The sequence below is a fragment of the Porphyrobacter sp. GA68 genome (genome assembly GCF_022605525.1).
Lineage (GTDB): Bacteria > Pseudomonadota > Alphaproteobacteria > Sphingomonadales > Sphingomonadaceae > Qipengyuania_B.
Genome location: NZ_JAKQYJ010000002.1, coordinates 223,407 through 280,332, shown reverse-complemented (window position 1 = coordinate 280,332; position 56,926 = coordinate 223,407). Strand labels below are relative to the sequence as shown.

At 65.5% G+C, this 56,926-nt stretch carries 53 protein-coding genes (2 of these 53 only partly in view); 25 read left to right on the top strand and 28 right to left on the bottom strand.

The features are described 5' to 3' along the window. On the bottom strand, positions 1 to 2,038 hold the 5' portion of the coding sequence (gene topA / locus LHJ54_RS09075) for a type I DNA topoisomerase (RefSeq protein WP_228243567.1). The gene continues 596 nt to the left of window position 1, outside the view; 2,038 of the gene's 2,634 nt are visible here — the first part of the coding sequence; it begins with the start codon at positions 2,036 to 2,038; its stop codon lies beyond the left edge, outside the window. A 151-nt stretch (positions 2,039 to 2,189) separates the two neighbouring features. Between topA and LHJ54_RS09070 the strand changes: the two genes are divergently transcribed. Beyond that, positions 2,190 to 2,489 carry a GIY-YIG nuclease family protein gene (locus tag LHJ54_RS09070; RefSeq protein WP_228243566.1) on the top strand — a complete coding sequence of 100 codons (300 nt, stop codon included), beginning with the start codon at positions 2,190 to 2,192 and terminating at the stop codon, positions 2,487 to 2,489. A 107-nt stretch (positions 2,490 to 2,596) separates the two neighbouring features. Here the strand turns inward: LHJ54_RS09070 and LHJ54_RS09065 are convergent, their stop codons facing one another. The 3 genes from LHJ54_RS09065 to plsY are packed head-to-tail and all read right to left on the bottom strand — an operon-like array spanning position 2,597 to position 4,610. Continuing rightward, the gene (locus LHJ54_RS09065; RefSeq protein WP_228243565.1) at positions 2,597 to 2,932 is read right to left on the bottom strand and encodes a hypothetical protein; all 336 of its coding nucleotides are present in this window, start codon (positions 2,930 to 2,932) and stop codon (positions 2,597 to 2,599) included. Next, the gene (gene dprA / locus LHJ54_RS09060; protein WP_228243564.1) at positions 2,929 to 4,020 is read right to left on the bottom strand and encodes a DNA-processing protein DprA; all 1,092 of its coding nucleotides are present in this window, start codon (positions 4,018 to 4,020) and stop codon (positions 2,929 to 2,931) included. Before dprA ends, LHJ54_RS09065 begins: the two co-directional genes overlap by 4 nt. After that, positions 4,017 to 4,610, bottom strand: coding sequence for a glycerol-3-phosphate 1-O-acyltransferase PlsY (gene plsY, locus LHJ54_RS09055; RefSeq protein WP_228244343.1), 594 nt, complete (start codon positions 4,608 to 4,610; stop codon positions 4,017 to 4,019). The genes dprA and plsY overlap by 4 nt, the downstream gene beginning before the upstream one ends. Before the next feature lie 112 nt (positions 4,611 to 4,722). Here plsY and murI point away from each other — a divergent pair, with 112 nt between their 5' ends. From murI to LHJ54_RS09035, 4 genes are all read left to right on the top strand, one after another. Further along, positions 4,723 to 5,514: a glutamate racemase gene (gene murI / locus LHJ54_RS09050; protein WP_228243563.1), complete on the top strand. Its 792-nt coding sequence runs from the start codon at positions 4,723 to 4,725 to the stop codon at positions 5,512 to 5,514. A 111-nt stretch (positions 5,515 to 5,625) separates the two neighbouring features. Next, complete coding sequence (gene hemA, locus LHJ54_RS09045) at positions 5,626 to 6,846, top strand: 5-aminolevulinate synthase (protein WP_228243562.1); 1,221 nt, start codon at positions 5,626 to 5,628, stop codon at positions 6,844 to 6,846. A gap of 137 nt (positions 6,847 to 6,983) precedes the next feature. Next, complete coding sequence (locus LHJ54_RS09040; protein ID WP_228243561.1) at positions 6,984 to 8,336, top strand: cell wall hydrolase; 1,353 nt, start codon at positions 6,984 to 6,986, stop codon at positions 8,334 to 8,336. 69 nt (positions 8,337 to 8,405) lie between these two features. Next, the gene (locus LHJ54_RS09035; protein WP_228243560.1) at positions 8,406 to 9,182 is read left to right on the top strand and encodes a hypothetical protein; all 777 of its coding nucleotides are present in this window, start codon (positions 8,406 to 8,408) and stop codon (positions 9,180 to 9,182) included. 5 nt (positions 9,183 to 9,187) lie between these two features. On the opposite strand, the gene LHJ54_RS09030 is transcribed toward LHJ54_RS09035, so the two are convergent. The 4 genes from LHJ54_RS09030 to LHJ54_RS09015 form a co-directional block, all read right to left on the bottom strand. Continuing rightward, complete coding sequence (locus LHJ54_RS09030) at positions 9,188 to 10,000, bottom strand: universal stress protein (protein ID WP_228243559.1); 813 nt, start codon at positions 9,998 to 10,000, stop codon at positions 9,188 to 9,190. Positions 10,001 to 10,153: 153 nt separating this feature from the next. Then, complete coding sequence (locus LHJ54_RS09025; RefSeq protein ID WP_228243558.1) at positions 10,154 to 11,356, bottom strand: type III PLP-dependent enzyme; 1,203 nt, start codon at positions 11,354 to 11,356, stop codon at positions 10,154 to 10,156. 211 nt (positions 11,357 to 11,567) lie between these two features. After that, complete coding sequence (locus tag LHJ54_RS09020) at positions 11,568 to 12,740, bottom strand: carboxynorspermidine decarboxylase (RefSeq protein WP_228243557.1); 1,173 nt, start codon at positions 12,738 to 12,740, stop codon at positions 11,568 to 11,570. Further along, positions 12,740 to 13,951 (bottom strand): saccharopine dehydrogenase family protein, encoded by a 1,212-nt coding sequence (locus LHJ54_RS09015; protein WP_228243556.1) that lies wholly within the window; start codon positions 13,949 to 13,951, stop codon positions 12,740 to 12,742. Before LHJ54_RS09015 ends, LHJ54_RS09020 begins: the two co-directional genes overlap by 1 nt. 318 nt (positions 13,952 to 14,269) lie before the next feature. Between LHJ54_RS09015 and LHJ54_RS09010 the strand changes: the two genes are divergently transcribed. The 3 genes from LHJ54_RS09010 to LHJ54_RS09000 are packed head-to-tail and all read left to right on the top strand — an operon-like array spanning position 14,270 to position 16,129. Then, entirely contained in the window at positions 14,270 to 15,223 is a 954-nt protein-coding gene (locus LHJ54_RS09010; protein ID WP_228243555.1) for a threonine/serine dehydratase, read from the top strand. A 31-nt stretch (positions 15,224 to 15,254) separates the two neighbouring features. Beyond that, on the top strand, positions 15,255 to 15,704 hold the full coding sequence (locus tag LHJ54_RS09005; RefSeq protein WP_228243554.1) for an MAPEG family protein: 450 nt from the start codon (positions 15,255 to 15,257) through the stop codon (positions 15,702 to 15,704). Next, positions 15,701 to 16,129 (top strand): MAPEG family protein, encoded by a 429-nt coding sequence (locus tag LHJ54_RS09000; RefSeq protein ID WP_228243553.1) that lies wholly within the window; start codon positions 15,701 to 15,703, stop codon positions 16,127 to 16,129. Before LHJ54_RS09005 ends, LHJ54_RS09000 begins: the two co-directional genes overlap by 4 nt. A gap of 55 nt (positions 16,130 to 16,184) precedes the next feature. Here the strand turns inward: LHJ54_RS09000 and trxB are convergent, their stop codons facing one another. The 9 genes from trxB to LHJ54_RS08955 form a co-directional block, all read right to left on the bottom strand. Then, positions 16,185 to 17,162, bottom strand: a complete 978-nt coding sequence (gene trxB / locus LHJ54_RS08995; protein WP_228243552.1) for a thioredoxin-disulfide reductase — start codon at positions 17,160 to 17,162, stop codon at positions 16,185 to 16,187. A 52-nt stretch (positions 17,163 to 17,214) separates the two neighbouring features. Further along, on the bottom strand, positions 17,215 to 17,988 hold the full coding sequence (locus LHJ54_RS08990; protein ID WP_228243551.1) for a tyrosine-protein phosphatase: 774 nt from the start codon (positions 17,986 to 17,988) through the stop codon (positions 17,215 to 17,217). Between the two features lie 19 nt (positions 17,989 to 18,007). Further along, positions 18,008 to 19,432 (bottom strand): trehalose-6-phosphate synthase, encoded by a 1,425-nt coding sequence (locus LHJ54_RS08985; RefSeq protein WP_228243550.1) that lies wholly within the window; start codon positions 19,430 to 19,432, stop codon positions 18,008 to 18,010. 116 nt (positions 19,433 to 19,548) lie between these two features. Next, positions 19,549 to 20,283, bottom strand: coding sequence for a trehalose-phosphatase (otsB, locus tag LHJ54_RS08980; protein ID WP_228243549.1), 735 nt, complete (start codon positions 20,281 to 20,283; stop codon positions 19,549 to 19,551). A gap of 49 nt (positions 20,284 to 20,332) precedes the next feature. Further along, positions 20,333 to 20,995 (bottom strand): TIGR02281 family clan AA aspartic protease, encoded by a 663-nt coding sequence (locus LHJ54_RS08975; RefSeq protein WP_228243548.1) that lies wholly within the window; start codon positions 20,993 to 20,995, stop codon positions 20,333 to 20,335. A 44-nt stretch (positions 20,996 to 21,039) separates the two neighbouring features. Next, positions 21,040 to 22,026 (bottom strand): L-histidine N(alpha)-methyltransferase, encoded by a 987-nt coding sequence (gene egtD / locus LHJ54_RS08970; RefSeq protein WP_228243547.1) that lies wholly within the window; start codon positions 22,024 to 22,026, stop codon positions 21,040 to 21,042. Next, positions 22,023 to 23,279, bottom strand: coding sequence for an ergothioneine biosynthesis protein EgtB (gene egtB, locus LHJ54_RS08965; RefSeq protein WP_228243546.1), 1,257 nt, complete (start codon positions 23,277 to 23,279; stop codon positions 22,023 to 22,025). Before egtB ends, egtD begins: the two co-directional genes overlap by 4 nt. A 68-nt stretch (positions 23,280 to 23,347) precedes the next feature. Beyond that, positions 23,348 to 24,733: a class II 3-deoxy-7-phosphoheptulonate synthase gene (locus LHJ54_RS08960; protein WP_228243545.1), complete on the bottom strand. Its 1,386-nt coding sequence runs from the start codon at positions 24,731 to 24,733 to the stop codon at positions 23,348 to 23,350. 67 nt (positions 24,734 to 24,800) lie between these two features. Next, a complete protein-coding gene (locus LHJ54_RS08955; RefSeq protein ID WP_228243544.1) occupies positions 24,801 to 27,797 on the bottom strand; it encodes a pitrilysin family protein in 2,997 nt (998 codons plus the stop codon). Between the two features lie 112 nt (positions 27,798 to 27,909). On the opposite strand from LHJ54_RS08955, the gene LHJ54_RS08950 reads away from it, so the two are divergent. The 7 genes from LHJ54_RS08950 (at position 27,910) to LHJ54_RS08920 (ending at position 32,082) form a co-directional block, all read left to right on the top strand. After that, the gene (locus LHJ54_RS08950; protein ID WP_228244342.1) at positions 27,910 to 28,488 is read left to right on the top strand and encodes a NifU family protein; all 579 of its coding nucleotides are present in this window, start codon (positions 27,910 to 27,912) and stop codon (positions 28,486 to 28,488) included. A 16-nt stretch (positions 28,489 to 28,504) separates the two neighbouring features. Next, entirely contained in the window at positions 28,505 to 29,110 is a 606-nt protein-coding gene (locus tag LHJ54_RS08945; protein ID WP_228243543.1) for a malonic semialdehyde reductase, read from the top strand. A gap of 48 nt (positions 29,111 to 29,158) precedes the next feature. Next, entirely contained in the window at positions 29,159 to 29,776 is a 618-nt protein-coding gene (gene tsaB / locus LHJ54_RS08940; RefSeq protein ID WP_228243542.1) for a tRNA (adenosine(37)-N6)-threonylcarbamoyltransferase complex dimerization subunit type 1 TsaB, read from the top strand. Beyond that, complete coding sequence (gene rimI, locus LHJ54_RS08935) at positions 29,769 to 30,209, top strand: ribosomal protein S18-alanine N-acetyltransferase (RefSeq protein WP_228243541.1); 441 nt, start codon at positions 29,769 to 29,771, stop codon at positions 30,207 to 30,209. The genes tsaB and rimI overlap by 8 nt, the downstream gene beginning before the upstream one ends. Before the next feature lie 145 nt (positions 30,210 to 30,354). Then, positions 30,355 to 30,795: a MucR family transcriptional regulator gene (locus LHJ54_RS08930; RefSeq protein ID WP_228243540.1), complete on the top strand. Its 441-nt coding sequence runs from the start codon at positions 30,355 to 30,357 to the stop codon at positions 30,793 to 30,795. 77 nt (positions 30,796 to 30,872) lie between these two features. Beyond that, positions 30,873 to 31,295 (top strand): Fur family transcriptional regulator, encoded by a 423-nt coding sequence (locus LHJ54_RS08925; protein ID WP_228243539.1) that lies wholly within the window; start codon positions 30,873 to 30,875, stop codon positions 31,293 to 31,295. 4 nt (positions 31,296 to 31,299) lie between these two features. After that, positions 31,300 to 32,082 (top strand): 1-acyl-sn-glycerol-3-phosphate acyltransferase, encoded by a 783-nt coding sequence (locus LHJ54_RS08920; RefSeq protein ID WP_228243538.1) that lies wholly within the window; start codon positions 31,300 to 31,302, stop codon positions 32,080 to 32,082. A gap of 3 nt (positions 32,083 to 32,085) precedes the next feature. On the opposite strand, the gene LHJ54_RS08915 is transcribed toward LHJ54_RS08920, so the two are convergent. From LHJ54_RS08915 to ybeY, 3 genes are read right to left on the bottom strand one after another with little or no spacing between them, the layout of a single operon-like run. After that, positions 32,086 to 32,970, bottom strand: a complete 885-nt coding sequence (locus LHJ54_RS08915) for a LysR substrate-binding domain-containing protein (protein ID WP_228243537.1) — start codon at positions 32,968 to 32,970, stop codon at positions 32,086 to 32,088. A gap of 60 nt (positions 32,971 to 33,030) precedes the next feature. Then, the gene (locus LHJ54_RS08910; protein WP_228243536.1) at positions 33,031 to 33,945 is read right to left on the bottom strand and encodes a hemolysin family protein; all 915 of its coding nucleotides are present in this window, start codon (positions 33,943 to 33,945) and stop codon (positions 33,031 to 33,033) included. Between the two features lie 19 nt (positions 33,946 to 33,964). Continuing rightward, positions 33,965 to 34,453 carry an rRNA maturation RNase YbeY gene (gene ybeY / locus LHJ54_RS08905; RefSeq protein ID WP_228243535.1) on the bottom strand — a complete coding sequence of 163 codons (489 nt, stop codon included), beginning with the start codon at positions 34,451 to 34,453 and terminating at the stop codon, positions 33,965 to 33,967. A gap of 330 nt (positions 34,454 to 34,783) precedes the next feature. Here ybeY and LHJ54_RS08900 point away from each other — a divergent pair, with 330 nt between their 5' ends. After that, positions 34,784 to 38,089, top strand: coding sequence for a TonB-dependent receptor domain-containing protein (locus tag LHJ54_RS08900; protein WP_228243534.1), 3,306 nt, complete (start codon positions 34,784 to 34,786; stop codon positions 38,087 to 38,089). 101 nt (positions 38,090 to 38,190) lie between these two features. Here LHJ54_RS08900 and clpB read toward each other — a convergent pair whose 3' ends face one another. After that, positions 38,191 to 40,770, bottom strand: coding sequence for an ATP-dependent chaperone ClpB (gene clpB / locus LHJ54_RS08895; RefSeq protein WP_228243533.1), 2,580 nt, complete (start codon positions 40,768 to 40,770; stop codon positions 38,191 to 38,193). A gap of 175 nt (positions 40,771 to 40,945) precedes the next feature. On the opposite strand from clpB, the gene LHJ54_RS08890 reads away from it, so the two are divergent. The 3 genes from LHJ54_RS08890 to LHJ54_RS08880 all read left to right on the top strand — a co-directional run bounded on the left by LHJ54_RS08890 (position 40,946) and on the right by LHJ54_RS08880 (position 46,505). Beyond that, entirely contained in the window at positions 40,946 to 43,177 is a 2,232-nt protein-coding gene (locus LHJ54_RS08890; RefSeq protein WP_228243532.1) for an acylase, read from the top strand. A 96-nt stretch (positions 43,178 to 43,273) separates the two neighbouring features. Continuing rightward, complete coding sequence (locus tag LHJ54_RS08885; protein ID WP_228243531.1) at positions 43,274 to 46,144, top strand: pitrilysin family protein; 2,871 nt, start codon at positions 43,274 to 43,276, stop codon at positions 46,142 to 46,144. A 55-nt stretch (positions 46,145 to 46,199) separates the two neighbouring features. Then, positions 46,200 to 46,505, top strand: a complete 306-nt coding sequence (locus tag LHJ54_RS08880) for a hypothetical protein (protein WP_228244341.1) — start codon at positions 46,200 to 46,202, stop codon at positions 46,503 to 46,505. Between the two features lie 85 nt (positions 46,506 to 46,590). On the opposite strand, the gene LHJ54_RS08875 is transcribed toward LHJ54_RS08880, so the two are convergent. Both LHJ54_RS08875 and gatB read right to left on the bottom strand, forming a co-directional pair. Continuing rightward, entirely contained in the window at positions 46,591 to 47,460 is an 870-nt protein-coding gene (locus tag LHJ54_RS08875; protein WP_228243530.1) for a hypothetical protein, read from the bottom strand. Between the two features lie 70 nt (positions 47,461 to 47,530). Continuing rightward, a complete protein-coding gene (gene gatB, locus LHJ54_RS08870) occupies positions 47,531 to 49,036 on the bottom strand; it encodes an Asp-tRNA(Asn)/Glu-tRNA(Gln) amidotransferase subunit GatB (protein ID WP_228243529.1) in 1,506 nt (501 codons plus the stop codon). Between the two features lie 324 nt (positions 49,037 to 49,360). Here gatB and LHJ54_RS08865 point away from each other — a divergent pair, with 324 nt between their 5' ends. Beyond that, positions 49,361 to 50,083 carry a glycosyltransferase family 32 protein gene (locus LHJ54_RS08865; protein WP_228243528.1) on the top strand — a complete coding sequence of 241 codons (723 nt, stop codon included), beginning with the start codon at positions 49,361 to 49,363 and terminating at the stop codon, positions 50,081 to 50,083. Between the two features lie 48 nt (positions 50,084 to 50,131). On the opposite strand, the gene gatA is transcribed toward LHJ54_RS08865, so the two are convergent. From gatA to rpsU, 5 genes are all read right to left on the bottom strand, one after another. Continuing rightward, positions 50,132 to 51,616 carry an Asp-tRNA(Asn)/Glu-tRNA(Gln) amidotransferase subunit GatA gene (gatA, locus tag LHJ54_RS08860; protein ID WP_228244340.1) on the bottom strand — a complete coding sequence of 495 codons (1,485 nt, stop codon included), beginning with the start codon at positions 51,614 to 51,616 and terminating at the stop codon, positions 50,132 to 50,134. Further along, positions 51,616 to 51,918 (bottom strand): Asp-tRNA(Asn)/Glu-tRNA(Gln) amidotransferase subunit GatC, encoded by a 303-nt coding sequence (gene gatC / locus LHJ54_RS08855; RefSeq protein ID WP_228243527.1) that lies wholly within the window; start codon positions 51,916 to 51,918, stop codon positions 51,616 to 51,618. The genes gatA and gatC overlap by 1 nt, the downstream gene beginning before the upstream one ends. Before the next feature lie 62 nt (positions 51,919 to 51,980). Continuing rightward, positions 51,981 to 52,709, bottom strand: a complete 729-nt coding sequence (locus tag LHJ54_RS08850; protein WP_228243526.1) for a PEPxxWA-CTERM sorting domain-containing protein — start codon at positions 52,707 to 52,709, stop codon at positions 51,981 to 51,983. A 181-nt stretch (positions 52,710 to 52,890) separates the two neighbouring features. Beyond that, a complete protein-coding gene (locus LHJ54_RS08845) occupies positions 52,891 to 53,454 on the bottom strand; it encodes an FKBP-type peptidyl-prolyl cis-trans isomerase (RefSeq protein WP_228243525.1) in 564 nt (187 codons plus the stop codon). Between the two features lie 127 nt (positions 53,455 to 53,581). Next, on the bottom strand, positions 53,582 to 53,791 hold the full coding sequence (gene rpsU, locus LHJ54_RS08840; protein WP_228243524.1) for a 30S ribosomal protein S21: 210 nt from the start codon (positions 53,789 to 53,791) through the stop codon (positions 53,582 to 53,584). Positions 53,792 to 53,997: 206 nt separating this feature from the next. Between rpsU and crcB the strand changes: the two genes are divergently transcribed. The 5 genes in view from crcB to LHJ54_RS08815 are tightly spaced (each overlapping or abutting the next) and all read left to right on the top strand, a layout consistent with a single transcriptional unit that may run on beyond the window. Beyond that, complete coding sequence (crcB, locus tag LHJ54_RS08835; RefSeq protein WP_228243523.1) at positions 53,998 to 54,402, top strand: fluoride efflux transporter CrcB; 405 nt, start codon at positions 53,998 to 54,000, stop codon at positions 54,400 to 54,402. After that, the gene (locus tag LHJ54_RS08830; RefSeq protein WP_228243522.1) at positions 54,399 to 55,508 is read left to right on the top strand and encodes an RluA family pseudouridine synthase; all 1,110 of its coding nucleotides are present in this window, start codon (positions 54,399 to 54,401) and stop codon (positions 55,506 to 55,508) included. Before crcB ends, LHJ54_RS08830 begins: the two co-directional genes overlap by 4 nt. After that, entirely contained in the window at positions 55,508 to 56,110 is a 603-nt protein-coding gene (locus tag LHJ54_RS08825) for an FMN-binding negative transcriptional regulator (RefSeq protein ID WP_228243521.1), read from the top strand. Before LHJ54_RS08830 ends, LHJ54_RS08825 begins: the two co-directional genes overlap by 1 nt. After that, positions 56,107 to 56,760 carry an HAD-IA family hydrolase gene (locus LHJ54_RS08820; protein ID WP_228243520.1) on the top strand — a complete coding sequence of 218 codons (654 nt, stop codon included), beginning with the start codon at positions 56,107 to 56,109 and terminating at the stop codon, positions 56,758 to 56,760. Before LHJ54_RS08825 ends, LHJ54_RS08820 begins: the two co-directional genes overlap by 4 nt. After that, positions 56,753 to 56,926 carry the 5' portion of a hypothetical protein gene (locus LHJ54_RS08815; protein ID WP_228243519.1) on the top strand. The gene runs 33 nt beyond the window's last position, so the window shows 174 of its 207 coding nt (coding positions 1-174); the start codon lies at positions 56,753 to 56,755; the stop codon falls past the right edge of the window. The genes LHJ54_RS08820 and LHJ54_RS08815 overlap by 8 nt, the downstream gene beginning before the upstream one ends.

The window sequence follows — 56,926 nt, the reverse complement described above, 5'->3', positions numbered from 1 at the left end:
CGCGCGGGATGCTTGCGCGCTTTGCGTCCTTGCCCTCGCCCAGCTGGACATAGGGTCCGAATCGGCCGGTCTTGCGCTCCACTGGAAGGCCCGTGTCCGGATCATTGCCAAGCGTCACGTCCTCACCCGCGGTGGCAGCGTCGCCTCCACCCTGCGCGAAGCGGCGGGAATAGGAACAGTCGGGATAGTTGGCGCAGGCGATGAACGCGCCAAACTTTCCGCCGCGCAGCGACAGCCGCCCGCCCTCGCGCCCTTCGGCAAGGCACTTGGGACACGCGCGCGGATCGCCGCCATCCTCGCGCGGGGGGAACAGGTAGTCGCCGAGGTATTCGTCCAGTGCAGCCGTCACCTCCGACGGCTGCTGTCTCATGACCTCGTCGGTCTTAGGCTTGAAGTCGCGCCAGAACTTGGCGAGCAGCGCCTTCCACTCCTCGCGCCCGCCGGACACCTCGTCCAGCTCGTCCTCCATTCCCGCGGTGAAGTCATACGCGACGTAGCGGGGGAAGAACCGTTCCAGAAACGCTGTGAGGAGACGGCCCGACTCTTCGGCAAAGAAACGGTTTTTTTCCACCCGGACATACTCCCGGTCGCGCAGCGTCTGGATGGTGGAGGCGTAGGTTGACGGGCGGCCGATGCCCAGCTCCTCCAGCCGCTTGACCAGCGACGCTTCGGAAAAGCGCGGCGGCGGCTGAGTGAAGTGCTGGGTTGCCGCAACGCCGTTCTTGTGCGGGCAATCGCCCTGCCGCAGCACGGGGAGCAGTCCGTCATCCTCTCCCTCCGCATCGTCCAGTCCTTCCTGGTACACGGCGAGGAATCCGGGGAACTTCACCACCTGTCCCGTGGCGCGCAGGGCGTGCAGGCCGGTGGGGTCGCGCAGGGTCACGGTGGTGCGTTCGAGCTGCGCGGCTTCCATCTGGCTCGCCATGGCCCGCTTGAAGATGAGGTCGTAGAGCTTGCCCTCGTCCCCCGCACCGGCGCGGTCGCGGGCGAAGTCGGTCGGGCGGATCGCCTCGTGCGCTTCCTGCGCGTTCTTGGCCTTGCTGGTGTAGTGACGCGGCTTGTCGGGGATGTAGGCCGCGGAATACCGGTCGGCGATGGCCTTGCGGCATGCGCTGATCGCGCCCGCGTCCATCTGCACCCCGTCAGTCCGCATGTAGGTGATCGCGCCCCCTTCATACAGCGACTGAGCCAGCCGCATGGTGTGCGCGGCGGAAAAGCCGAGCTTGCGCGCGGCTTCCTGCTGCAAGGTCGAGGTGGTGAAGGGCGGCGCGGGATTGCGGCGGAACGGCTTGGTCTCGACCTCCTCCACGGTGAAGCGGCTGTCCTCCACCGCCTGTCTGGCCGCCTTGGCCGCGCCTTCGTGGCTCAACGAAAGCTTCTCGAGCTTGTTGCCGTCCAGTTGCACCAGCCGGGCGGAGAACTCCGTCCCGTCCTGCACCAGCGTGGCGACCACCGACCAGTATTCCTGCGGACGGAACGCCTCGATCTCGCGCTCCCGCTCGACGATGAGGCGCAGGGCCACCGATTGCACCCGTCCGGCCGACTTGGCGCCGGGAAGTTTCCTCCACAGCACCGGCGACAGGGTGAAGCCGAACAGGTAATCGAGCGCGCGGCGCGCCAGATAAGCGTCGATCAGGTCATGGTCGAGATCGCGCGGCCGCGCCATCGCCTCGGTCACGGCCTGTTTGGTGATGGCATTGAAGGTGACGCGCTGCACCTCCTTGGGCACGGCCTTGCGCTTCTTCAGGATGTCGAGCACGTGCCAGGAAATCGCCTCCCCTTCACGGTCAGGGTCGGTGGCGAGGATCAGCCGGTCGGCCCCCTTGGCCGCATCGGCGATCGCCTTTACCTGCGCCTTCTTGCGCGGATCGGCGTAGATCTCCCAATCCATCGCGAACTCCTCGTCCGGGCGAACGCTGCCATCCTTGGGCGGCAGGTCGCGCACATGGCCGTAGGAGGCGAGGACGCGGGTGTCCTTGCCGAGGTACTTCTCGATTGTCTTGGCCTTGGCGGGGGATTCTACGATGACGAGTTGCATGGTGATGTGAGGTGCGCCCTTACGTGTGTGTACGCGCGAGGGTGGGGAGCGGGGAGAGGGGCCGTCAAGGGGTTGGTTACTGTTCCAGCTTATCGAACCAGTCGTCACCCCGGGCTTGACCCGGGGTCCCGCTTCTTGGGTTTACACGCCAATGGATCGAGCAAGACAAGGCGGCTGGGTCTACATCATGGCCGACCGCTACCGTGGCACGATGTACGTCGGAGTAACTGCCGATCTGGCAGCGCGTATAACTCAGCATCGACAAGGTAACGGTTCCCAGTTCTGCAAACACTACAACTTGCACCGCCTCGTCTGGGCGGATCGCTGCGACACTATCGAGGATGCTAGCGCCCACGAGAAGCGCCTGAAACGCTGGCAGAGGGGATGGAAGTTCGACCTGATCGAGCAAGCCAATCCAAAGTGGCGCGACTTGTACGATCAGCTTGCGTGATCAGAAAGCGGGACCCCGGATCAAGTCCGGGGTGACGGCTGCATTTGAAGCTCTGCTGATGCAGCTTTCAGCTGTCGCTGGGATGACGCTCGAGCTTGCGTAAGTAGCTAACGCTCCGTCGCCCATGCGATGATCAGAAACGCTGCGGCCAGCGCTGCAAGCGTGAGCAGCGGCAGCAGCCTGTCCAACACATCACGTCCTTTTCCTTGACCAGTTCGCCCGCCCCAGAACAGCATAGCTAGCGCTGCTGGCACGAAGCAAACCAGGAAGATCGCAATCGCTATGGTCGCAACCACGATGCTGACAAACTCGGCACCTTCGTCGATAGTACCGTCACCTGCCAATGCCAGCCAGACGATGAATGGCACAGCTAAAGCAGCCATGACCATCGACAAGCGCTCGCTGATCGTGCGGTCTCGCCAAAGATAGTGGCTAAGCTTCACGACAAACTCACCCGCCCACCAGCATGCCGCTCCAACCGCCCGGCAATTTCCAGTTCCAGCAAGGCCAGTTGCACCGCCGCCGTGCCCGCACCCGATTGCCGCACCAGTTCGTCCACCGCGACCGGCGTGGTGGACAGCAACCGCTCCACATCCGCGGGCTCCGCCTCCGCCAGCTCCTCCGGCGCGGCTTCGAACCCTGCCCCCGCCATCTCCCGCACCGACGACCGCGGCACGCCGTCGAAGCCGCTGAGCAGTTCCACCACGTCGGCCACCGACTGCACCAGCACCGCGCCGTCGCGGATCAGCTGGTTGCAGCCCGCCGAGCGGCCGTCGAGCGGCGAGCCGGGCACCGCCATCACCTCGCGCCCGAACTCGCCGGCGAGGCGCGCGGTGATCAGCGAACCGGACTGCGGCGCGGCCTCCACCACCAGCGTACCGGCCGACAGGCCCGCGATGATGCGGTTGCGGCTGGGGAACTGGCTGCCGCGCGGCTCGGTCCCCGGTGGCTGTTCGGCGATCAGCAGCCCCTCCGCCGCGATCTGCTCCTGCAACTGGCCATGCTGCGGCGGGTAGGCGATGTCGATGCCGCTGGCGATGACACCGACGGTGCGCGGCAGGCTGCTTTCATGCGCCGCGCCGTCGATCCCGCGTGCGAGGCCGGAGACGACCGTAAACCCCTCCCCCGCCAGTCCGGCCGCAAAATCGCGCGCCAGCTTCACCGCCGCCGCGCTGCAATTCCTCGCGCCGACGACGGCGACGCAAGGGCCGTCGGCCAGCGACAGGTCGCCGCGATAGGTGATGATCGGCGGGGCGCTGTCGACCTCGGCCAGCAGGCGGGGATAGTCCGGCTGATCGTGGAACAGGTATTTCGCGCCCGCGCGGCGCGTGGCGGCGACCTCCGCCTCGACAGTCGCGCGCGGCGCGGCGCGATAGGGTTGCCCGCCGCGCCCGCCGATTTCCGGCAGCGCCTCCAGCGCCGCTTCCGCCGTGCCGAAGCGGGCGAGGAGCTGGCGGAAGGAGATAGGGCCGATGCGAGGAGAGCGCAGCAGCGTGAGACGGGCGAACGCCTCCGCCTGGGTCAGGGTCACTTGCCCGCGCCCACCCTGGGTTCCTCGCCGCGCATCAGGCGGGCGATGTTGGCGCGGTGGAGCACGATCACAATCACCGCGATGGCGGCCAGCACCGGCACCAGTTCCCACCGCCCCAGCACCCCCGCCGCCACCGGCGCGGCGATCACCGCCAACATGCCGGCCACGCTGGAGATGCGGAACACAGCCAGCGCACCCAGCCATGCCAGCGCGTAGGCCACCCCCACCGGCAGGGCGAGGCCGAAGCATACGCCCGCCGCCGTCGCCACACCCTTGCCGCCCTTGAACCGGAGCCACAGCGGGAAACAGTGGCCCAGCACCGCGCCCAGCGCGGCGAACCCGGCCGCGTCGGGGAACAGCCGCCAAGCCAGCCACACGGCCGCAAATCCCTTCACCCCGTCGAGCAGCAGGGTCGCGGCGGCCAGCCCCTTGTTCCCCGTGCGCAGGACGTTGGTGGCGCCGATGTTCCCGCTGCCAATGGCGCGCACATCGCCCAGCCCCGCCAGCCGCGTCAGGATCAGGCCGAAGGGGATCGAGCCGAGCGCATAGCCAAGCAGCGCCGCGAGCAGCCAGTCGAGAGAGTTCATCATGCCCCCTCCTACGGCAAGAACGCGCCCGCCCGCCAGCGCCATTTGCTCCACCGTGGCGGCAATGGCTGCACCTGATTGACCGGAGCGGCGGGGTCGGCCAAGCGTCGCGGCCATGGACCCCGCCGCGCCCATACTGATCCTCGACTCCGGCGTGGGCGGTCTGACCATCTTCGACGCGGTGCGCAGCGCGCTGCCGGATGCGCCGGTCATCTACGCCGCCGACTTCGCCGGGCTGCCCTATGGCGACAAGACCGAGGCGGAGGTGGCGGCGCGGGTCTGCGGGCTGCTCGGCCGGATGGCTGAACGCTGGCAGCCGCGGCTTGTCTGCATCGCGTGCAACACCGCATCCACCATCGCGCTGGGCATGGTGCGCGACGTGCTTGAAGTGCCGGTCGTCGGCACCGTTCCCGCGATAAAGCCGGCCGCGGCCCTGACCCGGTCGGGGGTCATCGGCCTGCTGGGCACTGCCGCCACAGTGCGGCAACCGTATGTGGACCGGCTGGAGGCCGAATTTGCCAACGGCAAGACCCTGCTGCGGGCGGCTGCGCCCGAACTGGTGCTGGCGGCCGAGGCGAAGCTGCGCGGCGAGGCGGTGTCGCCGGACGTGATCGCCAAGGCGGCGGCGCGCCTGCGCGACCAGCACGGTGGCGGACGGATGGACACGGTTGTGCTGGCCTGCACCCATTTCCCGCTGCTGCGCGGCGAGCTGGCAGAGGCGATGGGCCCGGACGTGCTGTTGGTCGACGGCGCGGACGGGATCGCGCGGCGGATCGCCGGACTGCTGCGCGGGCAGCCCTTCACGCCCGCCCCACTCCGGTTCGTGGCGACCGGAGCAGGAGACACCCTGCCACGCTATACCCGTGCCCTCGCCCAGCGTGGCTTTAGCGCCGCCGATGTGTTCTGACCCTTTTCGCTGCGAGTCGTTCGCAAAGATCGCCGTTCCAATTCGAGCACAAAAAGCCTATCTGCGGGCTGATCGACAGCCGGCGGAACGCGGCGCGACAGGACGGCGGAATTGAACTACGACCAGATTTTCGACCAGGCCATCGACCGGCTGCACGAGGAAGGGCGTTACCGCGTCTTTATCGACATCCTGCGCAACAAGGGAGCCTATCCCAACGCGCGGTGCTTTGCCGGGCATAACGGGCCCAAGCCGATCACCGTGTGGTGTTCCAACGACTACCTCGCCATGGGGCAGCATCCCAAGGTCATCGCCGCCATGGAAGAAGCGTTGCACGACGTGGGCGCCGGGTCCGGCGGCACGCGGAACATCGGCGGCAACACCCATTATCATGTCGAACTGGAACGCGAACTCGCGACCCTGCACGGCAAGGAAGGGGCGCTGCTGTTCACGTCGGGCTATGTGTCCAACGAAGCGACCCTGTCCACCCTGGCCAAGCTGCTGCCGGGCTGCATCGTCTTTTCGGACGAACTGAACCACGCCAGCATGATCGCGGGGATTCGCAATGCCGGGTGCGAAAAGCGTGTGTTCCGGCACAACGATCTGGGCCACCTCGAACAGCTGCTGGACGAAGCCGATCCTGCCGCTGCCAAGCTGATCGCGTTTGAAAGCGTTTACTCGATGGACGGCGATGTCGCCCCCGTGCACGCGATCTGCGACCTGGCGGAGCGGTACAATGCGCTGACCTACATCGACGAGGTGCACGCGGTCGGCATGTATGGCGAGCATGGCGGCGGGATTACCGAACGCGACGAGGCGGCGCACCGGGTCGACATCATCGAGGGAACGCTGGGCAAGGCATTCGGGGTGATGGGCGGATATATCGCGGCCGAAACCCGGATCGTGGACTGCATCCGCTCCTACGCGCCCGGCTTCATCTTCACCACGTCGCTGTCGCCGGTGCTGGCCGCCGGCGTGCTGGCGAGTGTCCGGCACCTCAAGCAGTCAAGCGCGGAACGCGATGCGCAGCAGGCGAACGCCGCCACGCTCAAGCGGCTGATGCGGGCCGCCGGGCTGCCCGTGATGCCGTCCACCACCCATATCGTGCCGCTGATGGTGGGCGATCCGGTGCGGGCCAAGCGGATCAGCGACATCCTGCTGGCCGAATACGGCGTGTATGTTCAGCCGATCAACTTTCCCACGGTGCCGCGCGGTACCGAACGCCTGCGCTTCACGCCCGGCCCCGCGCATGACGAGGCGATGATGCGCGATCTGGTCGGCGCGCTGGTGGAAATCTGGGACCGGCTCGAACTCAGCCTCCGCCAGGCAGCCTGACGAGCGCCGGTCGCGTTCGGGCGGCAGCCTGTCCCGAAACGGGCAGGTTATGACCCGGTCATGGAACATCTGCCGCCGAACTGCTATATAGCTTCGTCGGCTGCATTGAGCCGGACGATCAGACACCTCCGCCATTGATGACCGCTCACCTTCGCCAGAACCTGCCGCTCTACGGCCTCCTGTCTGTCCTGCTGCTGATGGCGGGGGCGCTTGCCGTGTGGAGCACCACGCGCAGCGGTGCGGCGGCGACGGCCGGCGTGGTCGCCATGGTCGGCGGCGATCCGGCGGTGCCGGCCACTCCGCCCAGTCTCGCCACCTTGCCTGCCACCGCGCAGGACGATCTGGTGATCACGTCCGAACTGCCGCCGGCGGATGCGCGCGGACAGAACGCGCGCGTGCCGTTTGCCGCAACCTATCTGACACCGGCGCCGCCCTTCCGGTTCAGCGGCAGCGTCACGGACCGCGCGCGGGCACGCGAATGTCTGGCGCTGGCGGGTCTGGCGGAGGCCGGCGGGGGCGACGCCGATCAGCGTGCGGTGATGCAGGTTATCCTCAACCGCGCGCGGCACCCGGCTTTCAGCAACACCGTCTGCGGCGTGGTTTTCCAGGGTTCGGAACGAACCACAGGGTGCCAGTTCACCTTCACATGCGACGGATCGCTGCGCCGCACCTATTCCGATGCGCTGTGGCGCGCGGCGACGCGGCGGGCGGAAGAGATGCTGGGCGGCGCGGTTTATGCGCCCGTCGGCAATGCCACCCATTACCACACCGACTGGGTATTCCCCTGGTGGAGCCCCAAGCTGGACAAGATCGCCCAGGTCGGCACGCACCTTTTCCTGCGCTGGCGCGGGTTCTGGGGGTCGCACGCGGCGCTGTCCGCGCGCTATGCGGGCGGAGAACCCGATCCGGTCGCCTTACGCGCCCGGGCGAACGGAATGTCGCGCGCCGGGCTGGTCCTGCCCGAAGTGCCCGATGATGTTCTTGCCGCTGAATTGCTGGCCGATGACGGCGCGCTGCTCGCGACGCGCGACGGGCTGGTCGACGGCGTCCGCTCGCCAGGGCGCGGGGTGCAGTTCCTTCTGGTGTCGGCGACCGACGAACCCGCGGCGCTGGCCGCGCGCAGCAAGAGCCTGTGTGCCGGCCTGAACTCGTGCCAGGTGTTCGGCTGGAGCAGCGCGGCCGACATGCCCGCTGCACTGCCGGTGGCCGGCGACGCACGCCGGACCCTGCGCTTCAGCTATGTGCCGGCGGGCCGCGCCGGACCGGAAACCATGTTCTTCGACTGCCGCCTGTTTCCCGCTTCCCCGCCGGGCACCTGCCTACCGGGCAGTGCCGCCGCGCGGGCGGAGACGCCGCGCACCGCGACCGCGCGGGGCACGGCTCCGCGCACCGCCGCACCGGCTGCCGCGCCTACAGCGACAGTCAGATCCTCTCTGCCCGAGCCCGGCGCCTTGAAAGCCGACACGCAGGCCGGCACGCTGCGCGAGTGAGCTGAAGGCGCAGCGGGCGCAACAACACCGGCAACCCTGCGCGTCTTCACCGCAGGCAGGAGCAGCGCGATGACCGAGCATATCACCGACTTTGGCCATGGCTTTCATCACATCCGGGGCCAGCACCGGATCGGCGGGCTGGTCGATGTGGGCACCCATTGTTCACTGGTCAGGCTGGCGGACGGCGGTGCCGTGTTCCTGGACAGCTACACCCTGCCCGGCGACATTCTGGCACAGGTTCGGCGCATGACGGCAAACGGGGCCGATGTGCGCGCCATTCTGAACCTCCACCCGTTCCACACCGTTCATTGCGAATGGATGCACCGCACCTTTCCCGATGCGCGGCTGTACGGCACCAGGCGGCACCGCGACAGGCTGCCCCACCTGCCCTGGGACGATGTGCTGTGCGAGGAAGATGGCCTGGCGGAACGGTTCGGTGCTGACCTCAATTTCTCCGTTCCTGGCGGGGTCGATCTGGTCTGCGAGAAGGAGAACGTCCATTTCGCTTCCGTTCTGGCCTTTCATCCCGGCAGCGGCACGATCCATGTCGATGATACGCTGTCCTGCGTGCAATTACCCGGACCGCTGCGCGGATTACCGCTGCCGATGACCGGAAGCCTGCGCTTCCACCCCACCCTTGCCAGTGCGCTGAAGCCGGAACCGGGGGCAGCGGATGCCTTTACCGCCTGGGCCTATGATCTGGGCGCGGACTGGCACGACGCCCGCAGGGTCGCCACCGCCCACAACAGCGTGGTCGAACTTCATGGCGATTTCCCCGAACGCATTGGCGAGGCGCTGGGGCAGGTGCAGCCGGTGCTGGCGCGGCACCGGCGACGCCACGGCTGACCGGATCAGGATGTCGGCGGCACGACCAGCGTGTCGATCGGGGTCAATCGCAGAAGGTCGCTGGCCGTGCTGCCCAGGATGGCACGGCGCAGGGCGCTGTCGCCATGCGTGCCGATCACCACCAGATCGGCCCCGCTCTCCTCCAGTTCGCGCAGCATCGCGGTATGGACGTTGCCATAGATGAGGTTCTGCGAAATGCGCGCGCGTGTTTCAGGGCGCAGTTCGGCCACGAACTCGTCAAACACCTTCTGTTCCGCCTCGCGCATCCGGTCGCGGACCTGATCGGCTTGCTGCCATCCTTCGAACGGCACGCTGAAGGCGTGCACCACGTCCAGCTGCCGGTCGGCGAACAGGTCGGCGGCCTTTTCCAGAGCGATGCGCGATGGTTTGTGGAAGTCAGTGGCCGACACGATGCGGCGGTACGCCGCGCGAGGACGGCTCTTGACGACCAGCACGGGCAGGCTCGCCTCCCGGATGACCTGATCAACGACGGAGCCGAGCACGTAGTCGCGGAAATTGCGGTAGCGGGCCACGCCCAGCACGATGATCGCGGCGCCTGTTTCGCGCGCGACATCGGTGATGACAGCGGTCGGCTTGCCCGCCTGGCAGCGCAGCGTCACGCGGGCTTCGGTGCGCGGCAGCACACTGGCCAGCCGCCGCTCCAGCTCCGCCTGCGGCGGCTGATCGCTTTCGTCCGGGTCGAGGGCGTGGACGACGATCACCTCGCTGCCCCACTCTTCGCCCAGAAGGATCGCACGGTCGAGCGCGCGGTCCGCCTCGGCGCGGAAATCCGTTCCGATTACGATTGGTCCAGTCACCGGCATCCTCCTGTCGTTCGATCTCCCCCCCCAGCCTAGAGACGGGCATCCGCCCACGCAACCAAGCGCGGGCGCCAGCGCACCCGGACGGCTGTGCCTGTGCCTGTGCTGTCCCGGCGATAGAGGAGCGGGATCGGCCCGCTCCTCGCCCGTTTACCTGAGGCTGACCACGTTGTCCGCGACCGGCCGCACCCGGCTGCCATCGTACAGGCTGGCCATCGGCTCGTCGGTGACGACGATGTGTTCTGCCGCGCCGAAGCCGTTGAACGCCGTCTTCATTGCCGCGCCGTAAGCGCCCAGCATCCCGATCTCGATATAGTCGCCGGCCTGGATGTCGCCGGGCAGCGGGAACGGACCCTTCATGAAATCGGCATCGTCACAGGTCGGCCCGTAGAAGGAGAAGTCCTCTTCCGCGTCGATCAGGTCGTCCTCCAGCGCTTCCACCGGGAACTTCCAGGCGATATGCGCCGCGTCGAACAGTGCCCCGTACGCACCGTCGTTGATGTACAGCTCGTTGCCGCGCCGCTTTTCCACCCGCACGATCAGCGAGTTGTATTCGGCCGCCAGCGCCCGCCCCGGCTCGCACCAGAGTTCGGCGTTGTAGGCGATCGGCAGCGCTTCGAACTGGCGATGGATGATGGCAAAGTAATCTTCCAGCGGCGGCGGCTCCATGCCCGGATAGACCGAAGGGAATCCACCGCCCACATCAACCATGTCGATGACCACCGAAGCCTCTGCAATGGCGACACGCGTGCGTTCCAGCGCCTGCACATAGGCAAAGGGCGTCATCGCCTGGCTGCCCACGTGAAAACACACACCCAGCCAGTCACAATGCTGGCGCGTGGCCTGCAACAGTCCGCCGGCATCGGCGAGGTCGCAGCCGAACTTGGCGGCCAGCGACAGCTCCGAATATTCCGAGGACACGCGCAGGCGCACCAGCAGGCGCAGGTCCGTCGCCGCATTGCCGTCGGCATCGCGGCAGGCATCTACGATCTTGTCCAGTTCTTCGGGCGTGTCGAGGCTGAATGTGCGGCAGCCGTGCTGGTGATACGCTTCCCGAATGGCCGACGGCGCCTTGACCGGGTGCATGAAGCACAGCACCGCGTCCGGCAGCGTGGCCGCGACCAGGCGCACTTCGGTAATGGATGCGACGTCGTAATGCGTCACGCCGTTGTCCCACAGAACCCGCAGCAGGTCGGGCGACGGGTTCGCCTTGACCGCATACAGCACCTTGCCCGGAAACTTCTCGACGAAGAAGCGGGCGGCGCGCGCGGCAGCGTGCGGTCGGTTGAGGATCACGGGCTCGTCCGGCTGGAGGGCGCGGACTACGGACCGGGCGTTATGATACTCGTGCAACTCAAGGGACCCCCTACGGTTAAGTTCAAGACATGCTGCCTTGCGGTAAGGAAGTCCCCTGGGGCAGCGGAAGGGCGCATATAGGCACTGCCGCGTTAATCGCAACTGAAAATGTGCGCTTTTGCGTCATTGTGACTGCGCCGCCGGAAGGCGCCCTGCCAAACCGGCCGCTGAAGCGCGCGAATCCGGGATGGCGCAGGCGTCCCGCCGCTCAGGAAAGGCGGTTGCGGAACTCCTCCCACCCGAACGAGCGCACCTGTTCCAGCGCGTCGGTGCCCGAATCCCACAGCCAGATGGAGGGCAGCGGCACCCCGTTGAAGGTGTTGGTCTTGACCATGGAGTAGTGCGCCTGATCCAGGAATGCGATGCGCCGGCCCGGCTCCGCTCCGTCAGGCACGCGGTAATCGCCGATCACATCGCCCGCGAGGCAGGAAGGCCCGCCCAGCCGGGTCTGCGGTCCTTCGTCCACCTCGCCCAGCATGGCGGGGCGATACGGTGCCTCGATCACGTCGGGCATGTGGCAGGTGGCGGATATGTCGGTGATCGCCGTCGGCACCCCGTTGAACCCGGTATCGAGGATGGTGCCCACCAGAATGCCCGCGTCCAGCGCCACCGCCTCGCCCGGCTCAAGGTAGATGTCGGCGCCCGTGTCCTCCTTCGCGTCGCGCAGGAACTCCACCAGTTCGTCACGCTGGTAATCGGCGCGCGTGATATGGTGGCCGCCGCCCATGTTGATCCATTTGAGCTGCCCGAAATAGGGTTCGATGGCGTCGAACACCTTGTCCCAGGTTGCTGCCAACGGTTCGAAATCCTGTTCGCACAGGTTGTGGAAATGGATGCCGTCCACCCCCTCCATGTGTTCCGCCGTCAGCTGATCGATGGGGAAGCCCAGCCGGCTGCCGGGGCTTGACGGATCGTAGCGCGGCACTTCCCCGGTTGCGACCAAGGGGTTGATCCGCAGGCCTGTGTCGAACGCGCGCCCTTCGCTGCGGGCCTGTTCGACGATCAGGGTGGCCCGGCGCAGTTGCTCGGGCGAATTGAAGATCACGTGGTCCGACAGCCGGCACACTTCCGCCAGATCTTCGGGCTTGTAGGCCGGCGAATAGGTGCTGATCTCGCCGTCATAGAATTCCGAAGCGAGCCGCGCTTCCCACAGGCCGCTGGTGCAGACCCCGTCGAGATACTCGCCGATGATCGGGGCCGCGCTCCACATGGAAAACGCCTTCAGCGCCAGCAGCACCCGGCATTCCGCGGCGTCGCGGATATCAGCCAGAACCTGAAGGTTGGCCCGCAGCCGCACCGCATCCACCACGAAGGCGGGCGAATCGACGCGGGTAAGGTCGAAGCGGGCAAAGGCGCCCGGATCGCCGGCTCTGGTTTCCATCAGAAATCGACCGGCCCGCCCAGTTCCTTCACCTGCCACGGCAGGCCGTGGGCGTTCAGCATCTCCATGAACGGGTCGGGATCGAGCTGCTCGATGTTGAACACCCCCTCGCCCTGCCAGATGCCCTGCACCATCAGCGCGCTGCCGATCATGGCGGGAACGCCGGTGGTATAGCTGACCGCCTGGTTGCCGGTTTCCCGAAACGCTTCTTCATGGTCGCAGATGTTATTGATGTAGAACGTCTTTTCGCCCGACCCGTCCAGCGCCTCGCCGGTGGCGATGACGCCGATGTTGGTCTTGCCCTTCGTCGTCTCCCCCAGCGTTTCCGGCTTGGGCAGCACTGCGGCGAGAAATTGCAGGGGGATGATCTCGCGTCCCTGGAACGCCACCGGCTCGATGGAGGTCATGCCGACGTTCTGCAACACGGTGAGGTGGGTGATGTACTGGTCGCCGAACGTCATCCAGAACCGCGCCCGTTCCAGTTCCGGCACAAATTTCGCCAGGCTTTCCAGCTCCTCGTGATACATGAGGTACGCGTTGCGCCTGCCCACGCCCTCGAAATCAAACTCGGTCTTGACCTGCATGGCGGGCGTCTCCACCCACTCCCCGTTCTCCCAGTGCCGCGCGGGGGCGGTCACTTCGCGAATGTTGATCTCCGGGTTGAAGTTGGTGGCGAAATGCTGGCCGTGGTCACCGCCATTGCAGTCGAGAATGTCGAGCTGTCGAATTGTCTTGAGCTTGTGCTTCTTGAGCCACATCGTGAAAACCGAGGTTACACCGGGGTCGAACCCGCTGCCCAGCAGGGCCATGATGCCCGCCTCGCGGAAGCGGTCGTGATAGGCCCACTGCCACTTGTATTCGAACTTGGCCTCGTCCTTCGGCTCGTAATTGGCCGTGTCGAGGTAGCTGACTCCGGTTTCCAGACAGGCATCCATGATCGGCAGGTCCTGGTAAGGAAGGGCGAGATTCACGACCAGGGTCGGCTGCACCCGGCGGATGAGATTGACCATTGCCGGCACTTCCTCCGCGTCGACTTCGTAGGTGTGGATGTCGACGCCGGCCCGTTCCTTCACCGACGCGGCGATGGCATCGCATTTGGCCTTGGTCCGGCTGGCAAGGTGAATTTCAGGAAAGATGTCGGTGTTGAACGCCATTTTATGGACGCACACGCTGCTCACTCCGCCTGCGCCGATTACCAGAACCTTGGTCATTCGCTACTCCATCAAACCAGTGAAACCTGCCCGGCGGCAGGTGCGGCGCAGCATAGTGCGGCGCTGAACTGCGCCGGACGCCCGCCTTTAAGGCAACCCACATAGGGGAATGCACCGGCGTCGCAATATGTCCCTGTGCTGCCACCGCGATCTTGCCGCCCCGCTTTCCTACGGCGGGAGTTTGCGGCAGGATCGGCGCATGAAAACACCGCCCTTCGCAAACCGGCACCTGTTCGACCGAACCGTTCCGGTCTTCCGCCCTGTTGGCTCTGGACCGTGTAACATGCGGTCCAAGTGTCCCGCAGGAGCGACGGGTCGATGACCTTCGAACGCCTGCCGACCCGGGACGGCGTAGTGGCAGCGGCGGGGTCGATTGCGCGTATCCTTCCCGCCACGCCGCTCTTGCCGGCGGAGATCGCGGGAACCGCCTGCCACGTGAAGGCGGAAAGCCTGCAGCCGATCGGATCGTTCAAGATCCGCGGCGCGTGGTGGCGGCTGGTAAACCTGTCGCCAGAGGAGCGGGCGCGCGGCGTGGTCGCGGTTTCCAGCGGCAATCATGCGCAGGGCGTGGCCTGGGCGGCGCGGCGGCTGGGCATCCGCGCCGCCATCGTCATGCCGCGCGACGCCCCGCGGGTTAAGCTGGCGGCGACGGCGGAACTGGGCGCGGAACTGGTCCTGTACGACCGGCCGGGAGAAGACCGCGACGAGGTAGCCGCGCGCGAAGTCGAACGCCGCGGCGCGATACTTGTCCACGCCTTCGCCAACCCCTGGGTCATCGAAGGGCAAGGCAGCGCCGGGGTGGAGGCAGCGACGCAGCTTGGCCGTGCGCCGTCCCGGCTGATCGTGTGCTGCGGGGGCGGCGGACTGGCCGCGGGCCTTGCGCTCGCCTGCCCCGACAGCGCGATCCATGTCGTCGAGCCGGACGGCTGGAACATGGTTGGCAAGGCAATCGCAGCAGGCGAGATCGTCCGCGCCGCTCCCGATGCGCCACCGACGATTTGCGACGCGCTGCGCCCGGACACGACCAAGCCCCTGAATCTGGCGCTGCTGCGCGGGCGGATCGAGCCTGGCGTCACGGTCACCGACATTGAAGTGCGGGAAGCGCAGCGGTTCGCCTTTGCACGCCTGCGGCTGGTGCTGGAACCGGGGGGCGCGGCGGCGCTGGCCGCGGCACTGGCGGGCAAGGTGCCGGTGGACGAGGATACGGTGGTGATGCTCACGGGGGGCAATGTGGACGCGCGCGCGTTTGCGCAGACCCTGCTGGACCGCTAGACCACGGCAAGGTTTTGGGGGAGACGATTATATGCAGGCGCAGATACTCGCACCGGCGGCGGTGCTGATCGCGTGGTCGCTGGTCATGCTGTTTTGGATGGCGGGAACGCGGCTGCCCGCGATGAAGAAGATGGGCGGCGGCGTCGGACGGGCCAAACCGGGCGGACGCGGACAGGATCTGGAAGGTCGGATCGACGACCGGGTGAACTGGAAGGCGCACAACTACACGCACCTGATGGAGCAGCCCACGATCTTCTATCCTGCGGTCATCATCCTCGCGATCATGGGCGCGGCGGCGGGCGACGTGCTGGCGGCGTGGATCTATGTCGCCCTCAGGGTGGTCCATTCCGTCTGGCAGGCGACGGTCAACACGCTGCCGGTGCGCTTCACCCTGTTCCTGCTGTCCACGCTCGCCCTGATCTACCTCGCCGCGCGGGCGATTATCGCGACCGTGTTCCATGATCCGGCGGTGCTGGTGTGACCGGCGCGGGCATACTCCAGCCGGTCGTCGCCCTGCTGGTCTGGACGATGATCATGTGGGTGTGGATGTACGCCACCCGCCTGCCTGCGATGGGGCGCGCCGGCATCGATGCCAAAAGCATGGTCGGCAGCACGGGTGCTTCCCTGCGCGAAAAGCTGCCCGACCGGGTCAGCTGGAAGGCCGACAACTACAACCACCTGCACGAGGCGCCCACGCTGTTCTACGCGGCGGCGCTGGTGCTGGCTTTCACGGAGGCGGGCGACGGGGCGGGCGAACTGCTCGGCTGGGCTTACGTCCTGCTGCGGATTGCCCACTCGCTTGTGCAGGCGCTGGTGAACCGGGTGGTAGTGCGTTTCGCGCTCTTCGCGCTCTCGACCCTGGTGCTGATGGCGCTGATCGCAAGGGCTGCGGTGGCTGTGTTCTGAGCGCCCGGCCCTCCTGTGCCCAGCCCTCCCGCGCGCGGGAGGGGTCGGCGGCGGGTCACTCTGCCGCTTCTGCGTGCCCCGTCTCGCGGTCGAACTCAAGACCTTGCAGGAAGCGCTCGGCATCCAGCGCCGCCATGCAGCCGGTCCCTGCCGCCGTCACGGCCTGGCGATAGATGTGATCCATCACGTCGCCGCAGGCAAACACGCCGGGGATGGCGGTGCGGGGTGTGCCCGGCTCGACCACGATGTAGCCGTCCTGCAATTCGAGCTGGCCGGCGAACAGTTCGGTTGATGGAGCATGGCCGATGGCGACAAACGCGCCATCGACGCGCAGTTCGCTCGCTTCGCCAGTCACCGTGTCGCGCAGGTTCAGGTGGGTCAGCCCGCCTCCCGCAGGGTCGCCGCCGAAACTGTCCACCGCCTTGTTCCACAGCACGCTGATCCTGGGATTCGCCTGCAGCCGGTCCTGCAGGATGCGTTCCGCCCTCAGCGAATCGCGGCGATGGATCAGCGTCACGTCGTCGGAATGGTTGGTGAGGTACAGCGCCTCCTCCACCGCCGTGTTGCCGCCGCCGATGACGGCGACCTTCTTGCCGCGATAGAAGAACCCGTCGCAGGTGGCGCAGGCGGACACGCCCTTGCCGTTCAGTTCCATCTCCCCCGGTACGCCCAGCCACTTGGCCTGAGCGCCGGTCGAGATGACCACCGTGTCGGCGATGTACTCGTCTCCGCTGTCGCCGACGGCCCGGAACGGGCTGCCATTGGTCAGATCAACCTTGACGATGGTGTCCCACATCATCCGTGTGCCCACATGCTCGGCCTGGACCTGCATCTGCTGCATCAGCCAAGGTCCCTGGATCACATCGGCGAAACCGGGATAGTTTTCCACGTCGGTGGTGATCGTCAGCTGCCCGCCCGGTTGCAGTCCCTGCACAACGATCGGCTCGAGCATGGCGCGCGCGCCGTAGATCGCGGCGGTAAGCCCGGCCGGCCCGGAACCGATGATAAGCATTTTCGTGCGGTGGGTCGCCATGCGGAAGTCCTGTTTCAACTGGAAGCGTTTATGGGGACGGCGCGCAGCAATGTCACGTGATGAACCGTTCTTGCAATACCTCCCGCAGGCGCTCGTCCACCGCCAGCCTTGCCGCGAGAAAATCGTCCACCGATCCGTAAGCGGTGGCGACCTCGTCCTGGAACGCCGCGAAATAGGCGGGCCGCACCTGCATCAGCGCATCGCGCGCCGCCGGATCGATCGGACCGAACCGCCGTTCGAGACCCGGCAGCGACTGTGCGTGGAGCACGTGATAGGTCGTGGCTGCGTTGGTCAGCAGGAACTCGGCGAGCTGATCCTCCGGCCTGACGCCAAGAACGTGGAGCAGCAGCGTCACCGCGATGCCGGTCCGGTCCTTGCCCGCAAAGCAATGCACCAGGCTGGCGCCGTCCCGCTGGGCCAGCACGCGCAGGTAATCGCCGATGATGGCGTGCATCGCGGGGTTGTGGGGAATGCGGCGATACAGGGCGATCATCCGCCGGACAGCCGCAGCCTCCGTCACCCGGCTGTCCTCCACATCCATGTGCGGCGGCGAGTTGGATGTCTCCCCGTTGAAGAACACCACTTCACCCGCCCATTGCGGCGCACGGCGGCATGGGTGGCGTTCGCGCTCCGAATTGCTGCGCAGGTCGATCACCGTGCGGATGTCCAACCGGGCCAAGTTGTCGAGGTCCGCGTCGCTCGCCCCGACATGCTGGCCCGAGCGGTAGAGCAAGCCCCGCCTCACCTCACCCTGCGCGGTTCGATAGCCGCCATAATCCCGGAAGTTGTGAATACCCTCGAACGGGGCGGAACCAGCGCGCGTCATCGCGCGGGCAGGTGCCACTTCAGCGGTGCCGAAGCAAGCCGCCCCGACCCTCAGTTCGCATGGGCGTTGTAGCGGCAAGGTCGCGGCAGAAGTCGGCCGCCCATTGCTGCACCGTCTGCGTCCGGACACTGTCGTGCATCCGTTCCCAACGCCGGCGCCGCTCGTCCAGACTCATCTTCAGCGCGGTATGGATGGCATGGGAGATGGCGTCGGGGCTGTGCGGATTGACCAGCACGGCATCCGTCAACTGCTGCGCCGCGCCGGCGAACCGCGACAGGATCAGCACGCCCGGATCGTCTCGATCCTGCGCCGCCACATACTCCTTGGCCACCAGATTCATGCCGTCGCGCAGCGGCGTTACCAGCCCGATCTTGGCCGCCCGATAGAACCCGAACAGTTCGGCCGCGGAATGCCCCTTGTTGACATAGCGGACAGGCACGAGGTCGATTTCGGAAAACTCCCCGTTGATCCGCCCGGCCCTGCCTTCCAGTGTTTCCCTGATCTGCTGATAGGTTTTCACGTCTTCCCGGCTGGGCGGGGCGATCTGGACCAGCACGACTTCACGGCTGCTGCCGGGATAGGTTTCGAAAAACCGGGCGACGCCATCCAGCCGTTCTGGCAAACCCTTGGAATAGTCCAGCCGGTCCACCCCGATGATGGCGGTCCGGCGCCGCGTGCTCGACAGCATCCGCTGCTGCGCCTGGCGCGCCTCGCCCGTTTGGCCCTGCGCGGCAAAGTCGTCGTAATCTATGCCGATCGGATAGCACCTTGCGATAGTACTGTGCCCGTCGAGCGTGATCTGCCCGGTGCCCCCGTTGATCGCCGCCGACAATTCGCGGCGGCAATAATCCAGGAAATTGTCGCGCCATTCTTCGCTCTGAAAGCCGATGAGGTCGTACTGCAGGACAGTGCGAACCAGCCGCTCGTGATACGGCAAGGACAGCAGCAGATCGGTCGGTGGCCATGGAATGTGCAGGAAAAAGCCGATCCGGTTGCTCAACCCGCGCGCCCGCAGCCGAGCGCCGAGCGGCAGGAAATGGTAATCATGTACCCACAAGGTGTCATCCGGCCCGATCAGCGGCGCGACGCAGGCGGCGAAGGTTTCGTTCACTCGCTCGTAGCCCTTGGCGGTTTCGCGCCGATAGTCGGTCAGATCCACCCGATAATGAAACAGCGGCCACAGGGTCGCGTTGGCATACCCGTTGTAGTATTCTTCCACGTCCTGCGGCGCGAGGTCGATTGTTGCCGTGGTCACGCCGCCAGCCGTCTGGAAGCGCGGTTCGGTCGCGGGGTTCTCCACCGTCTCGCCGGACCAGCCGAACCAGAAGCCATCCTGTTCCCGCACCAGCGAATGCAGCGCCCCGGCAAGGCCGCCCTGCGCGCCCTTGCCGCCTGCGGCGGTCGGCACGGCGACCCGGTTGGATATGACTATCAATCGGCTCATCAAGCTCTGCTCCCACCTGCGTCAGGCCTGTCCCGCTGAGTCAACAACGCGGGAGTGCGGAATAGTTCGCGCCGCGTCACCTTCAAGAATGACTGCCGGGTGCTCGCCTCCTGCAGCTACAGCATCAGCCAGCGGTGTACTGCGGCCACGTCCGGCAAGTGATAGGATGCCGCGGCGCTATCGCGTTCGCCCACCGCGATTCCGAACCCACCGGCGCGGGCCACGGCCACAAAACCCTCTTCATCAGTGATGTCGTCGCCCACGAATACCGGCATTGCCCCGGTGAATGGATGCCGCGCCATCAATGCGCTGGCCGCCGTTCCCTTGGAACCGCCGGGCGCGCGCAACTCCACCATCATCTTGCCCGGCTGAAGTTCCAGACCGGTGAGCCGGGCCAGCTTGCCCGCAAGCGTCAGTGCGGCATCGCCCTGTGCAGGCACCTTGCGGAAGTGGAGGCCTGCCGCGAGCGCCTTGCGCTCCACGATGACGCCGGGCCGTTCCGCCGCAAAAGTGTGGAACGCCGCGTCCACCTCGTCCAACCCCGCCGGCCGTGCAGCGCGGTCGAGGCCGATGCCCGGCCACCACAGCTCCGTTCCATGGGTGCCCGCCAGCACGTGCGCCCCAAACCCGGCTGCGTGCAGCCAGTCCACCGACCGCCCGCTGACAATTGCCAGCCGCCCTTCCAGTGTCCGGGAAAGGGCCGCCAGACCAGCCGGCAGGTAACCCGGCAAATGAACTTCATCCGGGCCTGGAGCCAGTTCGATCAGCGTTCCGTCACAGTCCAGAAACAGCGCGATCCTGTGGGTCGACGTCAATTCTTGCAGGCGCGGTGGGGGTGGCAGGCTCGGCATCGACCTCTTCTGTGCCGATGCCGCTGCGACAGGTCAAATCTGGCGCTCGTCACTCGGCCCTGTCGTCCGAGGCGGGGTTCAGGATCAAGGTGTCGCCGCGCACCTGCCATCCTTCCAGCCGCGACAGGAAATTCATGCCCAGCACGTTGGTCTCTCCCAGTGTCGGGGCGATGACTGCGTCGAGGTCTGAGGCAGAGATATTGCCGAAGGACAACTCGTCGATGCGCGTAACCTGCGCCGGGACGGCGCCGTTTGCCGTCACGATGCGCACCGGCACCGCATTGTTGCGCGGCTGCAGACCGGCGCGCTCGGCGAGGTCGGCAGACACTGCCGTCAGGGTAGCGCCGGTGTCGACCAGGAACGCGGCCTCGGCGCCGTTCACCTGCGCGTTGATCCAGAAATGGCCATCGCGCGCCAGCCTGATCTGCGTCTCGCCCCCCTCGACCACCTGCGGGTCTGCGCCGATCCCGGACCGCACGAACCCCATGCGCGGGTCCAGGGAGGAAACCTGCAGCACGACGGTCAGCAGGATGGCCGCAAGGGTCAGGGTGCTCGCAACGCTCAGCAGGCGGCCCAGCGGCACCCGGTGGCGCACCAGCCGCGTGCCGATCCAGCCCGCCACGATAGCGAGCACGGTCGCGGTAAGAAGTTCGCCTTGGCTGATCGCGCTCAATCGGTCGAGCCACTGGGGCAGGTTTTCGGTAATGGGCATGATGTCACGATGATATAGGTGCGGTTACCTCAAGTTGAATGACGTCACGGCGCATTCCTGAACTCGCTGCCACGGGCCAGGATGACGGAGAAGCGTTCCTCGCTGTCCAGCCATCGCGCCTGCGGGGTCCACCCGCCCGCCAGCAGCAGCAGGTTCGCGCTGCGGCGGGTGAACTTGTGGCTGTTCTCGGTATGGATCGTTTCTCCCGCCCGCATGGTGAAGCGGTTACCCGCAACCGTGAAGTCAATGTCGCGGGTAGCTTGCAGGTGCATTTCGATCCGCGCAAAGGCGTCGTTCCAGATCGCCCGGTGGGTCAGGTCATCCAGCGGAATGTCGCCGCCCAGTTCACGGTTGATCCGCGTGGCCAGATTGAGGTTGAACCGCGCCGTCACTCCTGCTGCGTCATCATACGCGGCCTCCAAGACCACCGGATCCTTGACCAGATCCATGCCGATGAGGAGCAGCGGCGCATCCTCCGCGTTGCCGCCCCACCCTTCCTGCAGTGTTTCCTTCATCTCCCGCAACAGGTCGGCAGCGGTTCGGGGCACCATGTTGCCGATGGTGGAGCCGGGGAAAAAGCCCAGCTTGCGCATAGGGTGGATGGCGCCGGGCAAGTCTACCTGCCGCATGAAGTCCGCCTCCACCGGATAAACGGGGAGAGCAGGAAACTTGGCCTGCAGCTCTGCCGCCGCTTCGCGCAGGAAATCGCCGGCGATGTCCAGCGGCACGTATGCGGCCGGGTCGATCGCGCGCAGCAGCAGGGGGGTCTTGACCGAGCTGCCCGAACCGAATTCGACCACCGCACGTCCGGCCCCGATCAGGCGGGCAAATTCGCCTCCGCGATTTTCCAGCACCTCCGTCTCGGCCCGCGTCGCGTAATATTCCGGCAGCCGGGTGATTTCCTCGAACAGGGCGGACCCGGCGTCGTCATAGAGCCAGCGCGCAGGGACCGCCTTTTTTACCTGGCCAAGCCCTTCCAGCACGTCGGCGCGGAATGCTTCGGCCAACCCGGCCTCATCGCCGCGGCTCACAGGTCCATGGCCAGGCGAAGGCCGGTGAACTGCCAGCGTTGGTGGGGGTAGAAGAAATTGCGGTACGAGGTCCGCGAATGTCCCCGCGGCGTGGCGCAGCTGGCGCCCCTCAGCACGAATTGGCCTGACATGAACTTGCCATTGTATTCTCCGATGGCCCCCGCGACCGGGTGAAAGCGCGGGTATGGCAGATAGGCCGACCGGGTCCACTGCCAGCAGTCGCCGAACAGATCGGTGCCGCCGACCGGGAGGGGCGATGCCGCGATGTCGAGCTGGTGTCCGGCGAACGCGGCGTCCGCGCCCTGCCTTTGCGCGACCGCTTCCCATTCGAACTCGGTCGGCAGGCGCTTTCCCGCCCAGGACGCGAAAGCGTCGGCTTCGTAATAGGAGATGTGCGTCACCGGGCGGGCGGCTTCCATCTCCTGCCAGCCGCTGTGGGTGAACTGCGTCCAGCCAGCTTCGCCGGCCTGCCAATATAGCGGCGCAGTCACCTCATGCGCCTGCACCCACGACCAGCCGTCCGACAGCCACAGGGACGAAGTGGAGTAACCGCCGTCGGCCATGAATGCCAGCCATTCGCCGTTCGTCACGAGCCGCCGCGCGAGCGCGAAGGGTTGCAGCAGGACGCGGTGCCGCGGCCCTTCGTTGTCGAAAGCGAAGGTGCTGCCATCATGTCCCGCCTGCGCGACCCCGCCGGGATGCTCCCACCAGTCGGCGTTATCAGCGTCCGCGCCCGATGGCGGAGGAGGCGCGCCCGCGAACATTTCGGAACCCAGCGGGTTCTGGAACAACCCGTGTTTCATGTCCGTCAGCAGCAGTTCCTGATGCTGCTGTTCGTGCGCGATGCCAAGCGCGATGAGATCGGCACAGTCGCTGCGCGCCAGCAGCGGCTCCATCGCCAGCGTCACATGCGTCCGATAGTCTCGCGCCTCGTCCAGCGAAGGGCGCGACAGCATGCCGCGCCGGCCTCTGGCTACCCGCTCCCCTTCCGCCTCGTAATATGAGTTGAACAGGAACGGCCATCGCTCGTCAAACAGACAATAGCCCGGCAAATGGTCGCGCAGCAGAAAGGTTTCCCAGAACCAGGTGGTATGGGCCAGATGCCATTTCGCGGGCGAGGTGTCGTCCATCGACTGGAGCGAGGCATCGGCGTCGGACAGCGAGCTGACCAGAGCTTCGGTAAGCAGGCGGGTTTCGCGGAACTGCTGCGCGAGATCATCCGTGTTGTCGGCAAGCCGTGGCTGCTCGGCCATCTCTGTTCTCCTTAGCGCCCGCCGTCATTCAGCACATCAAGGTCGCATCCGTTCCCCGATCTGCCATCTCAGGCGGCGTCCCGCGCCCGTCCGCCTGCTTCGGCGTTCAGCATTTCGGCCAGCAGGAAAGCCAGTTCCAGCGACTGCGCCGCGTTGAGGCGCGGGTCGCAATGGGTGTGATAACGATCGGCCAACCCCTCGTCGGTAATGGCGACCGCGCCGCCGACGCATTCGGTGACGTCCTGACCGGTCATTTCGATATGGATGCCGCCCGCGTGCGTGCCTTCAGCGCGGTGCACGGCGAAGAAGCCGCGCACTTCGCGCAGGATGCGATCGAACGGCCGCGTCTTGTACCCGCTGGCCGCCTTGACGACATTGCCGTGCATGGGGTCGCAACTCCAGACGACCGGGTGTCCATCACGGCTGACGGCACGGATAAGCCGGGACAATCCGTCTTCGACCTTGTCATGCCCGAACCGCGCGATCAGCGTGATTCTCCCCGGCTCACGCTGCGGGTTGAGGGTGTCCAGCAGGCGAGACAGCACATCGGGTTCCAGCGACGGTCCGCACTTGATCCCCAGAGGATTGGCGATGCCGCGCGCGAATTCGACATGGGCGGACCCGTCGAAGCGCGTCCGGTCTCCGATCCAGACCATGTGCGCGCTCGTGTCCACCCAGTCTCCCGTCAGCGTATCCTGCCGGGTCAGGGCCTCTTCGTAAGGCAGCAGCAAGGCTTCGTGACTGGTGTAGAACTGGGTACCGTGCAACTGCGGCACGCTGGCCGGATTGACGCCGCAGGCTTCCATGAAATCCAGCGCCTCGCCAATCCGGTCGGCCAGGCTGTTGAACTTGTCGGCCCAGGGGCTGCGTGCCATGAAGTCGAGGGTCCACTGGTGTATCTGCCTGAGGTTGGCGTAACCTCCGCCAGCCAACGCGCGCAACAGGTTCAGTGTCGCGGCCGCCTGGTGATAGGCGCGCACCATGCGCTGCGGATCGTTGGACCGCGCCTCGCGGGTGAAGTCGATGCCGTTGACGATGTCGCCGAAATAACTCGGCAAAGTGACGCCATCGACGGTTTCGGTGGGCGCGCTGCGCGGCTTGGCGAATTGTCCGGCCAGCCGGCCGACCTTCACGACCGGCCGCTTGGACGCGAAGGTGAGGACCACCGCCATCTGCAGGATCACCCGCAGGGTGTCGCGCACGGTATTGGGGTGAAATTCGGCGAAACTTTCGGCGCAGTCGCCTCCCTGAAGGAGGAATGCACGCCCTTGAGCAACCTGCGCCAGATGCGCTTTCAGGTCGCGTACCTCGCCCGCAAACACGAGCGGCGGATAGTTTTCGAGGGTGGCAACCGCATCGCCCAGCGCGTGCGGGTCGGCATAGCTCGGCAGATGCCGTGCTTCGAAACTACGCCAGCCGTCCCGCGTCCAACCTGCCACGACCTGTTTTCCCACCTTTGTCTTCAGTCCCGATCTGCCCGGCCTCTAGCAGCAGGACGGCCGAAACTGCAAAGCCTGCGTCCTACTGCGCGGCGGCCCCCGCCGAGGCAGGCTGGGGACGCCGGGTGGCCAGCTGCTGCCCTTCGGGGATGACCGCGACCTTGAAGGCGTTCTGCGGCGCGAGGTAGCGCCGTGCCAGCACCTCCATGGCCTCGGGCGTGGTGCGCGAATAATCGTTGATCACCGACCGCATCAGGCCAAACAGGCGGGGATCGCGCGTCGCGCCTTCGAGCTGCATCAGCCAGAACAGGTTCCCGGTGGACGCCCGCTGCACCAGCTGGCGCAGCGGTTCGGTCACACGCTCCAGCTCGTCCGCCTGCGGCGGATTGGCGGCCAGTTCGGCGGCAATCTGCTCCGCCTCCTCGAAGAACACCGGCACATCCTGGGGCCGCAGCTGGGCGATGGCCATGATACGGCCGCCGACCGGCGCGTCCGTCGGCCAGGCGTTGATCGCCTGCGGGGCGTAGCTGGAGCCGAGCCGTTCGCGCAACGAATCCAGCAAGCGGTTGCTGAACAGCTGGGTAAGGATCTCCAGCTGCCGCGAAGTGCGCAGGTCATCCACTCCGCCGCCAGTCGGCCAGGCGATGACCGCCGCTGCCTGCGACGCGTCGCCGCGATGGTGGAGCACGGTTGGCGCTGCCTCTCCTGCCGGGAAGCGCACGACGTTCGTTGCCGCCTCGGCCGTGATGTCTCCGCGCGGAGGCAACGCGCCGAAGGTTCGGGTCAGCGCCTCCACGGCGGCATCTTCATCGAAGTCGCCGAACACCAGCACTTCCACCGGGCCGGAGGCGAGCACCGGCTCCCACGTGGCCCGGAACCCCTCGGGCGTCACCTGCGCCAGCACGTCCGGTCCGGGCGTTGCAAACCGCCGGTCGGACGCGCGCAGCAGATACTCGAGATCCCGCTGAAGGACGCCCGCTGGCGATGTGGCAAGGCTGGAGTTGGCCAGCTGGGCCGCTGCTTTCGCGCGCAGTATGGGTGCCGGATCCCAGCGCGGCATGGCAAGCTTTGCCGCGAACAGGTACAACTGATCCGCCAGATCCTCGCGCCGGGTTTGCGCGGAAAAGCTGAACGAGCCGTCGCTGATGCCGAAATCAAAGCCGAGCTTGCGGCCCGTGCTGATGCGGTCGAGTTCTTCCTGCCCCAGTTCGCCAAGGCCGGCGCCGATCAAGGCGGATTCGCCCAATCCGATGTATGGCGCATCCGCTTCGTCGAACGCGCGGAAACCGGCCCCGAACCGTGTCTTGACCGAGACCCGTCCCGGCTCGTCCGGATTGGCCCACAACAACGCCTTCACGCCATTGCCAAATTCAAGCTGGGTGATGCCGAGCAATCCTGTCGGGCTGCGCCGTACGACCTCTCCAGGGGTGCCGATCGGCGGCAGGTCGGCGAAGTTGATCGCCGTGGCGGCCAGCCGAACTTCGGTTGCCGGCGCAACCGGAGCCGCAAGTGCGGTCCGCAGCGCTGCCGCATCGGCCTCGCCTGCCGCAGGCGTAACAAAGGTCGCGCGGAGCACGGCCCCCGCGAACAGCGCGCGGGTGTGTTCCAGCACCTGTTCGGGGGTGACGCTGTCTTTCATGCCCTGAAACACCTGCAACACTGTTTCAGGGTTCGCCGTGGTTTCGCGAATGTCGACCGCCTGCACGATGTTGTCGGCCAGAACCGACCCCGACTGCACCGCGCTCTGCTCTACGGCGCTGCGGAAGCCGATCTCGAACTCGGCGATCTCGCGATCCAGTTCTTCCCGGCTGGGCGGCGTGGCGAGCGCGTCCGCGATCACTCCGCGCACGTCTGTCAGGGCGGTGCGCCAGTCTTCGCCAAGGGGAGCAAAGGAAACATAGGTGGCGTCGGCTGAGCGGCTGGTGTCGTCCTGCTGCACCTGGGCATACAGATAGCTGCCCCCTGCCCGCGCGCGGGCCTCCAGCCGCCGGTTGATCAACGCCTGTGCCAGGGCATCGGTCAACAGTGCCTGGTTGTAGGCGATCGTATCGTTCACCGGCCGCCACGGCCGCATGATGCCGAAGGTGAAGGCGCGCGGCAGGTCGGGTTCGACCACGACGGCAACCTCACCCACCGGCGGGTTGCCACTGGCGCCCCGCGGCGGCCGGGGATCGCCGAAATCGGGCGCCGCAGCGGCCCGGCCCTGGCCTTGCCAGTCGCCGAACCACCGCTCCACGAGCGCAGCCAGCAGCTGCGGGTCGATGTCACCGGCGATGGAGATCACGGTGTTTTCCGGCCGATACCAGCGGCGATGGAACGCCTGCACGGCGTCCGGTGTCGCGGCGGTCAGCGTCGCTTCGGTTCCGATCGGCAGGCGCGAGGCCAGCCGTTGCCCGGCAAACAGTGTCTGGCGGGTGACATCGCCCGCGCGCTGCCCCGGCCCCTGCGTGTCGCGCATTTCGGCCAGCACGATCGGCAGTTCGGCGGCAATGTTCCGCTGGCTCAGCACGGGCTCGCGGATCATGCCCGACACCAGCCGCAGGCTTTCGGCCACCTTTTCCGGGGAGGCATTAGGGAGGTCGAGCTTGTAGACGGTGTGCGTCGGGCTGGTTTCGGCGTTGGTGTCGCTGCCGAAGGTCGCCCCCAGCCTCTGCCATGTGGGGATCGCCTGCGCCGGGCCAAGGTACTTGCTTTCACGGAACAGCAGGTGCTCGAGCAGGTGCGCGAAACCCTGTTCGCGGTCCTCTTCGTGCAGGGAGCCGGCATCGATCCGGACGCGGATCGACACCTGGCCAGGAGGCACGCCGTTGTGGCGCACGGCATACCGCAGCCCGTTGTCCATCGCCCCGAACAGCCACTGCGGATCGCGCGGAATGTCGCTGCCTTCGTACAGCCAGGGCACGGTGTCCCCGGTCTGCAGCGCCCTCGCCGGCGGCAGGTCGGCCAAGGCTGGCGCGGGTGCGGGTGCCGCAGGTGCCTGCGTTGTTTCCATTGCCTGCTGCGCCACGACGGACGCGGGCAAGGCGACAATGACGGAGATGAGCGCAAGACGCCGGAGGGCGCGCGTGAGAGTGGTCATGATGCCGTTATAGGGCGGCGGCGGGTGAAGGACCAGTGAACATCAACCTATTGCTGCGCCTTGCCCCCAAGCCGCGCTTGTGCCCGTCGACACGCGATCCTACATCGCGCCCATGTACATCGAGACGGAAATTACGCCCAACCCCGCCAGCCGCAAGTTCCTGCCGGGGCAGCAAGTCATGGGCGCAGGCACGCGCGAGTTCGCCAGTCCCGAAGCCGCCGCAGCCAGTCCCCTGGCGCAAGCCCTGTTCGACACGGGCGAGGTGACGAATGTATTCTTCGGAGCGGATTTCATTACGGTAACGGCCGCGCCGGGGGTGGACTGGTCGCAGCTGAGGCCGACGGTCCTGTCCGTTCTTCTCGATCATTTCGTCAGCCAGGCTCCGTTGTTCGCGCCCGGCACGGCCGGCGGCATCGCCGTCCCGGCCGAAAACAGCCTGGTCGTCGCGGACGACCCGGACGATGCGGACATCGTTGCACAAATTCAAGAATTGCTGGACAGCCGGGTACGGCCTGCCGTGGCGGGCGACGGCGGCGACATTCAGTATCGCGGCTTCAGCGACGGGGTCGTCTATCTCACGCTGCAGGGCGCCTGTTCGGGCTGCCCTTCATCGACGGCGACGCTGAAGCACGGCATCGAAGGGCTTCTGAAGCATTACATTCCCGAAGTCGTCGAAGTACGCGCTGCCTGAAAGGTCCGTTTGTCACATGAAGCAGTTTCACGACCGTCCGCTGGACGCCAGCGCGCTTGACCAGTTGTTCCTGCAGGCGCGCAGCTACAACGGCTGGCTCGACCGGGAAGTGACCGAGGAACAGATCCGCGCCATCTACGACATCGCGAAGATGGGTCCCACTTCGGCCAATATGCAGCCCGCCAGGCTCGTGTGGTGCCGGTCTGCACAAGCCAAGGAACGCCTGGCCGCGCACGCTCTCGACAGCAACAAGGACAAGGTGCGCACCGCCCCCGTCTGCGTCATCATCGGTTTCGATGCCGATTTTCATGAGCAGTTGCCCTGGCTGTTTCCGCATACCGACGCGAAAAGCTGGTTTGAAGGCGATCCCGACGGCCGCGTTGAAGGAGCGCGTCGCAACTCTGCGCTGCAGGGCGCATATCTGATGCTTGCGGCACGGGCGCTGGGCCTCGACTGCGGCCCGATGTCCGGGGTGGACCTGGACGGCGTAACCAAAGAGTTCTTTGCGGATGAGCCGGCGGTACGCGCGGACTGGATCTGCTCCATCGGCTACGGCGATCCTGCGTCGGTCTTCGATCGCAGCCCGCGGCCCGGTTTCGGTCGTTTCAACCGGGTTGCCTGAGCCGGCTGGGACTTGCGGCAGGGACGCGGTTGCGCCAATCAGTCGCCGATGCGCACCCTCGCAATAGATACCGCTACCGAGGCATGTTCAGTCGCGCTGTTCGATGGCGTAACCCTGATCGCCGGGCGGCACGAGGTGCTGGGCCGCGGTCATGCCGAACGGCTGGTGCCGCTCGTCGCCGAACTGCCCGATCGGGGACGCGCGGACCGGATTTTCGTATCGCTTGGCCCTGGCAGCTTCACCGGCACCCGCATCGGGATCGCGGCGGTGCGGGCGCTGGCTCTGGTCTGGGGTGCCGAGGTGCTGGGCTATCCGACCCTCAGCCTGGTGGCGGCATGCGCGCAGCGGCAGCTTGGGCCTGCACCGGTGACGGTGGTGATGAACGGTGGTCATGGCGAGTGGCTGATGCAAACTTTTGACGCGGACAGGTCGCCGCTGGGGGTTCACCATTCGCTGCCCCCGGCGGATGCAGTGGAGCGGATCGTGACCGACAATGTCGCCGGTTCGAAGGCGGAAGAACTGGCAGCGCTGCGCGGGTTTGGGCGAGCCTTCCCCACGTTGCCGGACGCATCCCTGGCGCTCACCCTGCCGGCAGCAAGCCTGACGTCGCGCATTGCGCCCATCTATGCCCGCGCACCCGATGCAAAGCCATCCGTCGATGGTTGAGCAACTCGACGCGATCATGGACGTCATGGAACGGGCGTTCGATCCGGCTTTTGGCGAGGCATGGAACCGCAACCAGGTCCGCGATGCGCTGATCACGCCCAACACCCATGTCATTGTCACTCAAGACGAGTCTGGTGAAAGGGCTAGCGGGTTCCTGCTGTCCCGCGCTGCGCCTGGAGAGGAAGAACTCCTGCTGCTCGCCGTTACACCTGCCCAGCGGCGCAAAGGAGTGGCAAGCAATCTGGTCGCCGCTTTTAAAGATCAGGCGCGATCGCGCGGCGCCGAAAGACTGTTCCTCGAAGTGCGGGTCAACAACCCGGCTATACGGTTTTATGAATTGTGCGGCTTCCGACAGATTGGTCGGCGGCCAAATTATTACCGGCGGCAGGATGGGGGCACACTTGACGCGATCACATTCGCCTTCGATTTATAGAAAAGCGGTCAAAGAGTGCGATATTATGCTAAACACATTTTACACCGCCCTTAGAATCCGAACAACCGCGTTTCACAGGTCCGGAACAATCTAGTCTGCATCACCGGTCTGTGTCGTTTAGAATGCCTTAGGAGTAATTTGAAAAATGACGGAAATCAGTAACGGTGCCGACGATATGCTTGTTTCGCTGACATCAGAGATCGTTGCCGCGCACGTCAGCAACAACGATGTAGCGATCGGCGATGTCCCCACCCTGATCCGTACTGTTCATGAAGCGTTGAAGGGGCTTGGCGAACCGGCCCAGGTCGAGGAAGAGCCGCTCGAACCAGCCGTGTCGATCCGCAATTCGGTGAAGCCCGACTACATCGTCTGCCTGGAAGACGGCAAGAAGCTGAAGATGCTCAAGCGTTACCTGAAGACCAGGTATGACATGACGCCGGAACAGTATCGGGAGCGCTGGAACCTGCCGGCTGATTACCCGATGGTGGCACCCAATTATGCGGAACGGCGGCGGACGCTGGCCAAGGAAATCGGCCTGGGCCGCAAGCCGGGTCAGAGCCGCGGACGACGCAAGAACGATGCCTGACTAAAGGCTGTGTGACGTCTTGAGTGAAAAACGCCGGAGCGGTAAGGTTATTCCCGCCACCGGCGCAGGAGCATGCATTGCCTCATCACATCGATCTTGAACAACTTTGCGCCGACAAGGGACTGCGCATCACGGAGCAGCGGCGGGTGATCGCCCGGGTGTTGTCCGACAGCGACGATCATCCGGATGTGGAGCTTCTCCACAGCCGCGCGGCGCAAATCGATCCGGGCATTTCCATCGCCACCGTGTACCGGACTGTCCGCCTGTTCGAGGAGGCGGGCATTCTCGACCGGCATGACTTCGGCGATGGCCGCGCCCGGTACGAGCCGGCTCCCGAAGCGCACCACGATCATCTCATCGACGTGGAGACGGGCAAGGTGGTGGAATTCGTCGACCCCGAAATGGAAGCGTTGCAGAAGCAGATCGCGGAACGACTGGGGTATCGGTTGGTCGATCATCGCATGGAATTGTACGCCGTGAGACTGGATCGGGACCACTGACGGCGTGGCCACGGTGGTGACGGGCGACACAAATCCGGGTTCGCGTGTCAGCCTGACGGTCGCAGCTCGAATCCGGATTGTACTGCGCCTGCTGCTGCTGGGCAGTTGGCTGATCGCCTGCCTGATCGCCTACGCCATCGCCAAGCCCTTCACACGGCACAATCCGGTGCCGCCTCGCTTTCTGGGGGGCACGGCCCGGCTTGCCGGGGTGCGGGTGCAGGTGGAGGGACAGCCACTGCGGCGGGACGCCCTGCTGCTGGCCAACCACATCTCGTGGATCGATATCCTGGTGCTTGCCGGAGCAAGCGGAACGACATTCGTGGCCAAGGCCGAGCTGGCGCAATCCACCCTGATCGGCTGGCTCGCATCGCTCAACGAAACCGTTTTTGTGCAGCGAGAGGCGCGTCTTGCCATCGGCGGACAGGTCGATAGCGTGCGGCAGGCACTGGCGACACGGCGCCCCGTGACGCTGTTTCCCGAAGGAACCACGGGGCCGGGCTCGCGGCTGCTGCCGTTCAAGACGGCGATGTTGCAGGTGCTCGATCCTGCGCCTCGCAGCATTCAGGTGCAGCCGGTGGTGCTCGACTATGGCCACGCCACCAGCGACATCGCCTGGGTCGGAGAGGAAGGCGGCCTGGACAATGCGCTGCGCGTTCTTGCCCGTTCGGGACGGATCCCGCTCACCATCCGGTTTCTCGACCCCTTCACGCCGGACCCTTCGCTGACCCGCAAATGCATCGCAGCCGAAGTGCGACGGCGAATGGAAACGGTGCTGCACGGCGGCTGACGCTCAGATCTCCGCCTTGATCAGCCAGTCGTGGAACAGCCGCACCGGCCGCTCTTCCAGCGCGGCGGGCTGACACACGAACCAGTAGCTGTAGGGGCTTTCGATTTGGCGGCTGAACAGCGAAGCCAGCCGCGGGTCGGCCGACCGGCGCAGGTGGTCGTCATGCATGATCGCGATACCCAGCCCCTGGGCCGCCGCCTCCAGCATCAGCTGGCCGGAATCATAGTGGTCGATCGCTACATCCTCCAGCGGCCCGACACCCAGTGCCTCTTTCCATGCAGCAAAGCTGTCCGGCAGCTCGGTGTGAAGCAGAAAGGTCTGCTGCGCCAGCTTCTCTGCCGATGGTGTGGGGCCAAGCGAATCCGCGAGTGCGCGATTGCAGATCGCATGGACAAAATTGCGATCGAGGCGCACTGCATGCAGCTGAGGGGCAGGCTGCTGCGCAAGGATGATGGCGGCGTCGAGCGCGTCCCCTACGCGATCTTCCAGATGCGGCCCGGTATCGATGTCGATGTGCAGCCGGGTGTGCAACCGGCGCAGTTCAGCCAGCCTGGGGAACAGCCGCTGCGCGCCGAACAGCGGCAGCACGCCCAGACGCAGCCGCAGCAGGCGCAGCCTGTCCGACTGCGCCTCAATGGCGCGGGACAGCGCCTCGAGCTGCGGGTTGACGGCGTCGAAGAATGCCCGCCCGTCATCGGTCAGCTCCATGGTCTGCCGGGCGCGCGTGAACAGCTTCTTGCCGGTGAACGCCTCCAGAGCGGAGATGCGCCGCGACAGGGCCGAAGGACTGAGCCCCAGCTCCTGCGCCGCGGCCCGCGCGGAGCCAAGCCTGACCGTGCGGCTGAACGCCTCAAGCGCGCGTAGCGGAGGGAAACGGCGAATGGCCATGTTCAGGCAGTGTGCGTGACTGACACCGCGATGTCGAGTGGTCCGCCGGGCCTGCCCGCCTCAGACCGGCTCGGCCAGCGCGCTGTCCGGCGCATGCAGGCGCAGACGGGTCACGTGCCGCTCGTCCCCGTCGGTCACTTCCAGTCGCCAGCCGCTCGGATGTTCTACCACCGCGCCGATCGCGGGCACCTGCTCTGCCAGGACAAAGGCGAGGCCGCCCAGCGTGTCCACCGCTTCGTCAACTTCGGCGAGGCGCGGATCGACCTGCTGCGCCACATCGTCCAGCTCCGCGCGGGCGTCGCAGTCCCACACCCCGTCACCAAGCGGCACGATGAGCTCTTGCGGAGCATCGTCGTGCTCGTCCTCGATCTCGCCCACGATCTCTTCCACCAGATCCTCGATCGTGACCAGCCCGTCCGTGCCCGAGAATTCGTCAAGAACCACCGCCAGATGCACCCGCTGCTGCCGCATGTCCGCCAGAACGTCGATCGCACGGCGGGTCTGCGGCACATACAGGGGCTGGCGCATCAGTTCGGTCCAGACCTGCGGCGGGGGATTTTGCCGTGCCAGATAGGGAAACACGTCCTTCAGGTGGATCATGCCGATCACCTCGTCCAGCGTGTCGCGGTACACCGGCATCCGCGAATGGCCATGTTCGGCGAAGGTCGCGACCATCTCGTCCCAGCTCGCACTCTCGGCAACCGCGATGATTTCGCCACGCGGCACCGCGATGTCGTCGGCATCATGTTCGCTGAAGTGGAGCAGGTTGCGCAGCATTTGCCGCTCGACGGGCGACAGGTCGTCGGATCTGGCCGACCGCTTGCCCGGCCCTTCCTCTTCATGTTCGTCGATCGCCTCCTCCAGTTGCGCCCGCAGCGAGCGGCCGCCGTTGTCGGATTCGAACAGTTTGCGAAGCGCAGGCCACAGCCCGCTGCTACTCTCCGCCTCTCCGGCGGCTTGGTCTGGATCGGGCATGGCCCTGCTAACGCGCTCCTCAGTGATGCTGTTCCTGATATGGGTCAGCGATGCCCAATTTTGCAAGCGCCTTCACCTCCAGCTGCTCCATGGCGGCCGCCTGCGCGTCGTCAGCGTGGTCGTGCCCGGCCAGGTGAAGGAGGCCATGAACCAGCAGATGTGCCGCATGGTGTTCCAGCGGCACGCCCTTCTCCGCCGCTTCTCGCGCGCAAGTCTCCGCCGCGAGCGCGATATCGCCCAGCAACTCCGGCCCGCCGTCAGGTGACAGCGCGGCCAGTTCCGCGCGGCTCATCATCGGAAAGGAGAGCACGTTTGTAGGGCGGTCCTTGACCCGCCATTCACGGTTCAGCGTCCGCACCTCCTCGTCAACAGTGTACAAGAGGCTGGCCGACAGGCGTTCATTGCGCAGCAGCGGCTCTACCTCCTGGGCGACCTCCAGCGCGCGCCAGGCCAGATCAGCCCAGTCCGTCCCCGTGGGCCAGCCTTCCACATCTATATCAAGCTGCATCCACTAATCCTTCCGCCCGCGACGCAGAACACTTGGACCGCATGTTACACGGTCCAGAGGCAGTACAATTGCGGCGCGCCATTCGGCTGCGCGGCATGTGTGGAGGAAACAGAGGGCAGCATCAGTCACGCCCCGAACTGTATCGACCTCCATCACCGTAGGGAAGACAGGCCTGATCGCCCGCCGGCCCACATTGTTGCATTTGAGTGACGGTTTGCCAACAAATCCAAGCTTTTTTCATTCATCTGGGCTTCATGCCTTGCTTCGGGAGCCGCAGGTGCGCTTTAACCCGCCCCAAGCTTTCGGCTTATCTCAAGGGGACTAGAGGATATGAAGACGTTTTCCGCCACTGCGGCCGCGCGCGCTGCGTTGTTTACCGGCGCGGGTGTCGCCGCACTCGCAGTCGCAGTACCCGGACTGGCGCAGACTGTGCAGGCACCTGCCGGTCAGCAGGGCACGGACGAACCCGTTGAAACGTCGGTCGACACCTCGACCGCCCTTTCCGAAGCCATTGTGGTGACCGGATCGCGTATTGCGCGCCCTAACCTGACCTCCACAGTACCCATCGCGTCGGTCACCGCCCAGGACGTCACCGAGCGCGGCACTACCAACATCGGTGACGCGCTGGCCGAACTGCCGTCGCTCGGCTCGGCCTTTACGCAGGCCAACTCGACCCGCTTCATCGGCACGGCCGGGATCAACACGCTCGATCTGCGCGACCTCGGCTCGTCGCGCACGCTGGTTCTGGTGAACGGCCGCCGCCACGTGACTTCGCAGCCGGGCACCTATGACGTCGACACCAACACCATCCCCTCCGATCTGCTGGAACGCGTCGACATCGTCACTGGCGGTAATTCCGCCGTGTACGGATCGGACGCCATCGCGGGCGTGGTCAACTTCGTCCTGCGCCGCGACTTCGACGGCATCCGCATCCGTGGTCAGGCAGGCCTGTCGGATGAAGGAGACGCCGCCGGATACTTCGCGAGCATCACCGCGGGTCGCAATCTTTTCGACAACCGCCTGAATGTCGCCTTTTCGGCAGAGTGGGATCGCCAGGATCAACTGCTCTCGCGCGAGCGGGACAGCTTCACCGGTGCTCTGTCGGGTTTCCCGAACTTCACCACGACCGAGCCGACGACCACCTACAACCCGCTCACGCGGACCACGACGCCCGTTCCCAACCGGAACAACAACGGGATTTCCAACACCACCCTGCTGGACGGCTTCCGGTTCCCGCAGCTGAACGAGAACGGCATGGTGCAGACCACCTGCCCGTATCTGACCAACGCCCAATACGACGCGCTGTCGCCGGCCGCTCGCGCACGCCACGAACAACGCCTGCAACTCAGCTGCGCCTCGGTGACACGCGATCCGCAGGGGCGGCTTGTCCCCAACAGCTTCACCCCGACGGGTGGCGGCGTGAACCACTTCTGGTCCTTTGACCCCACCGGCCAATTCCTGGTCCGCAGCGTTCCGACCGGCGATCTGCGCCCGGTTGGCGGCGGCGTCATCGGCGGCCTCGGCTCAACCGGGCTTGAGGAAGCGCAACTGCGTCCGGAGCTTGAACGGTATGCGTTCAACATCCTGCTGAATGCCGATCTGGGCACTGCATTCCAGCCATTCCTGGAGGCCAAGTACGTCCGGATCGACGCCATTCAGCAGTCAACGCAGCCGACCTTCTCGACCGGTGTGCTGCGCTCTAGCTTCCGCCTCGACAACGCGTTCCTGACCCCGCAGGCGCGTGATCAGATCATCGCGATCAACGGGCTCGATCCGGCGGCCGCGGCAGTGGTGAACGGAAGCCAGACGTTCAACTCGTTCCGCTTCAACTACGACCTCGGCACCCGTTCCGAAGATCACCGTCGTGAACTGTGGCGGATCGTCGGAGGTGTAGGAGGGTCTCTGTCCGATACCGGCAATCTGCGTTACGAGGTCGCGTTCAACTACGGCCGGTCCGAAACGTTCTACGACACCGGGGGCAACATCAACATCGCGCGCTACAACGCGGCGACCGATGCGGTACGGGACGCAAACGGCAACATCGTGTGCCGGATCAACCTCAATCCGGCGACGGCCGACCCGAATTGCGCTCCGCTCAATCCGTTCGGTTTCAACAACGCTTCGCAGGCGGCGCGTGACTACGTCCTCGCGGTTTCCTCACGTGATCAGTGGGCCGAGCAGATCAACGCAACCGCGTTTATTTCCGGCGACACGACCGGCCTGTTCGAACTGCCGGGCGGCCCCATCGGCTTTGCCATAGGTGGGGAATACCGGCGCGAAGATGCATTCTCCGCCTATGACGACTTTACGGTCAGCGGGCAGAGCTTCCTGAACGCGATTGGCGCGTTCGATCCGCCGGCGCAGAAGATCCGGGAAGCGTTCGGGGAGCTTCGCGTCCCGATCCTCTCCGACGTTCCGTTCTTCAACGAACTGACGCTGGAAGGCGCCGTGCGTGTCTCCGACTACAATACTCAGGATGATCTGATCTGGGCGTACAATGGCGGTCTGATCTGGTCGCCGGTTTCCGACCTGCGCATCCGCGCCGCCTATGCCCGGTCGGTTCGCGCCCCGAACATCGGTAACCTGTTCTCCACCCAATCGGAAACGTTCCTGAACGGTCTCATTGACCCCTGTAACCAGACAGTGATCAACGAGAACCCCAACCGGGCTCGCAACTGCGCCGCCGCCGGCATCCCGACGACCATTGTGGTCGCGGGAGAAACGCGCCCATGGACGAACACGCCTGCGTCGGGGATTTCCGGGTTCAACCAGGGCAACCCCAACCTCACTCCCGAAAAGAGTGACAGCTACACCGTCGGCTTCGTGTATCAGCCGTCGTTCCTGTCCGGGTTCTCTGTCTCTGCCGACTATTATGACATCACGGTCAAGGAAGTGATCAGCGGGATCGCACCGCAGGCGATCATCAACCGCTGCTATGACGATCCGGTAGGACTCGATAATCCGTTCTGCGCGGCCGTGTTCCGTCGTCGCACGGGCGATCCGCTGACCGACTTCACCTTCGCTGGGCAGCAAAACCGTACGTTCGCCGGCATCGACCAGATCAACATCCCGATCATCGGTCCATCGTTCATCAACCAGCCGTTCAACTACGCCAAGTTGAAGGCCAAGGGGATCGACGTTGAAGTCGGGTATGTTGGTGACATCGCGGACGGCGTTCGCTTGAATGCACGGGCGCTGGTCACCCGCAACCTGGAACGTGAAGACTTCACCTTCATCACCGATCCTGAGCGGTCCACCCGTCTGAACGGAACGCTGGGTCTGCCTGAATGGGCCGCCAGCATCTTCACCACATTCGACCTGGGTGAATTCGACCTCAGCTACAATGCACGGTTCATCAGCCGCATGACCGTGGGGACTTGGGAAACCCAATTCTCGCACCAGGGCCGCCCACCGGAGAATCCGGACGCGTTCCCGTTCACCCGGTATCCGGATATCCTGTACCATAACCTGCGGTTCGGCTTCGAACCCGAAGGGACGAACTTCCGGTTCTATGCAGGCGTGGACAACGTGCTTGACCAGCTGCCGCCTTCGCCGCTTGACGGCCGCGGTGCCGGAAGCGGGATCTACCCGAACGTCGGCCGCTACTTCTATGCCGGTGCGGTCGTTAACTTCTGACCCCAAGGCAATGACGCAAACAAAAGGGCTCCGGGAAACCGGAGCCCTTCTTGTTTCTGGATGATGGCGGAACCCCCCCCAACAAGCCGTTCTAGCCGGCATCAGCCCACCGACATCTCCAGCGCGCCGTCGCCTTCGTCCACACGCACGGTGCTGCCGTCGGGCACCTCGCCCTGCAGCAGCTTCTCGGCCAGGGGGTCCTGCACATAGCGCTGCACCGCACGCTTCAGCGGCCGGGCGCCATACACCGGGTCATAGCCGACCCGCCCCAGCCACCGCTTGGCCGCGTCCGTCAGGTCCAGCGTGATCTTCCGGTCCTTCAGCAGCCGCTGGACCCGTGCAACCTGCAGGTCGACGATCGGCGCCATGTGCGCCTGGCTCAGCCGGTGGAACAGGATGATCTCGTCCAGCCGGTTCAGGAACTCGGGACGGAAGTGGCCGCGCACCACCTCCATCACCTGCGGCTCCACATCGGTGACGCTCTGTTCATCCGTCATTTGCGCGAGGTACTGGCTGCCGAGGTTGGATGTCAGGATGATAAGCGTGTTGGTGAAGTCCACCACCCTGCCCTGCCCATCGGTCAGCCGCCCGTCGTCGAGCACCTGCAGCAGCACGTTGAACACGTCGGAATGGGCCTTCTCCACCTCGTCGAACAGCACGACCTGGTAAGGGCGCCGCCGCACCGCCTCGGTCAGCACACCGCCTTCCTCGTACCCGACATAGCCCGGAGGCGCACCGATCAGCCGGGCGACGGCGTGCTTCTCCATGAACTCGGACATGTCGATACGCACCATCGCATTGTCGTCGTCGAACAGGAATCCGGCCAGCGCTTTGGTCAGTTCGGTCTTGCCGACACCCGTGGGCCCGAGGAACAGGAACGAGCCAAGCGGCCGGTTGGGATCCTGCAGGCCGGCGCGGGCGCGGCGCACGGCCTTTGACACAGCGGACACCGCCTGTTCCTGCCCGATGACCCGCTTGCCCAGCGTCTCCTCCATGGCGAGCAGCTTTTCCCGCTCCCCCGCCATCATCCGGTCGACGGGAATGCCGGTCCAGCGGCTGACCACGCCGGCGATGTCGTCTTCCGTCACCTCTTCGCGCAGCATCGCGTTCGCGGCCTGGCCCGACGCCTCGCCCAACTGCCGTTCAAGGTCCGGGATGCGGCCATATTGCAGCTCTCCTGCGCGGGCGAGATCGCCTGCGCGCTGCGCCTGCTCCAGCTCCAGCCGCGCCTGATCCAGTTCCTCCTTCAGCCGGCTCTCGGCATGGATCTTGTCGCGCTCGCCCTGCCACCGGGTAGTCAGCTCGGCCGACTGCTGTTCAAGATTGGCGAGGTCCGTACGCAACGTCGCCAAGCGGTCCTTCGACGCCTGGTCGCTTTCCTTCTGCAATGCCTGCTCTTCGATCTTCAACTGGATGATCCGCCGGTCCAGCGTCTCGATCTCCTCCGGCTTGCTTTCCACCTCCATGCGGATGCGGCTGGCGGCCTCGTCCATCAGGTCGATCGCCTTGTCCGGTAGAAAGCGGTTCTGGATGTAGCGGTTCGACAGCTGGGCGGCCGCCACAATCGCGCCATCCGTGATGCGCACCCCGTGGTGCAGTTCGTACTTGTCCTTGATGCCGCGCAGGATGGAAATCGTGTCCTCCACGCTCGGCTCGTCGATGTATACCGGCTGGAACCGGCGCTGCAATGCCGGGTCCTTCTCGATGTACTTCTGGTATTCGTCGAGCGTGGTGGCGCCGATGCAATGCAGTTCGCCGCGCGACAGTGCCGGCTTCAACAGGTTGGACGCATCCATCGACCCTTCCGAAGCGCCGGCGCCGATCAGGGTGTGCATTTCGTCGATGAACAGGATGATGTCGCCTTCCGCGCCCTTCACCTCGTCCAGCACCGCCTTCAGCCGCTCCTCGAACTCGCCACGGTACTTGGCGCCGGCAATCAGTGCGCCCATGTCGAGCGCCATCAGCGTGCGATCCTTCAGGCTGTCGGGCACGTCGCCATTGGCGATACGCAGCGCCAGCCCTTCGGCGATGGCGGTCTTGCCGGTCCCCGGCTCGCCAATCAGCGCGGGGTTGTTCTTGGTGCGCCGCGCAAGGATCTGCACCGTGCGGCGAATTTCCTCGTCACGGCCGATCACAGGGTCAAGCTTGCCCGCGCGCGCCGCTTCGGTCAGATCGCGGGCATACCGCTTCATCGCGTCATAAGCCTGTTCGGCGTTGGCGCTGTCCGCGCTCTTGCCCTTGCGCAGTTCGCGGATGGCGTTCTCCAGCGCCTTGGCGTCCACACCCGCCGCCTTGAGCGCCTGCCCAGCAGACGTCGTGGTGGCCAGCGCCAAGGCGACCAGCAGCCGTTCAACCGTGACATAGGCGTCGCCCGACTTGGTGGCGACCTGCTCCGCCTGATCCAGCACGCGCACGGCGTCATTGTCCAGCCCCGGCGTCTGCTGCGCCCCGCTGCCCGACACAGCCGGTATCTTGGCGAGAGCTGCGTCCACGCCATCCTCCACCTGGCGCGGATTGCCGCCCGCGCGGGCGATCAGCCCGGACGCCATTCCTTCGGCATCCTCGATCATCGCCTTCAGCAAGTGTGCCGGCGTGATCCGCTGATGGTTCATGCGAATGGCGACGGTCTGCGCCGCCTGCAGAAAGCCCTTGGCGCGATCGGTGAACTTTTCCAGATTCATGGTTGTTACCCCTGTCGAACGTTTGCGCTCATATGATGTTGCTTTTTAGCAACACAAGCCTTCTTCTGAATGTGTCTCGCGAAGCGGACGCCGTTTGCCAACACTTTACTGTGTGCGCCTGTTGGTTTGCGTTCTCAGGCTCATTATCACGCCACAAGAAGGGCGGGGATGCGCTATGGGGTGGAAGGGCAGTCTGGGCTTCGGAACGATAGCCGTCGCGTTCGCGGCGTTCATCCTGGTTGCGACTTGGGAACCGTTCGCTGCCGGCGCGACCGTCCCGCCGCCGGCCCGAACCTACCGTGCCGAGATCATCCGGGACGAGTTTGGCGTTCCCCACATCTACGGCCGGACCGATGCCGATGTCGCCTATGGCGTGGCGGTGGCCCACGCGCAGGATGATTTCTTCACCCTGCAGGATGTCGTTGCCATGTCCAAGGGCAGGTATGGCGCGATTGCCGGAGCGGAGGGCGCCAGGGTGGACTACGTGTTCCACCTGCTTGATGCCCGCGGCACCGCAGAACGGGAATTTGCCAAACTGCCCGCCGATACTCAGGCGCTTTTCCATGCCTATGCCGCCGGGCTGAACCAGTACGCCGCCGCCCACCCCGGCGAGGTCAAGCTGGCCCGGCTGTTCCCGGTCAACGGCGTGGATGTGGCCGCCGGTTTCGCCCTGCGCCAACCGTTCTTCTTCGGCCTTGACGCGGTAATCGGCCCGCTGGTCGAAGGCGAACCGCTGCGGCCCGAATTCGGGCCGGCAATCCCCGGCCAGCCCGCCAGCTTTCCGGGCGACGCGCCCGCGATCATGGCCCCGCAACGAGGCGCGCCGCCAAGCTCGCGCCGGCCGCCGCTCCCTCAGGGCGAGGACGGCGCATTGTCCGGGTCCAACGCCTTTGCCGTGACACCGGGCAAGAGCGGCGGGCCGACCATTCTCGTATCCAATTCGCACCAACCCTGGCGCGGCGGCGTCGCCTGGTACGAACTGGTGGTGGAAAGCGGCGAAGGCTGGCATTTCGCCGGTGCGAACTTCCCCGGCAGCCCCTTTCCCTTCCTCGGCCACAATCGCGACCTGGGCTGGACCAATACGGTCAACCGGGCTGATCTGATCGATGTCTATCGGCTGGAACTGGACAGCAGCGGAACGCGCTACCGCCTCGACGGCCGATGGCTGCCGCTGCAAAGTCGAACGGTGATCCTGCCCGTCCGGTTCGGGCCGATAACGTTGCCGATCCCGCGCACGATCCATCGCAGCGTGCACGGCCCCGTAATCAGGAACGCGCAGGGCGCATTCGCCATTCGCTACGCGGGGATCGGCAGGCTGGGGCAGCTGGACGCCTATTACCGGCTGAACAAGGCGCGTACGCTTGCACAATGGGAGGCGGTGCTGGCGCGGATGGACATCCCGTCAACAAACTTCATCTATGGCGACCGGCAAGGCAACATCGCCTTTGTTTACAACGCGGCTATTCCCGATCGCGCGCCCGCGGCGAATTGGCGAGGCGTCCTGCCGGGCAACTCCGCAGCTTTGATCTGGCGCGGGCCAGTGGCGTACGACCGCCTGCCCCGGATCGTCAATCCGGCGTCCGGCTGGCTGTATAACGCGAACAACCAGCCGTATTCCGCCGCAGGACGCGGCAGCGACCTCGACCCGGGCAACTTTCCGCCGGAGATGGGCATCGAGCTGACCATGACCAACCGCGCGTATCGTGCAGCCCGCTTGCTTGAGCAATCGGGCCGGATCGACCGGCGGCGGCTGGAGGAGATTAAGTACGATACCGGCTACGAACGCGTCGGCTACGTCGCGCACATGTTCAACCAGATCAACGCGCTTGACCTGTCGGACGACCCGGAACTGGCCCGCGCCAGACGCCTGCTGAACCGGTGGGACTTCACCTCCGACAACGTCGGGCGGGCGGATGCTTTGTCACTCCTGCTCCTGCGCGAATGGATGTCCGCGCAGTATCAGAACCGGATCGAGCAACCTGATCCCCGGGCGGAACTGGCGGCCGCTGTCCATCACCTCAAGACACACTTCAACCGCCTGGACCCACCCATGAGCGAACTGCTGCGGCTGCGGCAGGGGCCGGGGCCGAACAGCGTCGATCTGCCATTTGACGGCGGGTCCGACACGCTGCGCGCTGCGACCATGTGGGACGTCGATGCCGATGGCCGTCTCGCCGTGCGGCACGGCGACAGCTTCATCCAGTGGGTCGAATGGCAGCCGGGGCAGCGCGTCTCGTCCCGCTCTGTCCAGCCCTTCGGTGCGGCGACCACCCGCCCCCGTTCCATGCATTTCGCAGACCAGTCCACGCTGTTCGTCCAGCACCGGTTGAAGCCGGTCCGGTTCTGGCGCGAAGACGTCCTGGCGAACGCCGCCTCCCGTCAGGTCGTTGCGAACGCGCCCCGGTAATGCGCCCGCCGCAGCCGGCTGAACATGTGTTGCAACAACTACTTGCCTGATAGTAATGCCGGTAACAATCGCACGAAAGACGAGAGGACTAAATACATGAAGCTTCGCCCCGCAATGACCAGCGTGCTGGCCCTGTCTCTGACCGCCTGCGCCACCACGATGGAGCGGCCCGCCCCGTTGACCGCTCCCGCGGCGGCCGAGGTTGGACAAGGCGCAGCACCGCTGGCGCAGCTGGTTCGCGAAGTCCAGATCCCGCATCAAAGGTTCCAGCTGGACAACGGCCTGACCGTCATCGTCCATGAAGACCGCAAGGCTCCGATCGTCGGGGTGGCCGTGTGGTACAATGTCGGGTCCAAGGACGAACCTCAGGGCAAGACCGGCTTTGCCCACCTGTTCGAACACCTGATGTTCAACGGCAGCGAGAATGCGCCAAACGACTATTTCGAATATTTGCAGCAGATGGGTGCCACCGATTACAACGGCACCACCAATTTCGACCGCACCAATTACTTCCAGACTGTGCCGCGCAACGCGCTGGAAAAGGCGTTGTGGCTGGAAAGCGACCGGATGGGGTATCTGCTGGGTGCCATCACGCAGGAGAAGCTGGATAACCAGCGAGGCGTGGTGCAGAACGAGAAGCGGCAGAGCGACAATCAGCCGGGCGGCCTCGTCTTCTACGAGATCGTGAACACCCTGTTTCCTGACGGCCACCCTTACGGGCACACACCGATCGGCTCGATGGCCGATCTCGACGCCGCCTCGCTGGAGGATGTGCGCAACTGGTTCCGCGACAATTATGGCCCCAACAACGCCACCCTGGTTCTGGCGGGCGACATCAGCCCGGCAGAGGCCCGGCCGCTGGTCGAGAAATACTTCGGACCCATTGCCCGCGGACCGGTGAACAACCCGGCGGAGGCCGATGTACCGACACTGTCCGCCGAAGTGCGCACCGTCATGCGGGATCAGGTGGCCGCCACCAACATTTCGCGTTACTGGACCGCACCCGGCATTACCGATGCCGAACTGACGGCGCTCACCGTCGGGGCCGAAATCCTTGGCGGACTGTCCTCCAGCCGTCTCGACAACACACTGGTCCGGGACGAGAAGCTGGCGGTGGGCGTATCGGCCGGCAATTTCGCGTTCCAGCGGGTCGGCCTGCTGACCGTGGGCGCGACGGTGCGCCCAGGCGTGGAGGCGGCCACTGTCGAGCAGCGGATGAACGAAGTGGTGCAGCAGTTCATCGCCGAGGGTCCGACCGAGGACGAGGTCCGCCGCGCCGCCACCGTGGCCGTTGCTGGCACGATCCGCGGTCTTGAGCAGGTCGGCGGCTTCGGCGGCAAGGCGGTAACGCTGGCCAATGGCGAAGTTCTGGCCGGCGACGCCGCTTTCTATCGCCGGCAGCTTGAGGTGCTCGCCCGCCTCACCCCGGCGGATGTGCGCACCGCCATGCAGAAATGGATGACTCGCCCTGCCCTGACCCTGCAGCTCGAACCGGGCGAACGCGAGGGCGAATACGAGGAAGCCGCATCTGTCAGCGCGGGCGGACAGCAGCCACAGGCCGGCGAGAACAGCGAGCTTCAGGTGACCAAGGTCCGGCCCGCTCCGCCGATTACAGAAGGAAGGCCGCTCGATTTCCCGGACGTGCAGCAGACACAGCTCGCTAACGGTATGCGGGTGCATTTCGCACAGGTTGGTGCGGTTCCCTCTACCCGGGTAGCTATCTCGTTCAACGCCGGATCGGCAGCCGATCCGGTCGACCAGCGCGGCCTTCAATCGCTGGCGCTGGCGGTGTTTGACGAAGGCACCACAAGCCTGTCGTCCCAGCAGATCGCAGAGGCGCGTGAGCGGCTGGGCGCGGACATATCGGCGAGCGGCGGGGTGGACCGGTCCACATTCACCCTTTCCGCTCTGACGCCCAATCTGGAACCTTCCCTCGACCTGCTGGCCGACATCATCCGCAACCCGGCGTTCGACCCGGCGGAGATCGAACGGGTGCGGACCCAGGCCATTACCGGGGTGCAACAGGAACTGCGCACACCGGCCAGCATCGCTGCGCGGGTTCTCACCCCGCTGATCTATGGCAGCGAATCTCCCTATGGCGGGTCGGCCAGTGGGACCGTGGCATCTCTCCAGTCCATCGACCGGGATGACCTCGTCGGCTTCAAGCAAAGCTGGATCCGGCCGGACAATGCCGAGATGTTCATCGTGTCGGACCGCCCGCTGGCGGAGGTCCTGCCCGTGCTGAACGAGACGCTGGGCGATTGGCAGGCGCCAGCGGTGCCGCGGGGCGTCAAGCAGTTCGGCGCGACGGCATCGGCAGCAAGCGCCAGCCGCGTGGTACTGGTAAACCGGCCGAATTCGCCGCAGTCCTACATCCTTGGCGGAGTTCTGACCGGCGCACGCGCGCAGGATGCGGCATTCGTCGACTTCCAGAACGCCAACAACGCGCTAGGCGGCAATTTCCTCGCCCGGCTCAACATGAACCTGCGCGAAACTAAAGGCTGGTCCTACGGCGTTCGCGGGGCGCCGGCCACGCGGGAAAACGCGGTCGCCTATAACATCAGCGCGCCGGTGCAGGCGGACCGGACCGGCGACGCGCTGGCGGAACTGATCCGCGAAACGCGCGAATTCGTGACTACCCGCGGCCTCACGCAGGAGGAGCGTGACCGGATCGTCACCGCCGGTATCGGCGAATTGCCCGGCCAGTTCGAGACGTCCTCCGCAATCCTCAGCGCGATGCAGGCGAATGCATTGTTCGGGCGTCCGACCAATTACTACGAGACGCTGGCGGATCGCTACCGCGCGCAAACTCCGCAATCGCTGGACGCGGCGGCACGCGCGGCCATCAACCCGGAGGCAATCACGTGGGTGGTGGTTGGCGACGCGCGCGTCGTGGCACCGCAACTGGAACAGCTCGGGCTGCCGGTTGAAGTACGCGAAATGAACAGCATCGACAGCGGGAATTGACACAACTGTTCACAGCCGCGATTGGCTGCTGACAATCAAACCTGAGGAGATGACAATGTCTGTAGCCGGAACTTACGATACCGTCGTGAAAAGCCCGATGGGCGATCAGAAGGGCACCTTCACTGTGGTCCCCGGAGATGACGGCAATAGCTTCACGGGCAGCATGGCGGGCGGCATGGGTTCCATGGACGTCAAGGATGGCACCATCAACGGCGACACGCTGAACTGGAAGATGGACATGACCGTGCCGATGCCGATGACGCTCAACTGCGAAGCGACCGTCAACGGCGATCAGCTGACCGGCAAGGTCAACGCCGGCGCGTTCGGCGACATGCCGCTTACCGGAGAGCGCAAGGGCTGAACCCCGGCAACCCGACTGAACACAAAAAGGCCGCTGGGCAAACCCCAGCGGCCTTTTTCGCGCCCAGCCGTTCCGCCGGACAGGGTCAGCTCCCGATCGAGAAGTCGAAGATGCGCGAGGTTGTCGCACCCATTCCCGCCATTCCGGGCCCGCTTCCGGTCGAGGTCGAATAGATGAAACCGTATTCTCCGGGCGGCAGGTCGCGCTGGGGCACCACCTTGAACACGCCTGCGCTGATCCGTTCGTAGTCGAAGGGTATCTGGTCCTTCTCCATCACCCCTGCCTTGGCGCCGGCCATGTTGAATTGCCCGACCTTGGCCTCGCGGCGGTTGGACTTGACCCTGAAGGCGACCAGGCTGAACTCTGCCGGGGAGGTTACCGCGCCCGCGTTCCAGAAACTCGCCCCGGCGCGATGGGACAGCGAAGCGGTTGCCTCATCGAAATAGAAATAGAACACCGGCCGCTGGCGGTCCATCCGAACCCGCGCCCGTTCGTTTGGAATGACCGCCTTGAAACTCATCGGGGCAAGCCCGCTGGTGAGGGCGTATTCCAGAAAGCCGCTGGTCTTGGTCTGGTTGCTGGTGGTTGCATCGATTGCCACCATCCTGGGCTCTGCCAGCCAGTCGGCGAGGACATAGACGCCGGTCGGGTGCGGGACCAGCGGATCGGGGCTGTCGGCGGACATGGTCGTGGCTGCAGCGGTCTGCGCTTTCGCGGCAGCCTCGATCATCGCGGCGATTACGACGCTGGAGACACCGGCCCGCTTCAGCGCGATCAGATCCCCGGTCCCCGTGCGGAAGTTCGCCGGCGCGCTCTCGATCTTGGCGATGATCGCCTCGTCCCCCAGCCCTACCCCGACCAGCTGGACAATTGCCTCGTTGTTCAGCGTGTCCGCATAGGCAGGCACGGCAAGGCACAGGGCCGCCAGTGGCAGCACGATGGTCGACAATCGCATGAAAACCCCTCTCGATCAGGAGCTTCCTTAGGGTAGCAGGTCTGAAGGGTTAGTCTCGCAAGATGCTTAATCAGGCATTCTGGTCCAGCCGGTCCCGCAACAGTTCGTTTACCACCGCCGGGTTGCCCTGCCCTTTCAGCGCCTTCATCGTCTGACCCACGAAGAAGCCGAACAGCTTGTCCTTGCCACCGCGATATTCGGCAACCTTGTCCGGATTGGCGGCCAGCACCTGATCCACCGCCGCCGCGATGGCGCCGGTGTCGGACAGCTGCTTCAGCCCTTCGGTTTCGGCGATCTCGGCCGCCGCACGGCCCGTCTTGAGGACAATCTCGAATATCTCTTTCGCCTGGCCACCGCTGATCTCTCCGGCCGCCTGAAGGCTCAGGATTTCCGCCTGCGCGTCTGCGGTCGCGTGCGCCGGATCAGCATCCGGCCCGGCAGCATTGATCACCCCGGGCGCGATCGACAGCGCCCAGTTAGCCACCTGTGTCGCGACGTCCCGTTCCGATTTGCCCAGCCGTTCCGCCGTCCGCCGCAGCAGCGTTTCGAAGCGGGCAAAGGTTTCCACCTCGGCGGTCAGTTCGCGGGCGTTGTATGGGGTAAGACCCAGTTCCTCGGTATAGCGCCGCCGCTTGGTGTCGGGCAGTTCCGGCAGGCTGGCGCGGCATTCGTCCAGAAACGCGTCGTCCAGCTCCAGCGGCAGAAGGTCGGGATCGGGGAAGTAGCGGTAATCGTGCGCATCCTCCTTGCTGCGCATGGACCGTGTGGTGCCGGTGCCGGGATCGAACAGGCGGGTTTCCTGCACCACCTGTCCGCCATCCTCGATCACCTCCACCTGCCGGCGTGCCTCATGCTCGATCGCCTGCATGACGAAGCGCACGGAGTTCACGTTCTTCGTCTCGGTCCGGGTGCCAAGCGGCTCTCCGGGGCGCCGGACCGACACGTTTACATCCGCGCGCATGGACCCTTCTTCCATGTTGCCATCGCACGATCCGACATAGCGCAGGATGGCGCGCAGCTTGCGGACATAGGCGCCCGCTTCGGCCGGCGAAGTCATGTCCGGGCGGCTGACGATCTCCATCAGGGCAACGCCCGAACGGTTCAAATCGACATAGGACATCGTGGGATGCTGATCGTGCATCAGCTTGCCCGCATCCTGTTCCACATGGATACGCTCTATCCCGATGCGCTTGTCCTGCGGAATGCCCGCCTTTTCATCGGTGTCGATGGTGAGCTGCCCTTCTCCGACCAGCGGGTGGTAGAGCTGGCTGATCTGGTAGCCCTGCGGAAGGTCGGCATAGAAATAGTTCTTGCGATCGAACCGGCTCCACCGGTTGATCTGCGCCTCGACCGCCATACCGGTGCGTACCGCCTGCCGGATGCATTCGCGGTTCGGCACCGGCAGCATGCCGGGCATCGCCGCGTCGATCAGTGAAACCTGCGTGTTCGGCTCCGCCCCGAAAGCGGTGGACGCGGACGAGAACAGCTTGGCGTTGGAAGTAACCTGCGCATGAACTTCGAGGCCGATAACGACCTCCCATTCACCGGTCGAGCCCTGGATGCGGTAGTTGGTCATGGGTTGCCGCGATAGGGGTAAAGGTTGTGGCTGAAAAGGGCTGTCGTAACCTCCAGGAGGGCGAGAGACCGGCAGATCGCGTCCGCCGCGGCGGCAGGAAAGATCGTGAAGGGCCCTGCTCGATCTCAAACTAGGACAGGCTGGGTAATCGACGATCAAGGCTTCACCACCGTAACCTGCCTCTCATTGACACAGGGTCAGAAAAGTCCTGTACGCGCGTAGTTAAACCTCTGTCCTGTCGATGAATTTTCGACAAAGCGCGAATCTATGATTCCTCGCCTCATTCATCAAATTTACCTGTCCGGAAATCCGCCCCCGGTTTTGTTGGACAATATTGCATCGCTGAAGGCGGCCAACCCGGATTGGCGGCATTTTCTGTATGACGAAGCGGCCGCCCTGAATTTCATAGAAACCCATTACGACCCTCGCACCCTGAATGCGTTTCTCGCTATCGACCGGAGATACGGCGCGGCGCGGGCGGACTACCTGCGGCACCTCATCATCTACCGTCTCGGCGGCGTTTACCTCGACATCAAGAGCTTCGCCGACCGCCCGCTCAATGACATCATCAAGCCCGACGACACGTACCTGCTGTCGCAATGGACGGACAACAGAACCGGTGACGCCCATGAAGGTTTCGGGCTGCACCGCGACCTCAAGCACGTTGTGGGCGGGGAATACCAGACTTTCCATATTATCGCAGCCCCGCAGCACCCCTTCAGCGCGGCCGCGATTGAACGCATTACCCGCAACATCCTCGGCTACCGGCCGTGGCACTCCGTGGGTCGCAACGGCGTGCTGCGGACAACCGGGCCGATTGCCTACACCCTGGCCATCGCGCCGATCAGGCACGCGCATCCGCACCGGATGATCGACTACCGGGCGGAAGGATTACAACCGAGCATCGCGTACGATCACTTCGCCGTCTTCCAGGCGCATTACGCGAGCCTGTCCCATCCGGTGGTGCGCATGGGCCCGGTCGGTCGCACGGCCAGTGGCGCGAACCATCGCCTCCGGACAGCGGCGCGCACACTCATCCAGCGGTAGCAACGCCAGAAAAGGCGGCTTGCTCAAGCCGGCCGCCGCTTCTGCGCACTACCACCACCGATCCGGCCGCGCCGCGAATTTGGCGCGCTGTTCAATGGCAAGGGCCGCGTTCAGCACGCCCTGCTCGCCCAGCGGCCTCCCGATCAGCTGCAGGCCCAGCGGCAGCCCTTCGCCGTTCAGCCCGCTCGGCACGCTCATCGCGGGTAGCCCCGCCAGCGACGCGGGAACCGCAAACACATCGTTCAGATACATCGTCAGCGGGTCGTCGCTTAGCGAGCCGAGGGGGAAGCTCGCGGTCGGTGTGGTCGGCGCCAGGATCACGTCGCACTGAGTCCACGCCTGCTCGAAATCGCGCGCCACGAGAGCGCGGACCTTTTGCGCCTGCGTGTAATAGGCGTCGTAGAAACCGGCCGACAACACATAGGTGCCGATCAGCACGCGTCGCTTGACCTCGTCACCAAAGCCCGCCGCGCGGGTTTGCGCATACATGTCCTGCAGCCCGCCGCGCTCGGGCAGGTCGCGCAGGCCGTAGCGGACCCCGTCGTACCGGGCGAGATTGGAGGAGGCTTCCGCCGGAGCGATGATGTAATAAGCGGGCAGCGCATATTTGGTGTGCGGCAGGCTGATGTCGACGATTTCAGCGCCCGCGTCCCGCAACCATTGCTTGCCGCGTTCCCACTGCTCCAGGATTTCTGCATCGGTGCCGTCCATCCGGTATTCGCGGGGAATGCCGACCTTCTTGCCGCGCAGATCCGCGTCCAGCGCCGCCGACCAGTCGGGTACCGGCAGATCGAGGCTGGTCGCGTCCTTGGGATCGAACCCGGCCATCGCTTCGAGCATCAGCGCGCAATCCTCGACCGAACGCGCCATCGGTCCCGCCTGGTCGAGCGAGCTGGCGAAGGCGACGACGCCCCACCGGCTGCACCGCCCATAGGTAGGCTTGATCCCGCAGATGCCGGTAAATGCGGCGGGCTGCCGGATCGAACCGCCCGTATCGGTGCCGGTTGCCGCCGGAGCAATGCGCGCCGCGACCGCCGCCGACGAACCGCCTGACGACCCACCGGGCGACATGCCGGTATTGGCTCCGTCCGCCTTGCGCCAAGGGGACGTCACATTGCCGAAGTAGCTGGTTTCGTTGGATGAGCCCATGGCGAACTGGTCAAGGTTGAGCTTGCCCAGCATTCCGCAGCCTGCTTCCCACAGCTTGCGCGACACGGTGCTCTCGTACCGGGGGATAAACCCTTCGAGGATGTGGCTGGCGGCCGTGGTCTGCACCCCATCGGTGCAGAACAGGTCCTTCATTCCGATCGGCACGCCCGCCAAGCGGCCCAGCGGCTTGCCGGCGCTGCGATCGGCGTCGACAGCCTCTGCCGCCTGCAAAGCCCGGTCGGGTGTCGTGACGATGAAGCTGTTCAGTGCCGCGGCGCCTGCAACGGCAGCGTTGAAAGCTTCAGCCACTTCACGCGCGGTGAAATCGCCGCTGGCGACTCCGTCGCGGATGGCCTTCACGCCCAGGTCGGTCAGATCGGCCATCATTCGATCACCTTGGGCACCGCAAAGAAGCCATGCTCTGCCATGGGTGCATTGGCCAGAACGGCGTCCCTCTGTCCGCCGCCGGTCAGAGGATCGGCATCGACCACATCCTCGCGCAGACGCAGATGGTTCGGGATCACTGCCGCCATGGGTTCCACGGACGAGGTATCCACCTCTTCCAGTTGTTCGACCCAGTCGAGAATGCCGGACAGTTCCGGCGCCATGCGAGCCAGCTCCGCCTCGCTCATGCGAACGCGCGCGAGCGAGGCGATGCGGGCCACTGTTTCTACGGTTATCGACATGGTCCGCGGCGTTAGCTGCGCCGCGGTCGGGTTTCAACCGGGCGCCGGAATATTGCCAAAGATCAGGCGAAGGTCAGCGCCGCCGGCTCCCCGCTGCGCCTGCCACGCATTGCCGCCCCGATACCGAAGAAGCCGAGCAGCATCATGGCCCATGTCGCCGGTTCCGGCACCGCCGGAGCCGCATTGACCTGCACATAACGCAGCTTGAACGAGTCGTTCGTGTCCGTGCCCGTCGCCAAGGCTGACACGGCCCAGATGTTGGAAATGACGGTTGTACCTTCCAGCGCAAGGCGGCTGGTGGTGCCGCCGAAGCTGTGGGTCGCGGCGGCAATGCTGCTCTGGAACTGCGACAGGGTCAGCAATGAACCGCTGGGCATTGACCTGAGCGCCATGAAGCTTGCATCGGTATCGCCGTACTTGTTCAGATAGGCTGACAGCAGATCCACGGGCCGATCGAACTGAAGGATGACGAAATCGAGTTGACCGGCGTTGTCGATGGTGTGCGAGTTGCTGCCGCCGTTGCCCTCGGAACGGTTGGTCACGCCAAGACCGTTGCTGTACGATCCCAGATACGCGCTGGTGATCGTGCTACCCTGTGCCGACCACGCCGACGCGCTGACGGTGATGGTCTGGCCATCGCCCGATCCGCTGAAGGTGCGGACATTGCCGTAGCTGCCGCTGGTGGCCGAATTGCCGGTCAGGTTGATGGTCACGGCCGCGCTGGCCGAGGTCGCCGCCAGCGCCATTGATGCAAGCGCGGCCGCAAAGATCGTCTTCAGATGCTGTCTCATAGTGGATCCCCAGGTTGCCGCAGAGGAGTTCTGCGTGAGCAACGTCGGGGTTTGCGATGACGTTCTGCGGGTCCGAGCGCCAGCGGCGTTTCAGCAGCGTTTCAAGCAGGAACAACTTACCCGCACATTAACCATAAGCGGCCCGTCTGACCGCCGTCGCGCGGTTCCGCAGTTTGGCCGCTCAAGGAGCGGGCGGTGCCGATGGCGCGCCGTTCTGCCCCTGCTGTCCGCCAAGAAGTTGGCGCAGCACGGCGAGCCGCTGTTCGAAGTCGGCCGTGGACATGAAGTCGATCAACTCGACCTCGAACACCAGATCCGCGTTGGGCGGGATCGGAGAGCCGGGCTGCGGCTCCGCCCCGTATGCCAGATCGGACGGGATCTCGACCAGATACCGGCCGCCCTTGCGCATCTGCAGCAAGCCTTCGCGGAAACCGGGGATCATGTTCTGCAGCGGCAGCGGCACGCCTTCGGGAAACACCCCCTGCACCGGCAGGGCGAGATCCTGCGATTGATCGAACACTTCCCCTGTTGCGGCAAGCTTGCCGGTGTAGCGAACAAACACGACGTCATCTTCGGTCGGGCTGTCGCCGGTCCCTGCGGCCAGCGTCTCGACACTCACCCCGCGCGGCACGGTGGCCCATGCGATACCGGCGGCCAGCAGAACGGCGGCGGCGATCGCCAGCCACAGCTTCAGCAGCGAACCTTTGGCAATCGGCTGCAGGGGCACGCGGGTGATTTCAGTCATGCAGAAGCCTCGGTGAACTAAACAGGCGCCAGGCGCCCGTCCCGGCAGCCCGCCTGCCGCGGGCAACAGTCAAGCGCATTCCTAGCCGCTGCCGCCGCGACGGGCCAGGTCCGCGCCCTGTACAGATTCAGACCTTGATGCCGTCGCGTTCGGCGCGCTTGCGGTCCATCTTGCGGGCGCGGCGAACGGCAGCTGCCTTGTCGCGGGCGCGCTTCTCGCTGGGCTTTTCGTAGTGGCGACGCAGCTTCATTTCGCGATACACGCCCTCCCGCTGCAACTTCTTCTTCAGGGCGCGGAGAGCCTGTTCAACATTGTTATCGCGAACGGTGATCTGCATAAAATCTACGAACCTTTTGAAAACCTCGCGCCGCCATCCCTGCACAGCAAAGGATGAACGCGCCTGCCAAACACGAAAAAAGCGCCGCATCCGCGAACGGATCGGTCCCTTGCGAGCTGGCCTATCGCAAATTGCCGACAAAGGCAAGCGGCGCGGGGGACGCAATGCTGGCATTGACGGCGCGGTGACGCTACGGACCTAGCTCTATGCCGGTTCCGCTCACATTTCTCGCCGTTGTGCAGGTTGCGGCGGGCGGCGCCATGGGCGCCGTTCTGCGTTGGCTGTTAGGCGCAACCGTATTGCGCTGGTATGGTCCTGCCTTGACCGGAGTGCCTGTGCCCACGCTGCTGGTGAACGTCGTTGGCAGCCTGCTCATGGGTGTCCTGAGCGGCTGGTTGATGAAGCAGGCGGGAGACGAGCAATTCTGGCGGCTGTGCATCGGCGTGGGTCTGCTTGGCGGGTTCACGACCTTCTCCACCTTCAGCCTTGAGCTCTGGCTGCTGATCGAGAAAGGCTTGATCGGCCTTGCCCTTGCCTACGCCTTTGCATCGCTTGGGGGCGGTCTGCTGGCCCTGTGGGCAGGTATCTGGCTGGCAAGGGGCATGGCATGAGTGACGAAAATCAGGTCCGCCAGTTCACGGTCGCCGCGGACGATGATGGCGTGCGCCTGGATCGCTGGTTCAAGCGGCACCTCCCGCAGGTCGGCTTTGCCACCATTTCGCGCTGGGTTCGCACCGGGCAGGTGCGAATAGATGGCAAGCGTGCCGGCGTCGACGAACGGCTGTCGGCAGGCCAGGTCGTGCGGGTGCCGCCTGGCGGCGCCCCCGCGCCGCGTCGCGCGCCGCCGGAATTGAGCGCGGAAGATCGCGAGACGGCCGCCGAGATGGTGATCCGCACCACCAGTTCGGCAATCGTGCTCAACAAGCCGCCCGGCCTGGCGACGCAGGGCGGCACCGGGACGCGCCAGCATGTGGACCGGCTGCTCGATGCGTTCGTTGACGGCGAGGTGCCCCGCCCGCGCCTCGTCCACCGGCTGGACAAGGACACGTCCGGCGTCCTTCTGATCGCCCGCACACCGGGCAGCGCGGCGTTCTTTTCCAAACGCTTTTCCGGCCGCAGCGCGCGCAAGGTTTACTGGGCACTGGTGGTCGGCGTGCCGCAGGTGGCAGAAGGGACGATCGATGCCCCGCTTGCCAAACAGCCGGGCACGGGCGGCGAGAAGATGCATATCGATAAGGCGGGCGGCCAGCCGGCACGCACCCGTTACCGGGTGGTGGACCGCGCGGGCAACCGTGCCGCCTGGCTGGAACTGGAGCCGCTGACCGGACGCACACATCAGCTGCGTGTCCACTGCGCCGCCCTCGGCCACCCCATCGTCGGCGACGGCAAATACGGCGGGCAGGACGCGTTTCTGACGGGCAGCATCAGCCGCAAGATGCACCTTCACGCTCGCCGTCTGATTATCGACGCGCCGGAAGGAGCCAAGATCGACGTCACCGCTGACCTGCCCGAACACTTCGCCGCCTCAATGGAGCAGCTGGGCTTCGACCTCGGAGCCAGCTCGGCGGAACCGGTCAGCTTCTCGCCACCGCCGCGTACGGCGGCGGCAAAGAAGCAGGCGGCCAAGGCCCACGCCAAGCAGGTGCGCAAGACGAGGCCCGCGCGCCGATCCCGCGGGGATGCGCGCAAGGCCAGCCCGCGCGGGGGCCGCACGTAATGCACCCCGATCCGGCGTTTCGGATGCCTGATCGCGCTGTGATGGAGGCGCTGGTCGAAGAAGTCGGCTTCGGCATGATCTTCGCCGGCACGCCGGACGGACCGCGCGTGGCCCACACGCCGCTGGTGTCGACCGGAGATGGCGCGGTGCAGTTCCATCTGGCGAACGGCAATGCGCTCGCTCGGCATCTGGCAGGAACGACGGCACTGGCCGTGGTCAACGGCCCGGACGCCTATATCAGCCCGCGCTGGTACACGCGACCCGGGCAGGTGCCGACCTGGAACTATGTTGCCGTGGAGCTGGAAGGCCGGGTTCGCCGCATGGAGCAGGAAGGAACCGAGGCGCTGCTGGCTGGCATCGGTCAGCGCCACGAAGCTCGCATAGCGGCTGGCGAGCCGTGGCGGACCGATGATGTCGCGCCCGGATACTGGCGCCAGCTGGCGCGCGGGATCACGGGCTTCGAACTGGAGATCGCCGCCTGGCGGCCAACTTTCAAGCTGTCGCAGAACAAGAGCCTGGCCGATCGGGAACAGGTCATCGCCGCGCTGGAGGCGAACGGTTCGCCCGCCCTCGCCGCGCTGATGCGGGCGTTCGCCCCGTGAGGCGTCTCGCCGTATTCGATTGCGATGGCACGCTGGTCGACGGACTGGCCGCCGTATGCGCCGCTATGGAACAGGCCTTTGCCGCCAGCGGTGCAGCGGTGCCCCATCGCTCCGCGATACGCCGGATCGTCGGTCTCAGCCTGCCGCAGGCCGTGTTCGCGCTGGCACCGGACTTGCCCGGAGAGCACCGGGCGGCCATTGTCGACGAATACAAGAACGCTTTCCGCACCGCGCGTGAACAGGGCTGCGTCGCCGAACCACTGTATGACGGTGTCGCCGACCTGCTGGACCGGTTGCGGGGAAACGATTGGCTGCTCGGTGTCGCAACGGGGAAAAGCGACCGTGGCCTTGCGGCCTGCCTTGCCGCGCACGGACTGTCGAACCATTTCACGACCTTGCAGACCGCCGATCGCCATCCATCCAAACCCGACCCCGCGATGCTCCAGGCAGCGCTGGACGAAGCGGGCGTCGCCGCAGACGAGGCGGTAATGATCGGCGACACCGTGTTCGACATGGCAATGGCCCGCTCTGCCGGAGTGCGGGCGATCGGCGTGTCCTGGGGATATCATGCGCCTGAAGATCTGCGCGAGGCGGGCGCGGCGGCAACCGCGCATGACGCGGCTCAACTGGAGCGATTGCTGCATGACTGACGACCGGATAGCCGCCCGGCGTTTCTGGATCATGCAGGCGTGCCGACTGGCGGCGCTCTGCGCCGTGCTGGCGGGCGCATATGCCTTGGCAGAACGCGGGTGGAACCGACCGGACATAGGCACGCCGCTGCTGCTGCTGGGCGCGTTCTCGTTCTTCGCCGTTCCC

Coding starts and splice junctions, on each gene's coding strand:
- LHJ54_RS08885 (WP_228243531.1), top strand. CDS start 43,274: ATGAAGCTTCGCCCCGCAATGACCAGCGTGCTGGCCCTGTCTCTGACC.
- LHJ54_RS08975 (WP_228243548.1), bottom strand. CDS start 20,995: ATGCCCATTACCGAAAACCTGCCCCAGTGGCTCGACCGATTGAGCGCG.
- rimI (WP_228243541.1), top strand. CDS start 29,769: ATGGTTGAGCAACTCGACGCGATCATGGACGTCATGGAACGGGCGTTC.
- LHJ54_RS08945 (WP_228243543.1), top strand. CDS start 28,505: ATGAAGCAGTTTCACGACCGTCCGCTGGACGCCAGCGCGCTTGACCAG.
- LHJ54_RS08950 (WP_228244342.1), top strand. CDS start 27,910: ATGTACATCGAGACGGAAATTACGCCCAACCCCGCCAGCCGCAAGTTC.
- LHJ54_RS08850 (WP_228243526.1), bottom strand. CDS start 52,709: ATGAGACAGCATCTGAAGACGATCTTTGCGGCCGCGCTTGCATCAATG.
- LHJ54_RS08955 (WP_228243544.1), bottom strand. CDS start 27,797: ATGACCACTCTCACGCGCGCCCTCCGGCGTCTTGCGCTCATCTCCGTC.
- egtB (WP_228243546.1), bottom strand. CDS start 23,279: ATGGCCGAGCAGCCACGGCTTGCCGACAACACGGATGATCTCGCGCAG.
- gatA (WP_228244340.1), bottom strand. CDS start 51,616: ATGGCCGATCTGACCGACCTGGGCGTGAAGGCCATCCGCGACGGAGTC.
- LHJ54_RS08845 (WP_228243525.1), bottom strand. CDS start 53,454: ATGACTGAAATCACCCGCGTGCCCCTGCAGCCGATTGCCAAAGGTTCG.
- LHJ54_RS09070 (WP_228243566.1), top strand. CDS start 2,190: ATGGATCGAGCAAGACAAGGCGGCTGGGTCTACATCATGGCCGACCGC.
- LHJ54_RS08930 (WP_228243540.1), top strand. CDS start 30,355: ATGACGGAAATCAGTAACGGTGCCGACGATATGCTTGTTTCGCTGACA.
- LHJ54_RS09015 (WP_228243556.1), bottom strand. CDS start 13,951: ATGACCAAGGTTCTGGTAATCGGCGCAGGCGGAGTGAGCAGCGTGTGC.
- trxB (WP_228243552.1), bottom strand. CDS start 17,162: ATGGCGACCCACCGCACGAAAATGCTTATCATCGGTTCCGGGCCGGCC.
- LHJ54_RS08830 (WP_228243522.1), top strand. CDS start 54,399: ATGAGTGACGAAAATCAGGTCCGCCAGTTCACGGTCGCCGCGGACGAT.
- LHJ54_RS08875 (WP_228243530.1), bottom strand. CDS start 47,460: ATGCGATTGTCGACCATCGTGCTGCCACTGGCGGCCCTGTGCCTTGCC.
- rpsU (WP_228243524.1), bottom strand. CDS start 53,791: ATGCAGATCACCGTTCGCGATAACAATGTTGAACAGGCTCTCCGCGCC.
- LHJ54_RS09005 (WP_228243554.1), top strand. CDS start 15,255: ATGCAGGCGCAGATACTCGCACCGGCGGCGGTGCTGATCGCGTGGTCG.
- LHJ54_RS09040 (WP_228243561.1), top strand. CDS start 6,984: ATGACCGCTCACCTTCGCCAGAACCTGCCGCTCTACGGCCTCCTGTCT.
- otsB (WP_228243549.1), bottom strand. CDS start 20,283: ATGCCGAGCCTGCCACCCCCACCGCGCCTGCAAGAATTGACGTCGACC.
- LHJ54_RS08915 (WP_228243537.1), bottom strand. CDS start 32,970: ATGGCCATTCGCCGTTTCCCTCCGCTACGCGCGCTTGAGGCGTTCAGC.
- LHJ54_RS08825 (WP_228243521.1), top strand. CDS start 55,508: ATGCACCCCGATCCGGCGTTTCGGATGCCTGATCGCGCTGTGATGGAG.
- murI (WP_228243563.1), top strand. CDS start 4,723: ATGGACCCCGCCGCGCCCATACTGATCCTCGACTCCGGCGTGGGCGGT.
- gatB (WP_228243529.1), bottom strand. CDS start 49,036: ATGACCAACTACCGCATCCAGGGCTCGACCGGTGAATGGGAGGTCGTT.
- crcB (WP_228243523.1), top strand. CDS start 53,998: ATGCCGGTTCCGCTCACATTTCTCGCCGTTGTGCAGGTTGCGGCGGGC.
- ybeY (WP_228243535.1), bottom strand. CDS start 34,453: ATGCAGCTTGATATAGATGTGGAAGGCTGGCCCACGGGGACGGACTGG.
- LHJ54_RS08910 (WP_228243536.1), bottom strand. CDS start 33,945: ATGCCCGATCCAGACCAAGCCGCCGGAGAGGCGGAGAGTAGCAGCGGG.
- gatC (WP_228243527.1), bottom strand. CDS start 51,918: ATGTCGATAACCGTAGAAACAGTGGCCCGCATCGCCTCGCTCGCGCGC.
- LHJ54_RS08880 (WP_228244341.1), top strand. CDS start 46,200: ATGTCTGTAGCCGGAACTTACGATACCGTCGTGAAAAGCCCGATGGGC.
- LHJ54_RS08990 (WP_228243551.1), bottom strand. CDS start 17,988: ATGACGCGCGCTGGTTCCGCCCCGTTCGAGGGTATTCACAACTTCCGG.
- LHJ54_RS09010 (WP_228243555.1), top strand. CDS start 14,270: ATGACCTTCGAACGCCTGCCGACCCGGGACGGCGTAGTGGCAGCGGCG.
- LHJ54_RS08985 (WP_228243550.1), bottom strand. CDS start 19,432: ATGAGCCGATTGATAGTCATATCCAACCGGGTCGCCGTGCCGACCGCC.
- plsY (WP_228244343.1), bottom strand. CDS start 4,610: ATGATGAACTCTCTCGACTGGCTGCTCGCGGCGCTGCTTGGCTATGCG.
- LHJ54_RS09020 (WP_228243557.1), bottom strand. CDS start 12,740: ATGGAAACCAGAGCCGGCGATCCGGGCGCCTTTGCCCGCTTCGACCTT.
- LHJ54_RS09035 (WP_228243560.1), top strand. CDS start 8,406: ATGACCGAGCATATCACCGACTTTGGCCATGGCTTTCATCACATCCGG.
- LHJ54_RS08900 (WP_228243534.1), top strand. CDS start 34,784: ATGAAGACGTTTTCCGCCACTGCGGCCGCGCGCGCTGCGTTGTTTACC.
- tsaB (WP_228243542.1), top strand. CDS start 29,159: ATGCGCACCCTCGCAATAGATACCGCTACCGAGGCATGTTCAGTCGCG.
- LHJ54_RS08890 (WP_228243532.1), top strand. CDS start 40,946: ATGGGGTGGAAGGGCAGTCTGGGCTTCGGAACGATAGCCGTCGCGTTC.
- clpB (WP_228243533.1), bottom strand. CDS start 40,770: ATGAATCTGGAAAAGTTCACCGATCGCGCCAAGGGCTTTCTGCAGGCG.